This is a genomic window from Roseburia zhanii (assembly GCF_014287635.1).
Lineage (GTDB): Bacteria > Bacillota > Clostridia > Lachnospirales > Lachnospiraceae > Roseburia_B > Roseburia_B zhanii.
In genome coordinates this window covers 1-56764 of record NZ_JACOPH010000013.1, presented here as the reverse complement: position 1 = coordinate 56764, position 56764 = coordinate 1, and the positions used below count along the sequence as shown (strand labels likewise).

Annotated in this window: 63 protein-coding genes (1 of these 63 cut by a window edge); 8 read left to right on the top strand and 55 right to left on the bottom strand. The window is 44.1% G+C overall.

Annotation, left to right across the window (positions count from 1 at the left end; genetic code table 11):
* The 4 genes from H8S17_RS12715 to gap form a co-directional block, all read right to left on the bottom strand.
* Positions 1–1551: the beginning of a carboxypeptidase regulatory-like domain-containing protein gene (locus H8S17_RS12715; RefSeq protein WP_186867583.1), read on the bottom strand. The gene continues 3243 nt to the left of window position 1, outside the view; 1551 of the gene's 4794 nt are visible here — the first part of the coding sequence; the start codon lies at positions 1549–1551; its stop codon lies off the left edge, out of view.
* Between the two features lie 471 nt (positions 1552–2022).
* Positions 2023–2772 (bottom strand): triose-phosphate isomerase, encoded by a 750-nt coding sequence (gene tpiA / locus H8S17_RS12710; protein ID WP_178050581.1) that lies wholly within the window; start codon positions 2770–2772, stop codon positions 2023–2025.
* 82 nt (positions 2773–2854) lie between these two features.
* Positions 2855–4066: a phosphoglycerate kinase gene (locus H8S17_RS12705; protein ID WP_178050582.1), complete on the bottom strand. Its 1212-nt coding sequence runs from the start codon at positions 4064–4066 to the stop codon at positions 2855–2857.
* A gap of 162 nt (positions 4067–4228) precedes the next feature.
* Complete coding sequence (gap, locus tag H8S17_RS12700; protein WP_186867582.1) at positions 4229–5245, bottom strand: type I glyceraldehyde-3-phosphate dehydrogenase; 1017 nt, start codon at positions 5243–5245, stop codon at positions 4229–4231.
* A 322-nt stretch (positions 5246–5567) separates the two neighbouring features.
* On the opposite strand from gap, the gene H8S17_RS12695 reads away from it, so the two are divergent.
* Positions 5568–6365 (top strand): histidinol-phosphatase HisJ family protein, encoded by a 798-nt coding sequence (locus H8S17_RS12695; protein WP_186867581.1) that lies wholly within the window; start codon positions 5568–5570, stop codon positions 6363–6365.
* 37 nt (positions 6366–6402) lie between these two features.
* On the opposite strand, the gene H8S17_RS12690 is transcribed toward H8S17_RS12695, so the two are convergent.
* The 5 genes from H8S17_RS12690 to H8S17_RS12670 form a co-directional block, all read right to left on the bottom strand.
* Positions 6403–7218, bottom strand: a complete 816-nt coding sequence (locus tag H8S17_RS12690; protein WP_178051266.1) for a Cof-type HAD-IIB family hydrolase — start codon at positions 7216–7218, stop codon at positions 6403–6405.
* Between the two features lie 17 nt (positions 7219–7235).
* Positions 7236–8849, bottom strand: coding sequence for a phosphoenolpyruvate--protein phosphotransferase (ptsP, locus tag H8S17_RS12685; RefSeq protein WP_186867580.1), 1614 nt, complete (start codon positions 8847–8849; stop codon positions 7236–7238).
* 23 nt (positions 8850–8872) lie between these two features.
* Positions 8873–9130: an HPr family phosphocarrier protein gene (locus H8S17_RS12680; RefSeq protein ID WP_186867579.1), complete on the bottom strand. Its 258-nt coding sequence runs from the start codon at positions 9128–9130 to the stop codon at positions 8873–8875.
* A 121-nt stretch (positions 9131–9251) separates the two neighbouring features.
* Complete coding sequence (gene mnmA / locus H8S17_RS12675; protein WP_186867578.1) at positions 9252–10328, bottom strand: tRNA 2-thiouridine(34) synthase MnmA; 1077 nt, start codon at positions 10326–10328, stop codon at positions 9252–9254.
* 114 nt (positions 10329–10442) lie between these two features.
* Positions 10443–11594: a cysteine desulfurase family protein gene (locus tag H8S17_RS12670; RefSeq protein ID WP_186867577.1), complete on the bottom strand. Its 1152-nt coding sequence runs from the start codon at positions 11592–11594 to the stop codon at positions 10443–10445.
* A 54-nt stretch (positions 11595–11648) separates the two neighbouring features.
* Between H8S17_RS12670 and H8S17_RS12665 the strand changes: the two genes are divergently transcribed.
* On the top strand, positions 11649–12974 hold the full coding sequence (locus tag H8S17_RS12665; protein ID WP_186867576.1) for an oligosaccharide flippase family protein: 1326 nt from the start codon (positions 11649–11651) through the stop codon (positions 12972–12974).
* 350 nt (positions 12975–13324) lie between these two features.
* On the opposite strand, the gene efp is transcribed toward H8S17_RS12665, so the two are convergent.
* The 18 genes from efp to H8S17_RS12575 form a co-directional block, all read right to left on the bottom strand.
* Positions 13325–13882, bottom strand: a complete 558-nt coding sequence (gene efp / locus H8S17_RS12660) for an elongation factor P (protein WP_178051260.1) — start codon at positions 13880–13882, stop codon at positions 13325–13327.
* Between the two features lie 90 nt (positions 13883–13972).
* A complete protein-coding gene (gene rpiB / locus H8S17_RS12655) occupies positions 13973–14419 on the bottom strand; it encodes a ribose 5-phosphate isomerase B (protein WP_178051259.1) in 447 nt (148 codons plus the stop codon).
* Positions 14420–14587: 168 nt separating this feature from the next.
* Complete coding sequence (locus H8S17_RS12650; protein ID WP_178051258.1) at positions 14588–15091, bottom strand: YqeG family HAD IIIA-type phosphatase; 504 nt, start codon at positions 15089–15091, stop codon at positions 14588–14590.
* Between the two features lie 58 nt (positions 15092–15149).
* Positions 15150–15524 (bottom strand): hypothetical protein, encoded by a 375-nt coding sequence (locus tag H8S17_RS12645; protein WP_178051257.1) that lies wholly within the window; start codon positions 15522–15524, stop codon positions 15150–15152.
* 105 nt (positions 15525–15629) lie between these two features.
* Positions 15630–16082 (bottom strand): transcriptional regulator NrdR, encoded by a 453-nt coding sequence (gene nrdR, locus H8S17_RS12640; protein ID WP_178051256.1) that lies wholly within the window; start codon positions 16080–16082, stop codon positions 15630–15632.
* A gap of 10 nt (positions 16083–16092) precedes the next feature.
* Positions 16093–16347, bottom strand: a complete 255-nt coding sequence (locus tag H8S17_RS12635; RefSeq protein ID WP_178051269.1) for a YlmC/YmxH family sporulation protein — start codon at positions 16345–16347, stop codon at positions 16093–16095.
* A gap of 111 nt (positions 16348–16458) precedes the next feature.
* Positions 16459–17559 carry a redox-regulated ATPase YchF gene (gene ychF / locus H8S17_RS12630; protein WP_186867575.1) on the bottom strand — a complete coding sequence of 367 codons (1101 nt, stop codon included), beginning with the start codon at positions 17557–17559 and terminating at the stop codon, positions 16459–16461.
* Positions 17560–17612: 53 nt separating this feature from the next.
* A complete protein-coding gene (locus H8S17_RS12625) occupies positions 17613–18833 on the bottom strand; it encodes a tyrosine-type recombinase/integrase (protein ID WP_186867574.1) in 1221 nt (406 codons plus the stop codon).
* Between the two features lie 118 nt (positions 18834–18951).
* Entirely contained in the window at positions 18952–19245 is a 294-nt protein-coding gene (locus tag H8S17_RS12620; RefSeq protein ID WP_330595767.1) for an excisionase, read from the bottom strand.
* Between the two features lie 396 nt (positions 19246–19641).
* Positions 19642–19893 (bottom strand): helix-turn-helix domain-containing protein, encoded by a 252-nt coding sequence (locus H8S17_RS12615; RefSeq protein WP_118616155.1) that lies wholly within the window; start codon positions 19891–19893, stop codon positions 19642–19644.
* The gene (locus H8S17_RS12610) at positions 19880–20317 is read right to left on the bottom strand and encodes an RNA polymerase sigma factor (RefSeq protein WP_186867573.1); all 438 of its coding nucleotides are present in this window, start codon (positions 20315–20317) and stop codon (positions 19880–19882) included. The genes H8S17_RS12615 and H8S17_RS12610 overlap by 14 nt, the downstream gene beginning before the upstream one ends.
* 455 nt (positions 20318–20772) lie before the next feature.
* Entirely contained in the window at positions 20773–21234 is a 462-nt protein-coding gene (locus H8S17_RS12605) for a hypothetical protein (RefSeq protein ID WP_186867572.1), read from the bottom strand.
* An 8-nt stretch (positions 21235–21242) separates the two neighbouring features.
* A complete protein-coding gene (locus H8S17_RS12600) occupies positions 21243–22022 on the bottom strand; it encodes an ABC transporter permease (protein WP_186867571.1) in 780 nt (259 codons plus the stop codon).
* Positions 22023–22024: 2 nt separating this feature from the next.
* Positions 22025–22810 carry an ABC transporter permease gene (locus H8S17_RS12595; protein WP_186867570.1) on the bottom strand — a complete coding sequence of 262 codons (786 nt, stop codon included), beginning with the start codon at positions 22808–22810 and terminating at the stop codon, positions 22025–22027.
* The gene (locus tag H8S17_RS12590) at positions 22803–23729 is read right to left on the bottom strand and encodes an ABC transporter ATP-binding protein (RefSeq protein WP_186867569.1); all 927 of its coding nucleotides are present in this window, start codon (positions 23727–23729) and stop codon (positions 22803–22805) included. The genes H8S17_RS12595 and H8S17_RS12590 overlap by 8 nt, the downstream gene beginning before the upstream one ends.
* 151 nt (positions 23730–23880) lie before the next feature.
* A complete protein-coding gene (locus H8S17_RS12585) occupies positions 23881–24798 on the bottom strand; it encodes a sensor histidine kinase (RefSeq protein ID WP_186867568.1) in 918 nt (305 codons plus the stop codon).
* Between the two features lie 6 nt (positions 24799–24804).
* Positions 24805–25497: a response regulator transcription factor gene (locus H8S17_RS12580; protein ID WP_173791287.1), complete on the bottom strand. Its 693-nt coding sequence runs from the start codon at positions 25495–25497 to the stop codon at positions 24805–24807.
* Positions 25490–25681: a helix-turn-helix domain-containing protein gene (locus H8S17_RS12575; protein WP_186867567.1), complete on the bottom strand. Its 192-nt coding sequence runs from the start codon at positions 25679–25681 to the stop codon at positions 25490–25492. Before H8S17_RS12575 ends, H8S17_RS12580 begins: the two co-directional genes overlap by 8 nt.
* A gap of 158 nt (positions 25682–25839) precedes the next feature.
* Between H8S17_RS12575 and H8S17_RS12570 the strand changes: the two genes are divergently transcribed.
* From H8S17_RS12570 to H8S17_RS12555, 4 genes are all read left to right on the top strand, one after another.
* Positions 25840–26196 (top strand): helix-turn-helix transcriptional regulator, encoded by a 357-nt coding sequence (locus H8S17_RS12570; protein WP_173821081.1) that lies wholly within the window; start codon positions 25840–25842, stop codon positions 26194–26196.
* A 233-nt stretch (positions 26197–26429) separates the two neighbouring features.
* A complete protein-coding gene (locus H8S17_RS12565; protein ID WP_186867566.1) occupies positions 26430–26759 on the top strand; it encodes a plasmid mobilization protein in 330 nt (109 codons plus the stop codon).
* Positions 26720–28069 (top strand): relaxase/mobilization nuclease domain-containing protein, encoded by a 1350-nt coding sequence (locus tag H8S17_RS12560; protein ID WP_186867565.1) that lies wholly within the window; start codon positions 26720–26722, stop codon positions 28067–28069. Before H8S17_RS12565 ends, H8S17_RS12560 begins: the two co-directional genes overlap by 40 nt.
* 67 nt (positions 28070–28136) lie before the next feature.
* Positions 28137–28619, top strand: a complete 483-nt coding sequence (locus tag H8S17_RS12555) for a hypothetical protein (protein ID WP_186867564.1) — start codon at positions 28137–28139, stop codon at positions 28617–28619.
* Positions 28620–28794: 175 nt separating this feature from the next.
* Here H8S17_RS12555 and H8S17_RS12550 read toward each other — a convergent pair whose 3' ends face one another.
* From H8S17_RS12550 to H8S17_RS12530, 5 genes are all read right to left on the bottom strand, one after another.
* A complete protein-coding gene (locus tag H8S17_RS12550; RefSeq protein WP_186867563.1) occupies positions 28795–29160 on the bottom strand; it encodes a cysteine-rich VLP domain-containing protein in 366 nt (121 codons plus the stop codon).
* Complete coding sequence (locus tag H8S17_RS12545; RefSeq protein WP_456300145.1) at positions 29157–29369, bottom strand: transposon-transfer assisting family protein; 213 nt, start codon at positions 29367–29369, stop codon at positions 29157–29159. The genes H8S17_RS12550 and H8S17_RS12545 overlap by 4 nt, the downstream gene beginning before the upstream one ends.
* Complete coding sequence (locus tag H8S17_RS12540) at positions 29366–30316, bottom strand: hypothetical protein (protein WP_186867561.1); 951 nt, start codon at positions 30314–30316, stop codon at positions 29366–29368. Before H8S17_RS12540 ends, H8S17_RS12545 begins: the two co-directional genes overlap by 4 nt.
* 3 nt (positions 30317–30319) lie before the next feature.
* The gene (locus H8S17_RS12535; RefSeq protein ID WP_186867560.1) at positions 30320–33103 is read right to left on the bottom strand and encodes a YodL domain-containing protein; all 2784 of its coding nucleotides are present in this window, start codon (positions 33101–33103) and stop codon (positions 30320–30322) included.
* 136 nt (positions 33104–33239) lie between these two features.
* Positions 33240–35330 (bottom strand): DNA topoisomerase 3, encoded by a 2091-nt coding sequence (locus H8S17_RS12530; protein WP_186867559.1) that lies wholly within the window; start codon positions 35328–35330, stop codon positions 33240–33242.
* 71 nt (positions 35331–35401) lie between these two features.
* Here H8S17_RS12530 and H8S17_RS12525 point away from each other — a divergent pair, with 71 nt between their 5' ends.
* On the top strand, positions 35402–35854 hold the full coding sequence (locus H8S17_RS12525) for a DUF6650 family protein (RefSeq protein ID WP_186867558.1): 453 nt from the start codon (positions 35402–35404) through the stop codon (positions 35852–35854).
* A gap of 44 nt (positions 35855–35898) precedes the next feature.
* Here the strand turns inward: H8S17_RS12525 and H8S17_RS16560 are convergent, their stop codons facing one another.
* From H8S17_RS16560 to H8S17_RS12455, 15 genes are all read right to left on the bottom strand, one after another.
* Complete coding sequence (locus H8S17_RS16560; RefSeq protein WP_118616129.1) at positions 35899–36105, bottom strand: hypothetical protein; 207 nt, start codon at positions 36103–36105, stop codon at positions 35899–35901.
* Entirely contained in the window at positions 36102–36812 is a 711-nt protein-coding gene (locus H8S17_RS12520) for a DUF4366 domain-containing protein (RefSeq protein ID WP_186867557.1), read from the bottom strand. Before H8S17_RS12520 ends, H8S17_RS16560 begins: the two co-directional genes overlap by 4 nt.
* The gene (locus H8S17_RS12515) at positions 36802–37059 is read right to left on the bottom strand and encodes a DUF4315 family protein (protein ID WP_173821067.1); all 258 of its coding nucleotides are present in this window, start codon (positions 37057–37059) and stop codon (positions 36802–36804) included. The genes H8S17_RS12520 and H8S17_RS12515 overlap by 11 nt, the downstream gene beginning before the upstream one ends.
* A 23-nt stretch (positions 37060–37082) precedes the next feature.
* Positions 37083–39083: a C40 family peptidase gene (locus H8S17_RS12510; protein ID WP_186867597.1), complete on the bottom strand. Its 2001-nt coding sequence runs from the start codon at positions 39081–39083 to the stop codon at positions 37083–37085.
* A 76-nt stretch (positions 39084–39159) separates the two neighbouring features.
* Positions 39160–41598 carry a VirB4-like conjugal transfer ATPase, CD1110 family gene (locus H8S17_RS12505; protein WP_186867556.1) on the bottom strand — a complete coding sequence of 813 codons (2439 nt, stop codon included), beginning with the start codon at positions 41596–41598 and terminating at the stop codon, positions 39160–39162.
* Entirely contained in the window at positions 41543–41950 is a 408-nt protein-coding gene (locus H8S17_RS12500) for a PrgI family protein (RefSeq protein ID WP_186867555.1), read from the bottom strand. The genes H8S17_RS12505 and H8S17_RS12500 overlap by 56 nt, the downstream gene beginning before the upstream one ends.
* A 17-nt stretch (positions 41951–41967) precedes the next feature.
* Positions 41968–42837 carry a VirB6/TrbL-like conjugal transfer protein, CD1112 family gene (locus tag H8S17_RS12495; RefSeq protein WP_118523587.1) on the bottom strand — a complete coding sequence of 290 codons (870 nt, stop codon included), beginning with the start codon at positions 42835–42837 and terminating at the stop codon, positions 41968–41970.
* A 19-nt stretch (positions 42838–42856) separates the two neighbouring features.
* Positions 42857–43003 (bottom strand): Maff2 family mobile element protein, encoded by a 147-nt coding sequence (locus H8S17_RS17125; protein ID WP_177294030.1) that lies wholly within the window; start codon positions 43001–43003, stop codon positions 42857–42859.
* A 36-nt stretch (positions 43004–43039) separates the two neighbouring features.
* Positions 43040–44650 (bottom strand): recombinase family protein, encoded by a 1611-nt coding sequence (locus H8S17_RS12485; RefSeq protein ID WP_118469360.1) that lies wholly within the window; start codon positions 44648–44650, stop codon positions 43040–43042.
* Between the two features lie 111 nt (positions 44651–44761).
* Positions 44762–44950 (bottom strand): transposon-encoded TnpW family protein, encoded by a 189-nt coding sequence (locus H8S17_RS12480; RefSeq protein ID WP_002569233.1) that lies wholly within the window; start codon positions 44948–44950, stop codon positions 44762–44764.
* On the bottom strand, positions 44947–45801 hold the full coding sequence (locus tag H8S17_RS12475; RefSeq protein WP_009255551.1) for an ATP-binding protein: 855 nt from the start codon (positions 45799–45801) through the stop codon (positions 44947–44949). The genes H8S17_RS12480 and H8S17_RS12475 overlap by 4 nt, the downstream gene beginning before the upstream one ends.
* On the bottom strand, positions 45798–46547 hold the full coding sequence (locus tag H8S17_RS12470) for a phage replisome organizer N-terminal domain-containing protein (RefSeq protein ID WP_006555734.1): 750 nt from the start codon (positions 46545–46547) through the stop codon (positions 45798–45800). Before H8S17_RS12470 ends, H8S17_RS12475 begins: the two co-directional genes overlap by 4 nt.
* Positions 46537–46749: a hypothetical protein gene (locus H8S17_RS12465; protein ID WP_058966390.1), complete on the bottom strand. Its 213-nt coding sequence runs from the start codon at positions 46747–46749 to the stop codon at positions 46537–46539. The genes H8S17_RS12470 and H8S17_RS12465 overlap by 11 nt, the downstream gene beginning before the upstream one ends.
* 184 nt (positions 46750–46933) lie before the next feature.
* Positions 46934–48556, bottom strand: coding sequence for a relaxase/mobilization nuclease domain-containing protein (locus H8S17_RS12460; protein WP_118670446.1), 1623 nt, complete (start codon positions 48554–48556; stop codon positions 46934–46936).
* Positions 48528–48926: a plasmid mobilization protein gene (locus H8S17_RS12455; protein WP_025486349.1), complete on the bottom strand. Its 399-nt coding sequence runs from the start codon at positions 48924–48926 to the stop codon at positions 48528–48530. Before H8S17_RS12455 ends, H8S17_RS12460 begins: the two co-directional genes overlap by 29 nt.
* A gap of 73 nt (positions 48927–48999) precedes the next feature.
* On the opposite strand from H8S17_RS12455, the gene H8S17_RS12450 reads away from it, so the two are divergent.
* Positions 49000–49512, top strand: coding sequence for a hypothetical protein (locus H8S17_RS12450; protein WP_186867554.1), 513 nt, complete (start codon positions 49000–49002; stop codon positions 49510–49512).
* Here the strand turns inward: H8S17_RS12450 and H8S17_RS12445 are convergent.
* The 8 genes from H8S17_RS12445 to H8S17_RS12410 form a co-directional block, all read right to left on the bottom strand.
* On the bottom strand, positions 49457–49867 hold the full coding sequence (locus H8S17_RS12445; protein WP_287711283.1) for a hypothetical protein: 411 nt from the start codon (positions 49865–49867) through the stop codon (positions 49457–49459). The two genes, H8S17_RS12450 and H8S17_RS12445, sit on opposite strands and share 56 nt — an antisense overlap.
* Positions 49868–49924: 57 nt before the next feature.
* Positions 49925–50122: a helix-turn-helix domain-containing protein gene (locus H8S17_RS12440; protein WP_005921293.1), complete on the bottom strand. Its 198-nt coding sequence runs from the start codon at positions 50120–50122 to the stop codon at positions 49925–49927.
* Positions 50100–50558 (bottom strand): RNA polymerase sigma factor, encoded by a 459-nt coding sequence (locus tag H8S17_RS12435; protein WP_023921375.1) that lies wholly within the window; start codon positions 50556–50558, stop codon positions 50100–50102. Before H8S17_RS12435 ends, H8S17_RS12440 begins: the two co-directional genes overlap by 23 nt.
* A 543-nt stretch (positions 50559–51101) precedes the next feature.
* Positions 51102–52715: a recombinase family protein gene (locus H8S17_RS12430; RefSeq protein WP_186867553.1), complete on the bottom strand. Its 1614-nt coding sequence runs from the start codon at positions 52713–52715 to the stop codon at positions 51102–51104.
* A 111-nt stretch (positions 52716–52826) separates the two neighbouring features.
* Positions 52827–53054, bottom strand: coding sequence for a hypothetical protein (locus H8S17_RS12425; protein ID WP_042741427.1), 228 nt, complete (start codon positions 53052–53054; stop codon positions 52827–52829).
* Positions 53055–53707: 653 nt separating this feature from the next.
* Positions 53708–54874: an XRE family transcriptional regulator gene (locus tag H8S17_RS12420; RefSeq protein ID WP_004614023.1), complete on the bottom strand. Its 1167-nt coding sequence runs from the start codon at positions 54872–54874 to the stop codon at positions 53708–53710.
* A 363-nt stretch (positions 54875–55237) separates the two neighbouring features.
* Positions 55238–55768 (bottom strand): dihydrofolate reductase family protein, encoded by a 531-nt coding sequence (locus tag H8S17_RS12415; protein ID WP_002303421.1) that lies wholly within the window; start codon positions 55766–55768, stop codon positions 55238–55240.
* 181 nt (positions 55769–55949) lie between these two features.
* Positions 55950–56606 (bottom strand): hypothetical protein, encoded by a 657-nt coding sequence (locus tag H8S17_RS12410; protein WP_002303420.1) that lies wholly within the window; start codon positions 56604–56606, stop codon positions 55950–55952.
* Positions 56607–56764 lie beyond the last annotated feature (158 nt).

The following is a 56764-nucleotide window of genomic DNA, read 5'->3' as shown; positions in this document are numbered from 1 at the left end:
CATATATGGTGTACCAAGTACTACTTTTGAGTGATCTGCATTCCATTCGATCTTGGAAAGATACATTTTTCCACGCCCGGAACCATAGGAATATACCAGCCAGCCTGTACCATCATCATCTACAAATACAGTCTGATCTCCGGTATTACTTGTACCGATCGCACTTTTCATATTGATACGGTTATTCCATGTAAATTTACCATTTGGAGAATCCGATGTCATTACAAGCACCTGTTTACTCCACTGATCGGTATCACCATCAAGTGCATTGTCATAATCTGCACATTCATGCTGTACTAATAAAGCATAGGTTCCATCTGACAATTTGGTAACACCAAGTCTTCCAACCCATACTGCTGTATTCTTAACATTCTCACCATCTAACCATGTGGTTTTACCATTCTTAATGGAATAAGGTTTTGTAGTACCCATGATCTCTGCATTATATACATCATCCGGTTCTGCTACAAGTCCTTCATATTTCCAGTTTTTCAGATCGGTAGAAGAATAACAGGTAATTCCTTCAAATACATCAGAGCTTGTATAATATGTTCTTGGATCATTTGCATAATCTACAGCTTCTGTGTATTTAACACCGTACCAGTAATATTTACCGTCAAATTCAAAGATTCCACCACCTTGAGAATAAATGGTATTGCCCTCTGTATCTGTCCAGAAAGAATCATTGACATAATCCGCATCTACAGTTTCTTCCTGTTCATCTTCCTGCGGCTCTGCGAGAAGTCCGAGGTGGAAATCATCGATGTTTGCCCAACCGCCTGCTGCTGCATTTCCAGCGATACCGATTGTAATGGTTCCATCTTTTACCTCTGCTGTCAGTCCGATTTCCTGATAAACTTCATTTACATTAGAAGGAAGTTCTTCACTAGCGATAATATTTCCCTCAGAATCCTTTGCATACAAACTTACATTGGCATCATCACCCCAGCCGCATTTTGCATAACAGGATACCACGTATGTACCATTTGCAAGATTAGAAACGGTCTGATACATATCCATATCAAATGCTGTACCTGCCCATGGAGCATAAGCGACACTGCTAAGATCTTTTTTATACTCTGTTCTAAAACCAGCTCCTCCGGCACTCTGACCTAAAGAATTGCTCCAGCCTGTCAGATCATTCTTAGTTTCAGCAAATCCTGGATTAACCATCTGACCAGACAGATCCACCGGAAACTGTAATTTCACATCAGATACCCCTGCATCTGTGACCGTCACTGTCTGTACAACAGCACTGCTGTCATTCTTATTTGTTTGATAAGCTGTCGCCTGATAAGTCCCTTCCGGTACATCTGCGATCGTATAAGTACCATCATCCCCCGAAACAGCTGTATATTCTTTTGTACAGTCGCTCTTATCACGAAGTACTATGTTTGCACCACTGACAGCTGATCTTCCGTCGGTAGCTATAACTGTACCACTGACAGATACATCTGCCGCATATACCTGATCTGAAACAGCAACACTGCCAAACACTGCTCCAACAGTTAAAAACAATGTTAAAAATCCACTTAATACTCTTTTTTTCATGTCCTACTCCTTTCATGCTTTCCATTTTTATCAAACCCCCGATTTTCCTGCTTTCCTCCCTCCTTCTGCGCACTCATCGTCTGCATGGCCATATGTGATGCGCAACAGCTGCGCAACCGGTTGTCTTAATTATATTATACTTCTATACAGATATAGTAACAATTTACATTTTTTACAAAAAAATATATATTTTTTAGTTCATCTAAACAATAAAAATCCACTTTAGGCACATCCAATCCCCTTTCATCTGTATTTTTGCATTTTAACTGGACAACTTTGATCTAATAAGACTTTGATTCTTTGAAAAAATTAGAAAAAAATGAATTGTTTTAGATTGTTTATTTAGAATATCATAGCTAGCTAGCGAAAGCATATTTGCCTACTCACGAACAAAAAAACACCATTGAATACACTTGAAAACTAACTTTCTCCATGTATTCAATGGTGTTTTATTTTTTTCAATCAAAAGATTTATTTATAATTTACAATCTTTCCAAAATCAGCCTTTAAGGAAGCTCCACCTACTAAACCTCCGTCAATGTCAGGTTTTGCAAATAATTCTGCTGCATTACCTGCATTTACAGATCCGCCATACTGGATACGGATAGCTTCTGCGGTTGCTTCGTCATATACTTCTTTGATGCAGTTACGGATAGCTGCACAAACTTCTTCAGCCTGATCAGATGTTGCTGTTTCACCTGTTCCGATTGCCCAGATCGGCTCATAAGCGATCACTGCTGTCTTTGCCTGATCTGCTGTAACATTCTGGAATGCGATCTTAATCTGCATACGGATCCAGTCAATATAGATTCCCTGTTTTCTCTGTGTTAAAGTTTCACCACAGCAGATGATCGGTGTGATACCATGTTCAAATGCTTTTAATACTTTCTTATTTACGGTTTCATCTGTTTCTGCAAAATATTCTCTTCTCTCAGAATGTCCTAATACAACATATTTTACTCCGGCATCTGTAAGCATTGCAGGGGAAATCTCTCCTGTATATGCTCCGCTTTCCTCAAAATACATATTCTCAGCACCGATCTGGATATTTGTTCCTTTTGCAGCTTCCATTGCCGGAATGATATCAATGGCTGGTACACAGAATACAACATCAACATCATCATTTGCAACTAATGGAGTCAATTCTTTTACTAATGCTACTGCTTCGCTTGGAGTTTTATTCATTTTCCAGTTTCCGGCGATAATTTTCTTTCTTGCCATGTTCATTCTCCTTATCCATATCAGCAAGCCTTCCGCCGGATGATATTTTACATCTTAACGAAAGGCTTGTATATTTCGCATTTTATTTGTCGTTTGCTGCTGCTACACCCGGTAATTCTTTTCCTTCTAAGAATTCAAGAGAAGCTCCACCACCTGTAGAGATATGGCTCATCTTATCACCAAATCCTAACTGGTTGACTGCTGCTGCGGAATCTCCACCACCGATGATTGTTGTAGCATCTGTTTCTGCAAGTGCTTCTGCTACAGCGATCGTACCTTTTGCAAGGATCGGGTTCTCGAAGATACCCATTGGTCCGTTCCATACAACTGTCTTTGCTGTCTTTACTGCTTCTGCATATAAAGCTGCAGTCTTTGGTCCAATATCAAATCCAGCTTTGTCTGCCGGCATATTTGCTGCATCATAAACTTCAACATCGATCTTTGCATCGATTGGATCCGGGAATGCATCTGCTGTTACTGTATCTACCGGAAGCAATAATTTCTTTCCAAGTTTTTCAGCTTTTGCAAGCATTTCTTTACAGTAATCAAGTTTTGTATCATCTACTAAAGATTTACCGATTTCATATCCCTGTGCTTTTAAGAATGTAAATGCCATACCACCACCAATGATCAGAGTATCGCATTTCTCTAATAAATTAGAGATAACATTTAATTTATCAGCAACTTTTGCTCCACCTAAGATCGCAACAAAAGGTCTTACCGGATTTTCTACTGCATTTCCAAGGAAATCGATCTCTTTCTGCATTAAGTAACCAACAACTGCTGTATCTACTAACTTTGCAACACCTACGTTAGAGCAGTGTGCTCTGTGAGCTGTTCCGAATGCGTCATTTACGAATACATCACATAAAGAAGCTAAGTCTTTTGAGAAAGCTTCTCCGTTTTTCGTTTCTTCTGGTCTGAAACGTGTATTCTCAAGTAAGATAACGTCTCCGTCTTTCATTGCATCTACGGCTGCTCTTGCATTTGGTCCTACTACTTCCGGATCTGCTGCAAATTTTACTTCCTGACCTAATAACTCAGATAATCTCTTTGCTACTGGAGCAAGTGTCTTTGTCTGTTTGTCTTCTTCTGTTTTTACTTTTCCTAAATGAGAGCAAAGGATCACTCTGCCGCCGTCTGCGATCAATTTTTTGATTGTTGGCAGAGCTGCTACTAAACGGTTCTCATCTGTAATCTTTCCATCTTTTAAAGGTACGTTAAAATCGCATCTGCAGAGAACTTTTTTTCCTGCTACGTTGATATCATCTACTGATTTTTTATTTAATGACATAAATATGTCCTCCATTTCTTTTTTATAAAGTAGGATTTTACAAATTTCTTATTATATAAGAAAGGAGCCCGGTCCAAAAAAGACCGGACCCCTTTTGAGTCTAGTACACACTCTGACAGCCTGTTGCTTAAAAGCAGTCTATCGTGTGCCTGTTTCTTAATCTTAAGCTAACTCAGAGAAGTATTTGATTGTACGAACCATCTGAGATGTGTAGCTGTTCTCGTTGTCATACCATGAAACAACCTGAACTTCGTACTGATCATCAGATACCTGATTAACCATTGTCTGTGTAGCATCGAATAATGAACCATATCTCATTCCTACGATATCGGAAGATACGATTTCATCTTCGTTGTAACCGAAAGATTCGTTAGCTGCTGCTTTCATAGCTGCATTGATATCTTCTTTTGTTACGCCAGCTTTCTTAACAACTGCTGTTAAGATTGTTGTAGAACCTGTTGGAGTTGGAACACGCTGTGCAGATCCGATTAATTTTCCGTTTAATTCCGGAATAACTAATCCGATAGCTTTTGCAGCACCTGTGCTGTTAGGAACGATATTAACTGCTGCTGCACGGGATCTTCTTAAATCACCTTTTCTCTGTGGTCCGTCAAGAGTCATCTGATCTCCTGTGTAAGCATGGATTGTTACCATGATACCAGACTGGATTGGTGCATATTTGTTTAATGCATCAGCCATAGGTGCTAAACAGTTTGTTGTACAGGAAGCTGCTGAAATGATTGTATCAGAAGCTTTTAATGTTTCGTGGTTTGTGTTGTATACGATAGTAGGAAGGTCATTTCCTGCTGGAGCAGAAATAACAACTTTACGAGCTCCTGCATTGATATGAGCCTGTGCTTTTTCTTTGCTTGTGTAGAATCCGGAGCACTCTAATACAACGTCAACTTTTAATTCGCCCCAAGGACAGTTGTTTGCATCTGGGAATGCATAGATCTTGATTTCTTTTCCATCAACTGTGATAGAATCTTCTCCAGCAGATACCTTGTCTGCTAATTCATATTTACCCTGAGAAGAATCATATTTTAACAAGTGTGCTAACATTTTAGGGCTTGTTAAATCGTTGATTGCTACTACTTCATATCCTTCTGCACCGAACATCTGTCTGAATGCAAGACGACCGATACGGCCGAATCCATTGATTGCTACTCTTACTGCCATGTCTTAATTCCTCCTAGAAATTTTAAAAAATAAATTTTACTTGGGCTATGCACCCAACCTGTTTTTATTTTAACTAATTTCTTCTAAAAAAACAAGCCTTATCCTTTAGTTTGTTAAAATTTTCACCATTTTCATAATAGTAACAAAATATTTTGTCGATTTTTCATAAATACTGTGCAAACCATACTATTCATATGCAGATATCCGGTTACTGTTTACTGACATACCGTTCTCTCTTTCTTTCAGGGAAAAGATATGCTATACTCATGTCCGGATACTTAAGAATGGGATTTTACCATATACAGAAAGGAGGTCATGCGTTATGTACTGGGACACTCACATGCATTGTAATTTTTCCGGCGACAGCACAGCCCTGCCGGAAGATATGATTTCAGCTTCTATTGAGAAGCAGCTTGACGGGATCTGCTTTACCGACCATATCGACCACGACTATCCCGGCCCTACTCCGTTTCATTTTGATCCGGCAGAGTATTTTCAGGTTTTAAAACCACTACAGCAGAAATATAAAGACAAACTTGCCATAAATATTGGTGTGGAACTCGGTCTGCAGCCACATTTAAAAGCCTATTACAATGATTTTTTAACCAAAGGAGAGTTTGATTTTGTGATCGGTTCTTCCCATGTGGTACATGGTATCGATCCTTATTATGCTGAATTTTATGAAGGAAAAACGGAAGACGCGGCATATCTTGAATATTTTGAATCTATTTTGGAAAATCTCGCTGTCTTTGACAATTTTGATGTATACGGACACATTGACTACGTTGTACGCTATGGTCCGAATAAAAATGCGAATTATTCCTATGAAAAATATAAAGATGTGATCGATGAGATCCTTCGCACTCTGATCGCAAAGGGAAAAGGAATTGAACTGAACATGGCAGGTTTTAAATACGGGCTTTCACACCCGAATCCAACAGAGGATATCTTAAAACGCTACCATTCTCTTGGCGGAGAGATCTTAACGCTTGGTGCGGATGCCCATGCACCGGAGCATGTTGCCTATGACTATTACCGTATCCATGATATTTTAGATGATGCCGGTTTTGCATATTATACCGTATTTAAAAACCGGAAACCGGCATTTTATCCAATCTGATACAAAAAAGCTGCTTGACAGCAGATCGATCCCTGTATCAGATCAATCCTAATTTCAACATGGCATGTGCAACTCCCGCATATCCGATATCATCTGTTACCATGTAGGCATGTTGTTTTAATTCCAAAACAGCATTGCCCATGGCAACACCAATCTTTGCATACTGTAACATTTCCATATCATTAGGTCCGTCTCCAAAAGCCACCGTATCTTCTCTTGTCAGTCCAAAGTATTCCACAGCTTTCTGCATTCCTGTTGCTTTATTCACACCGGCAGTCGTGATCTCGCCACTACATTCGTCCGGTTCTTCAAAACTTGTCACCGTAACATCCATATCCGGTGCTAAAACCTTCTGCACTTCCGAAACGATTTTCGGACAGTGATAATACATCATTTTTTCCACCCTGTCATAAAAATCTTCTCCATTTTCCACCAACAGGCCTGAAAAAATCTGTTCAATCTTCTCTATATCAATGCCCATATCCATAAATACCCTCTGCATTGCATCTTTCTGGTCTGCATGTACGATTGTCCCCGTTGCAGACTGGAATCCATACGGTGCCTGCCATTTCCGTAAATATGAAACTGCTTTCTGTACGTCTTCTTTTTGCATCGTATGGTGATAGATTATTTTTCCATCACATTCCACATATGCTCCTGCTGCCGCAACAATGCCTTGGAATCCTTCTTCTAACAGCCATGGATAAATCTGATTCTTACTTCTGCCCGTACATAAAAGTATCTTATGTCCGTTCCGCTTTGCCGCCTGCAATGCTTCTCTCGTCGAGTCTAAGATATCTCCTTTAAAACCGACTAATGTACCATCTATATCAAAAAATATTATCTTTCCCATAAATTATTCCTGCTTTTCTATTTGGTTTCCCGTATGATCTTTCGTATCGGGAGAATACAGCCGGCTGCTACCGACAATTCGTCTACTCCCATCTGTAAAAACTGTTTCGTCAATGTCATATCTGCCCCAAGTTCCCCACAGATACCCACCCAGATACCTGCCTGATGTGCATTTTTGACGATCAGCTCGATCAGTCTTAAAACTGCGGGAGAATGTGGATCATAAAATTTGTCAAGATTCGTATTCTGACGGTCAATCGCTAATGTATACTGTGTCAGATCGTTCGTTCCGATACTGAAAAAATCCACTTCTTCTGCTAACAGGTCACTAAGCACCGCTGCTGCCGGTGTTTCGACCATAATGCCCTGTTCGATATTTTTATACGGAATATGGTCAGCATCTAACTCCGCTTTTACTTCTTCTGCCACTTCTTTGATTTCTTTTACTTCCTGTACAGAAGTGATCATCGGATACATGACGGCTATTGATCCATAACTGCTGGCACGATAGATCGCACGAAGCTGTGTTTTAAAAATGTCTTTTCTCGTCAGACATATCCTGATCGCACGATAGCCCATTGCCGGATTTTCTTCGGGTTCTAAATGAAAATAATCTGCCTGCTTATCGGCTCCGATATCTAATGTACGAATGATCACCGGCTTGCCTGCCATTGTTTCTGCTACCTGACGGTAAACTGAAAACTGTTCTTCTTCTGTCGGGAATGTATCTTTTTCTAAATACAAAAATTCACTTCTGAAAAGTCCGATTCCGCCTGCATCATTCTGCAAAACGGCTGCTAAATCTGCAATATTTCCGATATTTGCATACAGTTTTATCTTCTGACCGCTTAGCGTCACATTCTCTTTTCCTTTTAGGGTCTGTAACAGTTCTTTCTGTTCTTTGTCCTGCTTTTGCAGCTTTTGATATTCTTCTAAAACAGCCTTATCCGGCTCTACGATCAATTCGCCCTGATATCCGTCCACGATTGCCAGTTTTCCATTCCAGCTTTCTTTGATCTTAACACCGGTCACTGCCGGAATCCCCATGGTGCGGGCAAGAATTGCCGTATGCGAATTTGCTGAACCAAGTTCTGTTACAAATGCAAGCACTCTTGATTTATCCATCTGTACGGTTTCGCTGGGTGCTAAATCCTCTGCTGCTATGATCACCGGCTCATCTGGCAGTTCACTTTCCGCCTTTCTGCCACTTAACACAGCAATGACACGTTCTGAAATATCTTTCATATCTGCAGAACGTGCTTTAAAATATTCATCTTCCATATTTGCAAAAACAGAAGCGAAATTATCCCCTGTGGATGCAACCGCATACTCTGCATTCACCTTCTGGGAAGTAATATAGTTATGGACAGATTCATTGTAATCTCCGTCTTCTAACATCATCGCATGTACTTCAAAGATCTGCGCATTGACTTCACCGACTTCTTTTACCGCCATTTCCGCTAATTCTTCTAACTGCCGGATGGCTTCTTTTTTTGCCGCTTCATACCTTTTGATCTCTGCATCGGTATCTTCTATTTTTCTGCGCACAACCTGATTGGACTGCTTTGTATAAAAAAGTATATTGCCGATCGCAATTCCACCGAATATCTTTTTTCCGCTTTGTCTTTCCATGCTGCAATATCCCTTCTTTGTATCTATAAACTGTTTTGAAAAAATGCTTCTATTTTTTCTGCCGCCTGTTCTTCATCTGTACCGGAAATCTCAACTTTTACGGTATCTCCTTTTTTGACACCTAATGCCAAAAGTGCCATCAGTTTTTTCGCATCTGCACTTTTTCCATTGCTGGTCAATGTGACAGATGATGCAAGCTCCTTACATTCTTTTACGAGCAGACCTGCCGGTCTTGCATGGATTCCTACCTCATCTGTGATCGTATACTCAAATGTTTTCATAAGATGCCTCCTGTTTTTTATGTATTCTCGGAATCTTCTAAACGAAAAATTTCAAGAATATATTTAACAGTATTACCTGTATCTCAAATTTTAAACAAAAGGAATCCTCTTAGTTACAGCATCACAAAATAATACCTCCGCCTGCGATATATCCATCTTCATAAAAGCAGACTGCCTGTCCAGGTGTGATGGCACGCTGCGGTTCATCAAATACAAAACGCACTTTATCCGCATCTTCTCTGTAAAGTGTTGCCATTGCCCCTTTATGTGCATATCTTATTTTAGTCAGAAAACGCATACCATCTTTGATCTCCGGTACTCCCATATAATTCATATGGTCTGCAAAAAATTCCTTCCGGAAAACATCTTCTGCTTCTCCGATCACGACTTCATTCGTATCCGGACGTATTTCTGTTACAAAAACAGGTCTTCCCATTGCAAGATTTAACCCCTTCCGCTGCCCGATGGTATAATGTGTGATACCCTGATGTGTTCCTAAAACCTCGCCTTTAGCTGTCACGAAATTCCCACAGCCTTTGATTTTCCCCGGCTCCATACGGTCAATAAATCCGGCATAATCGTGATCCGGTATAAAACAGATCTCCTGACTGTCTGGTTTTTTTGCTACACGAAGTCCTATTTTTTCTGCAATGGCACGGATCTCATCTTTCGTATATTCACCAACCGGCATCAGTGTGCGTGATAACTGCTCCTGTGTCAGATTATATAATGCGTAGGTCTGGTCTTTCGCTGTGGTAACTGAATTTGCGATCGCATATCTTCCGTTTTCTAATTTCCGTATCCTTGCATAATGTCCGGTTGCAATATAATCTGCCCCGATCTCTAAGCTCCGGTTTAACAAAGCCTCCCATTTGACATATCGGTTGCAGGCAATACAAGGATTTGGCGTTCTTCCCTTTAAATACTCTGCCACAAAGTAATCAACGACATCTTTTTTAAAATCATCTGCAAAATTCATCACATAAAATGGGATTCCGATCTGATCTGCTACTCTCCTTGCATCTTCTGCCGCACTTAAGGAACAACATTCTTTTCCGGTTTCTTCTCTGTTTTCATCTTCCTGCCACAGACGCATATTTACGCCTACCACATCATATCCCTGTTCTTTTAAAAGATATGCCGCAACGGAAGAATCGACTCCGCCAGACATACCTACCACTACTTTCTTTTTATCCATTTTATTCTTATGCTCCATCTATACTATGTTAGCAGCTTTTTTCATTTGTCCTAAGCTGCCTTTATTCTTCTGATATTCTATTCTAGTGTAACGGCTCTTTTTTCATTCGTCAAGTCACCGCATATCAGAAATGACCATCTTTAACCGTTCGATCGTATATTCTATTTCTTCTTTCGTATTTTCTGCCCCAAGCGTAAAACGCAATGCTCCATCTGCCCAGTCCTCTTCAACTCCGATCGCTGTAAGCACATGTGAACTTTCTGCACTTCCTGTTGAACAGGCAGAACCGGACGATACGCAGATCCCTTGTGTGTCTAATAAAATTGCTGCGGCTTCTCCTGTAATTCCTTTAAAACAGAAACTCGCATTATTTGACAAGCGGAATTTCCGGTTTCCGGTTACGATCACATCCGGTATCTCATTTAAGATCCGGTGCATCAGATAGTCACGCAGATATTTGATCTTACGGTTTTCCATCTGCATTCTCATGTGTGCTAATTCTGCCGCTTTTCCCATTCCTACGATTCCTGGTACATTTTCTGTTCCTGCCCTGTGGTTGCTTTCCTGTGCTCCACCCTGAATGAAAGATGGCAGATCAATATCACTTCTGATATATAAAAAACCTACTCCTTTTGGTCCTCCGAATTTATGGGCACTTGCACTCAGCATATCTATGTGGTCATGCTGCACATGGATCGGTATATGTCCATATGCCTGCACTGCATCTGTATGAAAGAGCAGATGACGTTTTCCTGCAATATATCCTAATTCTTTTACCGGCTCGATCGTTCCAATTTCATTGTTCGCATACATCACAGATACTAAAGCTGTATGTTCCGACATATAAGTTTCTGCTTCTCCGACGATGACACGCCCGCTTTCATCTACCGGAAGATAAGAGATCTTACACCCCATTTCTTCTAATTCCCTACAGGTATGTAAAATAGCATGATGTTCTACCGGTGTGGTAAGGATATATCCCTTCTCCCCCTGATGTGTCCTTTCATAAAGATGTACCGCCTCTTTTAATGCCCAGTTATCCGATTCGCTTCCGCCTGATGTAAAAAATATTTCCTCCGGTTTTGCATGGATCGTCTTTGCGATCACACTTCTGGCATGTTCAATGGCGACTTTGCTTTTTTCTCCAAACTCATAGATCGTTGATGGATTTCCATAAAAAATATCCTGATAGGGTTCCATAGCCTCTGCGACTTCGGGCAGAGTCTTTGTCGTAGCTGCATGGTCTAAATAAATCATCTTACTCATTTTTCCACTCCATTTCTCATATAATACAAAAACCCCGATTTCGATGGTGACTTCGTGCAGATATATAATAAATTAAAAAATCCTGTTGTTTTTGGTACTTTGCTTCTTACCTCTGCTGGTATCCTTGGCAAAATCATAGGTTTCTTCTATAGAATATTCCTCTCGAGAGTAATCGGTGCAGAAGGACTAGGTATCTATCAGCTTATTTTTCCAATTTCTACGATCTGTTTTTCAATCACTGTTTCCGGTCTTAACACCGCCTTGTCCAAATATATTGCAGAATACCAGACAGACAATCCTTCTGCTCCTAAGCAGCTTTTACGTGCCTGCCTGATCATATCGTTATCCTTATCCGCAATTTTCATGGGTATTCTGACAAAATATGCCGATTTTATCGCAGAACATATCTTATTAGAACCACGATGTGCGTCACTTATTCCTATCCTTGCCCTCTCGATCCCGCTTGCTTCGCTCCATTCCTGTATTCATGGGTATTATTATGGCAAAAAAAAAGCAGGCGTTCCTGCTTTTTCCTCTTTTATCGAACAACTGATGCGGGTGGGATTTGTATTTTTGATCTATAAGATCCGTTGTGAAGCACATCAGACGATTGATGCTTCGATTGCTGTCTGGGGATTGGCTGCCGGAGAAGCTGCGGCTTCTTTGTTCTGTCTGACAGCTCTTTTACTGTCGAAAGATACATCTGCACCCAAAACAACGGCTTCCGTAAAAGCCCCGTTTGGAAAACTGATCACTTATTCCCTGCCGCTTAGTGCGAACCGGCTGGCTCTTACGTTATTTGCCAGTTTTGAATCCATACTGATTCCTTCCCGTCTGTGCCTTTATGGATATTCCCATACAGATGCTTTAAGTATTTACGGCATCCTGACCGGAATGGCACTTTCTATCATTTTCTTTCCTACGGTACTGACGAATTCAATCTCTGTCATGGTTTTGCCTGAAATTTCGGAAGCAGACAGCCGTAACGATACTGACCGCATCAAAAAAAGCATACGGCTTACAATTTTCGGCAGTCTGCTTTTAGGTTCTCTATGTACCTTTGGTTTTTTAATCTTTGGAAAATGGATTGGGGATGTTCTATTTGGCAACGCACTTGCCGGAAAATTTATCTGTATGTTAAGTTTTATCTGCCCGTTTCTGTTCCTATCGTCCATTCTTTCAAGTATCCTGCATGGACTCGGTATGCCGGTCTATCCGTTTTTATTAAATCTGCTCGGCAGTTTTATCAGGATCTGTTTTGTCTATGTCCTGATTCCAATTTACGGACTTGATGCGTATCTGATGGGAATGTTGGCAAGCCAGATCTTAACGGCAGGGCTTTCGGTTTTTATCTTGTGGAAACGAAGGCTGGTTTTATAGTGCAAAGGTGGCTTCAAGTATTTTGATTGGCAAATTGTACAAAGCCGAGTCTGTTTTTGTGACTTTGGAAGAAAATTAGCAAATCTTAGTCTGCCTGTTAATATATAGTGTTTTGCTGCCATGGACGGCAGCAAAAGTCTTAATGCCCCATGGACGGGGCGTTTAAGACGTACACGTCACTTTGTCGCAACCTAATTCAGGCAGACTTAGATTTTCTTATTTTCGTACAACGGAACAAAACAGACTCGGCTTTGTGCAATTGGCCAGTCACTAAGTCGTGAGCCACCTTTCGACACCCGAATCCTATGATATAAAAACAGACTTCACAATTCTGTGAAGTCTGCTATATTTTATACTCTGGATAAATACTCACCTGTTCTGGTATCGATCTTGATCACATCGTCCTGCTCAACGAATAATGGAACATATACGGTAGCACCTGTTTCTACAACTGCAGGTTTTGTTGCACCTGTTGCTGTATCGCCTTTGAATCCCGGCTCTGTATCTGTGATCTGTAATTCTACAAATAAAGGTGGTTCTACTGCAAATACATTTCCGTTATGAGAACATACTTTAACCATTTCGTTTTCTTTTACGAATTTTAACGCATCACCGATATCTTCTTTGCTTAATGCGATCTGATCGTATGTTTCAACGTCCATGAAGTAATATAAATCTCCATCTGCATATAAATACTGGTAGTCTTTTCTATCGATACGTGCCTGTGGGCATTTCTCGGTAGGACGGAAAGTCTTTTCTACGACACCACCACTTTTAATGTTCTTTAACTTTGTTCTAACAAACGCTGCACCTTTTCCCGGTTTAACGTGCTGAAATTCGATGATCTGGTAGATATTACCTTCTAATTCAATGGTAATACCATTTCTAAAATCTCCTGCTGAAATCATAAATTTTCCTCCTTAATACGTTTAGGACTGTGCCCACTTGTACAATTTTATAATAAAAGTACTGATATTTCAACCTTTTTTTATCTAATGTTAAAAATTTCGCTCCTCAATGTCAGAAATCATGGCTATCCGCTCTGCATGTCTGCCACCAAGAAATTCTGCATCTAAGTATGCTTTTACAATGTCTTTTGCCAATTCCACACCCACAATACGTTCTCCAAATGCAAGGATATTCGCATTATTGTGCTGTTTTACCAGTCTTGCTGTCGCCGTATCGGAACAAACGGCTGCCCGGATTCCTTTAACTTTATTCGCTGCGATCGAGATTCCAACACCGGTTCCACAGATCAGTATGCCGCAGTCTGCTTCTCCTTTTGCAACTGCTCTTGCTACTTTTTCTCCGTATTCCGGATAATTGCATCTTTCTTTGGTATCTGTTCCAAAATTGATGACTTCATGTCCTAGTTCTTTCACGTACTCCATAATCTGCATTTTTAAGTCTACTGCAGCATGGTCATTGCCCATTGCGATCTTCATAAAAACCTCCGTTTTCATTTTGTTTTTGTAATTATAAAGTACCATATAATTACATTTTTTCTATGTTTTATTGTACATAGACTGGAACTATTTGTCAATTTTGCTGTGACAATTCAAGCATAAACATATGTGAAAGCCATGTGTTTTACAAATGCTATGAACAAACTGTTACGATTTACCATGCTTCCTCAAATAGAAAAACAGCACGATCTTCTCAAGATACCTCTTTAACACAATCTGAATCTCCTCTTTTGGATCGATCGGCTGTACTAAGATCGTGCGGATGCCTGCTAAATTAGCTCCACAGACATCTGTAAATATCTGATCACCAACAAATAATGTATTCTTACAGTCAGTATGCATACGTTCCATTGCAAGCCGGTAATTTGCCGGTTTCGGCTTTTTCGCTTTATAGATATAATCCACACCGATCTTCTCATTAAACATTTTCACACGTATCTCTTTGTTGTTTGACAACAGTACGCATTGAAATCCCAGTTCTTTTAAATGTGCGAACAACCGGATCGCCCGATCATCTGCCGGTGCTCCATGGGGCACTAATGTATTATCGATATCAAAGATCAATCCGCGGTAACCCTGTTCATATAATTTATCAAAATCGATCTGGTATGTGGATGGCATATATTCATCTGGATATAAAAAATGTCCCATACAAACTCCTCTCAAAAAAACTGCCGCTTTTCTGCGACAGTTTTGTTAATTATGTAAATTAAATCGAAAAATTCTCTACTTCTCGTGCAGACAAATTACTGCTTTCTAATTTCTTCTGTGCTGCTCCCTCACCTACAAAAAACTGATACTGCTGGATCACCTGATCTTTTTTCATCAGGCTGATCGCCTGTTCTACATCAAGACTTGCAAGTTCACTGTCCGCACCTTTCATATCATAAGTAATTCCCGGTTCAAACTTCTGTGCATAATCATATGATGTATAATTCTGTTCTACAGATGGCTGATCTTTCGTATTCTGCTGTTGTACTGATGATCCGGTAAGAAGTTCCGATGACTGTTCTTTGACTTTATCATCATTTACCGGACTATATTCATAAAATCCCTCATATGGTCGAATACCCGAAATATTCATATGCGTTTCCTGCCTTCATCCCATTGTTTTACACGATCTACTAAATTTTTTTATAAATTCTGTTATAAATATCGGTTTTGTATCAAAAAACTTTAGTAATTCTTCCTATTTATCTAAAATTTTTTTCAATTCATCCATAAATGTATTGATGTCTTTAAATTCCCGATATACCGATGCAAAACGTACATAAGCAACTGCTTCTAAATCCTTCAGCTTGTCCATGACGATCTCTCCGATCTCAGAACTTGCAATCTCTTTTTCTTCACGATTGAATATCTCTGTTTCAATCTCATCAACTAATGCATCGATCTGATTTGCAGAAACCGGACGTTTATGGCAGGCACGCAGAATACCTGCTTCAATTTTAGAACGGTCATACTGTTCTCTGTTATTATCTTTTTTAATAACGATCAGTGGAATCGTTTCTACTTTTTCATAGGTCGTAAAACGTTTTCCACAAACATCACACAAACGTCTGCGGCGGATAGAATTATTATCATCTGCCGGTCTTGAATCAATGACTCTTGTGTTATCACTGCTGCAATATGGACACTTCATAAAAACCCTCCTATAGTTTTTTCCTTACATCTTCTTCCTTTATTTCCACAAGTATAATATCAGAGCCTATGCGGACGATACATTTCCATGGTATACATAATTCAAACTCATGTCCGAATAAACCAAAGACTTTACAAGGTCCGGGCACGATGATTGCCCGTATACAGCCCGACTGCTCATCAAATTCTAAATCTATGACATTTCCAAGACATTTACAGTCACATACATTGATAACTTCCTTCTCCTGAAGTTCACATAATCGCATTGGCAGCCCTTTTTTCTGTCTTTTTTTCATTCTATTCAGACTGCCGTCTTACTATTCATGCAACTGCTTTTTTACAATAAAACATTTTCTTCGTTACGATACTTCTTACGATTAAACATTAAAGCGGAACAAAATTACATCTCCATCTTTCACAACATAATCTTTTCCCTCAAGCCCTACAATTCCTTTTTCTTTTGCTGCTGAAAGACTTCCACAGTCTAAAAGATCCTGATAATTGACAACTTCTGCACGAATGAATCCTCTTTCAAAATCGGTATGTATCTTTCCTGCCGCCTGTGGAGCCTTTGTTCCTTTTTTGATCGTCCATGCACGACACTCATCTTCTCCTGCTGTAAGGAAAGAGATCAGTCCTAAAAGATCGTAGCTGGCAGCTACTAATTTATCAAGACCTGATGATTCTACTCCAAGATCACTTAAGAACATAGCTTTTTCTTCATCATCTAATTCGGAAAGTTCTTCCTCTAATTTTGCAGAAACAACAAATACCATAGAGCCTTCTTCTGCTGCTAATTTTCTCACCTGCGCAACATATTCATTCGATGCTCCATCGTCTGCTAAATCGTCTTCTGCAACATTAGCTGCATAAATCGTTTTCTTTGCTGTCAGCAGGTTATAGCTTTCAAACCATGCCTGTAGATCTTCATCATCCGGCACTTCAAAGGTACGTGCCATTTTTCCTTCTTCTAGATGTGCTTTGATCGCCTCTAACTGTTCTAACTCTTTTGCAAGTGTCTTATCCATTCTTGCCTGTTTTGCTACTTTTGCGATTCTTCGGTCTAAGATCTCGATATCTGAAAAGATCAGTTCTAAGTTGATCGTTTCAATATCTCTTGCCGGTCCGATATTTCCATCCACATGAATTACATTTGTATCTTCAAAACAACGTACCACATGAACGATCGCATCTACTTCCCTGATATTTGAAAGGAACTGGTTTCCAAGTCCCTCTCCTTTACTTGCTCCTTTTACAAGTCCTGCAATATCCACAAATTCAATGACTGCATGTGTCACTTTTTTCGTGTTGTACATTTCACCGAGTTTTTCAATTCTATCATCCGGCACCGGTACAACTCCTACGTTTGGATCGATCGTAGCAAATGGATAATTTGCTGCAAGTGCTCCGGCTTTTGTCAGTGAATTAAATAATGTGCTTTTTCCTACATTGGGAAGTCCGACGATTCCTAATTTCATCTTTATCTTTACCTGTCCGAAAACCCTTGATTTATCGGGGTTTTCGCCTTTCTTTAGATTTCTTGTACGCCCTTTTTACGCCCTTTTTTTGTAACTGGCGGCGTAGCCTGTTGAAATTGGCGTATTGCATTTACCAGTGACTCGTCCGTAACATGGACATATCTGTCCATAGTTGTTTTAATGCTTGCGTGTCCTAATAGCTGTTGCAGCACTTTAGGCTGTACGCCGCGCTCAATCGCGCGTGTAGCATAAGTATGTCGTAAGGCGTGCATACAAAAGCGTTTGATACCCGCTTCATCACACAATTTATATAAGTGTGTGTCATAAGAACTGTTTTTTGCAGGTTCACCAGTACGCCAGTTGACAAACACTAAATCGTGCATAATAAGACATTTCTTTTCGCCTGTCCTGCTGTCGATATACTCTAAAATCTGCGATAGCGTTTCAGACTTTTTCCGGCTGTCCTTTTCATCATAACAGCTTTTAAGAATAGAATATGCTTTGTCAGTAAGCGGAATGGTGCGATAACTTTTCTGTGTCTTAGGTGGTCCTGCTCGCCAATACCCTTGACTGTGCCGATACTCTAAACTCTTGCTGACAGTCAACGTGCGCTTTTTCCAATCAATAGAGTCCCATGTTAAACCAATCAATTCTGCCGTTCTCAATCCTGTTTCCAAGAGCAACGCATATTGTCGGTAATTATGTGACCGCGCCGCTGCTTCAAGAAATTTCTCTTGTTCATCAACAGTCAAGTATTTTATATCGTCTACCGCCCGAACAGGTTTCGTATAGCGTACACCGTTCATAGGGTGTTTGGCGATAATGTCATTCATAACTGCTGATTTTAACATGGTTCCCATTGTGATATAAGCCTGCCGAATGGTTGAGCCTGCATAGGTGGTTTCCATTCGGTTAAGAACAGCTTTACAGTGCATAGGCTTTACATCAGCTATACACATAGCCCCGATTACTGGCTGAATATTCCATTTGTAGCGTTCTTGATAATTCCGTTTTGTGTTCGGTGCAAGGTCGCAAACAATATTTTCAATCCAGTACTCAAACCACTTATCTACTGTCATATCGGGAGAAGTGACAATAAGATTATGCCGTTCTTCATATCTGGCGTCAGCAAGCCAGTTTTTCGCTTCCGGCAATGTTTCAAAGTATTTCTCTTTACGTTTGCCGTTTTTTGCGTAGTATCTTGCGGAGTATAAACCGTCCTTTCTTTGGTAAATGCCTTTGCCGCACTCTTTACCTTTTAGATTTTTGCCCATTTATCGGACTCCTTTCTTATCTCAAAAAAAGAGTCCAACGCAACTATATATTATAGCATAAGGACTCTGCTTTTTCAATCTCAACAGGAATTTTTTGTAGCGGTTGTTGGTAGAAGTTCTATATAATTAACTCTCGTCGGATATATTCTTCAAATTCACGTCGCTTTACTAACTTCCGTGTTCCTACAAAAAGTACAAACGGGCAATTAGGTTGCTTTAACAGAGCGTCTATTTTATTTATACCGATATTGCTGTACTCCGCAGCTTCTTTTATTGTTAATGTCAGTTTAAGGTGGATAGGTACACGCACCTTGTTTTCCATACATAACGGCAACTCATTTTCTTCGCTGCCATTGATTGACACTCCTTTATATTGCAAATTGCAAGGGGTGTTTCGTTCTTTATCATTCATAGGATTTTTCCCCTTTCAAATTTTTATAAAAAAGAGCTTTAATCAGACGATTGTTAGCTGCAATCTCACGGGAGTTTCACCCCTGCGCGGTTCTCGCGCAGCCCTATCCATTGCCTGCGACGCTTTGAACGCTCGGACTATGGCTATAAGGGAGTATCATTATGTATCTTGCGTGTCGTCGCCCATAAGCTGCTACACTTATTTCACGGTGCGGTGTTGGTCGCTCATTCCCTGTGGGGAAGTCATGGCGCACCCGCCGTATGGCTCGGCGTAAGAGGAACGTATCTGATTTGCCCTATGCTGCGTCGCCGTTATCTTGCGTCGCTTTCTTTGTCAAGGAACAAAAAGGCAGGATAGAGATAGGCAGCGGAAAGGGGGAACGCTGCCGGGTCTACCTTATACCTTGAATGAAAGGACAGCCCGCATGAGCTTTGACCGTAAACGGTCGCGTATGTCCTCGTCTATGCCGTAGTAGGTATTACCGCGCTCGTCAATGAGCTTCCGCATAGACAGGGACGCTATGTAGCTTTCGTAATGCTGTACGACAATCTTCATAGCTTCCGGGTCGCCCTTTGTTGCGGCTATGATTACCGGGTACGGTAACAAGCCGCGTTCGTCCTGTTCGGTGTTACCATTATGTGCAGTCATAGGCGCGTTCCTCCAAATAGCGTTTTAACAGTTCAAAAGAGCTTGTACGCCGATACTGTATTGTGCTTCTCGGAACATCACGGAGCTTTGCAATTTCCGCGTCGTTCATTTCAAAAAAGTAGTACAGCAATACGGCTTCTCGTTTGTCGTCCGGCAAGCTGTGCAGGGCTTCGGCAAGCAGCTTCGCAGTTATTTCCTTGCCTGCCACACAAAAGGATTTTTCAGCTTCATCATGTTCAAAGTAAGTGTCGTAGGTGTAAAGCTGATTTTCCTCTTGCGGAGTTAGGTCAGAAAACGAAACTTCTTGTATCTGCCGCCTTTTGATTTCCCCGTGGGCGTTGATAGCTTCATTTTTCAACGTCCGCTTGCAAAACCCGTTAAAAGCACATCGGATTTGCCACTGGGTACGATTAGGTTCATTCATGGTATCACCTCCTTTCGCAACCGCGAAAGCGGGTGATGATTTCCCCTTTCGTAACCCCTCAACAAATGGCGCGGGGAATGTGCCAAACATTCAGAGAAAAAATTTGAAAATTTTTCTCCAAAACGACAAAATGCGCCTGCCCGCAGAACGCGGACAAACGCATAGGAAATAGCAAAGCTAATATATTGAATTGTCAGTTCATATTCATAGCCGGAATTACCCGGAGGGGGAGCTACGCTTTTTTTAATTGATGTAACTCATGGGTACTATGAATAACCAAAATGGACACGGTAAATTAACCTCCAATCGGCTACCGTGTCCCTGCAAGTCGTCATAGGTTTGTGCAAGCGCAAAGAAACGGCGGCTCTGAAAATCAAAGCCGCCGCTTCATAAGCGCGTGAAAATATGTCTGCTCTACGACGGCTTTTTTTCTTTTGCCGTCGTCCGGCAGAATGTTATTCGATGTTCATTTCTATATTTCCGGTAAAATCTTCACATTCAATCCCTATATAATTTCCACCGTCAGGAAGCGTAATAGTATCGTTATATGTTCCTGTTGTTTCAAGTAAAGTTACAGCTTCATCAGCTCCCGAAATCCAAAATACTTTTGCAGTACCACTTGTCGCTTCCAATGTGCAAGTTACAGCTATGTTTTTTCCGGCTTCCCTTTTTATTGAGGTTCCTCCAAACAAATACTCTGTTCCTGTATAGGCTTTATAGTCAGCTTGATAGGTTCCTGTATAATCGTCAATTCCATTATCTTTCTTACCCTGTAAAGACGAATTTCCTGTTAGTTCTATGGAACCCGCAGACTGAACAACATTATTGTAATGATTGAGAATTTCATCTTTGGTACAGCCGGAAAGTATAGTTGTTCCGAAAAGAATTAGTATCAACGGTAAAACGATTTTCTTCATAAAAATTTTTACCACCCTTTCTTTGCTATTACTTTTTTTGCTTTTTTCTTTGCCTTTTGGGGTTCAGTTTCTTTCGTGCAAAGAATGAATACGGCAGAAATGATAACAACAAAGGCAAGGCTACACATACAAGCAATGATATTCCAGTGAACTGCGGTATCGTAATTGCGATACCCTACCATTCCAAGACTTGCCGTAATCGGATAGATATTTGCTAAAGTCATATTTCCTGCGGCAAACATACCGCCATATCCATAAACAAAGGCAATAATAACACCCACTAAAAAGCTGCCCGCTTTGCGACAGGTAATTACAATAATCGGAAGAACCGCCAGATATAAAAAGAAATTAACAGCGGTTATTTGCAATATTGATTTTAGGGCTAAGGTTACTTGAAAGCCCGGAAATCCTACGAGTAATTCCGCTATAATGGTAAACAGGCTGCATATCAGACCAAAGATAATGGACAATACGCCACATACAATCAATTTACCAGTCAACAATCGCTTAAAAGAAATCGGTACTGTTAAAATATTTTTCAATGTATCATCTGTTTGCTCACGGGAAATCATATATCCGGCAATCAAGCTAATGCACATAGGGAAAATCATGGACATATTATTTTTGATAACCTGTTCTATAAGATAGGAAAAGTCCCATACAGAACCGTCATTTGCCATAGATGTAAACAATGTCAGCAAAACAGAGAGAAGCATAAGCGCAACTCCAGCCCAAAGAATATGATACCTTTTTAGTTTGTAAAATTCTGTTTTTACGATACGAACCATATTTATTCCCCCCTTTGTTTGTATAATCTGTCAATCAAGGAAAATGAAACAATCGCCATAATTCCAAGTATCAATATAACTTGAAATGTTGAGGGAATAAGTCCGTTCATTTGTTCCAAGTCCATTTGTATTCCGTGTGCTGCCATATCCCCGGCACTCCAAAATGTAGTCAATGGCGTAGGTAAGAGCCATAATATAGTCCGAGGAAGTGCGTCAAACAATGCTGTTGCACTCATATTCAATACGCTATAAAAAACGCATAACAGAATTGAAAATACATAGGTCTTGCTGAAAAAAACAACAAGAACAATAAGGGGGAGTGTTCCCGCCGTAATATAAATTCCTGTTTCAACCGCTAAAAATAATTTATATCCAATTCCGTAAACCTCTAAGGTTCCAAAACCGCAAAGAATTGTTGCAATCGTAGACGCTACACAAAAGATAACTCCAAATAAGAACAGTACAAGCACTTTAGCAAGCACCATTTGTGTACTGGTTACAGGAATAGTCCGCAAATTTTTGAATGTATCATTGTCACGTTCCATAAAAAATAGCATAGCTGCAATGATACCAATGATACAGGGAAGCAGAAATTGTATGCCATACCCAAGTACCATATTAAAAAGTCCGTCAAATGCGTCTGCCTTATCTGTATATCGTTCCATCATAGACGGAGTTGTCATTAGGTAAGTCAGAGGAACAGGAAACAAAAAGGCTGATAGGATAACCAAGGGAATAAACTTTTTCCGTTTTAACTTCCAAAATTCACATTTTACCAGTTTAAGCAATTCCCTCACCCCCTGTTACCCGCTTGAAGTAATCTTCAAGGCTTTCTTCACATGTATGGGCTTCTGATACCTCCAATCCGTTTTCTACAAAAGTGGTTACAATTTTCCCAACAGGTAAATCAAGATTATGTAAGCGTAAATTATGGTCGTCCTGTATAGAGAAATTGTTTTCACGGAAAGTACGTTCCAAAAGTCTTGCCGCCTGTGCGGTATCGGAAACAGTAAAGCGGATATGCTTGCTGCTTTTTGCTTCCAGTTCCGCAAGGCTTTCTTCTTCCAGTAATGCTCCGTGGTCGATAATTCCAATATCATCAGCCAATAGAGAAATTTCTGAAAGGATATGACTGGAAATTAAAATTGTTTTCCCTCTTGCGTCACAAAGCTCACGAATAAAGGAACGCACTTCTGCGATACCGATAGGGTCAAGCCCGTTGATAGGCTCGTCTAAAATTAAAAGTTCCGGGTCGTGCATGACTGCAAGGGCAATCGCCAACCGCTGCTTCATGCCAAGAGAGTATTGCGAAAACAACTTTTTATCCTTGTAAGGAAGTCCGACTAAATCCAGAGCGTCCTTGATTGCATGGCTATTCGGTACTCCCCGCAGAGTAGCAAAAATACGCAGATTTTCCGTTGCGGTCAAATTCGGGTAAAAGCCGGGGGACTCAATCAAACTGCCGATACGCGGAAGCAGCTTTTTTTCATTTCCCTGCAATGACTTTCCCCATATTTTGACTTCACCAGAGGTCGGCTTTGTCAATCCAAGCAGCATTTTCATAGTAGTTGTCTTTCCGGCTCCGTTTCTTCCAAGCAGCCCGTAAATTCTTCCTCGTTTTACATGGATATTTAAGTCAGCCACGCTTTTTTGCGAGCCGTACTGCTTTGTCAGATTTTTTGTTTCAATGATATAATTTGTGTCCATATTCAAACCTCCTGTTCTGTAAGGTATTTTATCACGCCAATCTTGCATTAACCTTGCCGGAACCTTGCATTAACCTTGCATTTATGAACCGCCATTTTCATAAAAAACTTCTAAAAATAAGTAAGGCTCCCGCCATAAAGACGGGAGAACCTTAACCAACCAAAGGAAAAAGCAGAATGAATGTTGTTCCGCTTCCTTGCGTACTTTCTGCTGTTATTGTGCCGTTCATCTTTTCCACAAGCTGATGAACGATAGACAAACCAAGACCGCTACCTTTTTCAGACCGTCCCTTGTCACATTTATAGAGCCTTTCAAAGATATGTTTCAAATCCTCTTTTTCAATCCCAATGCCATTGTCTGTTACCGTAATTTCCATGTTGTGGTTTTTCTTTGTCAGAGCAATTTCTATTTTGTCAGCGCGGCTGTGAGAAATCACATTTTGAATGAGATTGTTCAATATCCGCATATACTCGTCCGTATCAAGACGTACCCGAAAGGGCTTTTCGGGAATATCAATATTGTACGCTATCTGTTTATCTTCAAATATCGGTATCCAATCAATCAGTATATCCCGTGTCAGTTCAGCAGCTTCTACGGTCTGTAATTCTATTGCAAATTCATTAGAGTTTAGCTTGAACCAATCAAAAAGCACATCTATGTATTCTTTTAGGTCATGCGCTTTCCGGCGGGCAGTTTCTATATAATCATCACGGTCTTTCCCGCTAACAATTCCTTTATGTGCAGCGTCCAGATACCCTATCAAAGTAGTAAGTGGTGTTCTCACATCATGTGAAAGACTTGTCATAAGCTGTCGGTTTGTTTCCTCTGTCTGGTGGAACGTAGAAAGCCTACTTTCATAAGACACAACAATCTCATTGATTTCATACGCAATCGGCGCGACAAGCTCATTAGCTGCGGATAAAATACGACGGTTTCCGTTTCCATTTTTTATATCGGCAAGCGCGTCCGTCATTTCAGAAATTTGCCTTTTCACTCGTCTAATCGTAAGACAGGAAACAAAGACAGAAATAACAGCAATCAGTATGGATATAACAATGACTAATTCCATATTCGGTCATACCTCCTTATTGAAGCGGTAGCCAATGCCTTTTATTGTCTGAATATATTTCGGACTACCGGGATTTGCTTCTATCTTTTTTCGCAACCGACTGATAATCGCCATAATGTTGCTATCATCATAAAAATATTCTTCGCCCCAGACTTCCTCATAAATCCGTTGCTTTGTCAGAATTTTCCCTTGATTTTTCGCACAGAATAAGAGCAAGTCAAACTCCTTTGGAGGTAATTCAAATGTTCCATTGACTGTTGTAATGGAACGGTTTTCAAGGTCTATTTTCAAACCGTCAAAATCAAGCTGCTGTGGTGTACCGTCCTGCCCGTTAAATCTGGTGTAGCGACGTATGAGAGAAACTATGCGGGCTATCAATTCGTCCATATCAAATGGTTTTGTCAAATAATCATCGGCTCCCGCGCGTAAGCCGCGCACTTTGGAAGCACTGTCATTTTTAGAGGTAAACATTAAAATTGGTAAACTGTTTCCTTTTCTGATTTCTTCCAGTGTTTCAAACCCGTCCATACCGGGCATCATAACGTCCAATATTACAAGCTGATACTCTTTTTCTTTTAATTTTTTCAAACCCTCTTTTCCTGTATTGCAAATATCAGCCTCTATATTTTCTGATAGCACGCTCCGTTTAATTAGCGTACAAAGTTCCTTATCATCATCTATAATTAAGACCTTATTCATGGTGTAGCTCCTTTCCGTGTTTTGTTCTTCCGTCAATCGGCTTTTCTGCGTCCTTTGGTATCAACCACATACGACTGAATTTTGCAACACCCGGTATTCGATTTTCTTCGCACAGCTTTTGTACGCGCCGTTCAGAAATTCCCCACTTTTTCGCTGCTTCTGGGGCAGAGATATATTCAAGCATTTTGCTATCCTCCCGTAAAAATTCCTTTGCCATTATTATATACGGTCAGCCGAACAGAAGCAATAAAATAAATATGAATTATTTAAGCCAGCAGTGGGAATTGTATAGACGTATCTTGAAAAAGTTAGGAACTATACAATATAGCAGGGTGAATAATTATGGCTAAAAGACCTGTACCACTTTATGACTTCGCAGCTTTCGGACAAGCGATAAAAGCGGCGCGGACAGCGAGAAAGGAAAGTCGCAAAGATGTAAGCGACGCAATGAATATTTCTCCGCGTTACCTTACCAATATTGAAAATAAGGGACAACAACCAAGTCTGCAAATCTTTTATGAGCTTGTGACACGCTATAACATATCGGTAGACCAATTCTTTTTCCCGAATAGGGACGCTGAAAAATCCACGCAGCGGCGGCAGCTTGATACTCTGCTTGACAGTATCAGCGATAAGGGATTAAGGATTGTGACTGCTACGGCGAAAGAGGTTGCGGAAATCGAAAACTCGGACAAATAAGCTGTCCGTACACAACTGAATATGACTGAAAGAAGCGTTGCAGTCTTTACGGGATTGCAGCGTTTTTTCTTTGCTCTCTTTGGCAAAATAGAGCGTTCCTTTGTAGTAGGTATCAGAGGATAAAACTTTCATAGCAAGCATAGGAAGTGAGTACCCACTTCCGTATTTTGCCCTGCAAAATTGCTTGTTGGGAAGTGTCCCAAACCCTCGGAACGGAAAGGAGCGATAGGCGCATGAGTGGCAGAAAACGAACCGTACAAATCAAATTCTATGTGACAGAGGAAGAACGGGATTTGATTACAGAAAAAATGAAACTAATACCTACCCGGAACATGGCGGCGTATCTTCGGAAAATTGCCATTGACGGTTACATCATACAGGTAGACCATGCCGATATAAAAGCCATGACCGCAGAGATACAGAAAATCGGTGTCAACATCAATCAGATTGCAAAGCGTGTCAATGCGACGGGCAGCGTCTACCAAGAAGATATGGAAGAAATAAAGGGGGTGCTTGCGGAGATATGGCGGTTACAAAGATTAAGCCTATTAAAAGCACGTTGAGCAAAGCCCTTGACTATATCCAGAACCCGGATAAAACCGACGAAAAAATACTGGTGTCCTCTTTTGGGTGTAGCTATGAAACGGCAGATATTGAGTTTGAATTTACCATAGCGCAGGCGTTGGATAAGGGGAACAATTTAGCCCACCATTTGATACAGTCCTTTGCGCCGGGAGAAGTCGATTATGAAAAGGCACATGAAATCGGGCGGCAGCTTGCTGACGCTGTTACAAAGGGACAGCATGAGTATGTCTTAACAACGCATATTGACAAGGGGCATATCCATAACCACATCATTTTTTGCGCGGTAAATTTTGTAGATTACCACAAGTACAATTCCAACAAACGCAGCTATTATGGCATACGCAATATAAGTGACAGACTATGCCGGGAAAATGGGCTGTCTGTGGTCGTTCCGGGGAAAGGCAGCAAAGGAAAAAGCTATGCGGAATATCAAGCTGACAAGACAGGGACAAGTTGGAAAGGCAAACTTAAAATTGCGGTGGACGCACTTATTCCACAAGTATCAAATTTTGAAGAATTACTATCCCAGTTACAGGCGGCAGGCTATGAGATAAAACCGGGAAAATATATTTCCTGCCGCGCTCCGGGGCAGGAACGGTTTACCCGTCTGAAAACCCTCGGCGCAGATTACACAGAGGAAGCGTTACGGGAACGTATCAGCGGAACGCGCACGCGCACCGTCAAAACTCCAAAGTCACAGCGCAGCGGTATCAATCTGTTGATTGATATTCAAAATTGTATCAAGGCACAGGAAAGCAAAGGCTATGAGCAATGGGCGAAAATTCATAATCTGAAACAGGCGGCAAAAACACTGAATTTCCTCACCGAACACAAGATTGAACAGTATGCCGATTTGACCGCCAAAATCTCGGAAATCGCGGCTGCAAGCGAACAGGCAGCGGACAGCTTAAAGGCAGCCGAAAAACGGCTTGCTGATATGGCGGTGCTGATTAAGAATGTTACCACCTACCAGAAAACAAAGCCTGCCTATGGCGCATACCGCAAAGCCAATAATAAGGGCAGATACCGGGCAGACCATGAACGGGCAATAATCCTCCATGAAGCGGCAGCAAAGGCACTACAAACGGCAGGCATAAAAAAGCTCCCGAACATTACTGCGCTGCAAGCAGAATATGAACAGCTCCAAGCACAGAAAGAAACTCTGTATGCGGACTATGGAAAGTTGAAAAAACAGGTCAAGGAATATGATGTTATCAAGCGCAACATTGACAGCATTTTGCGGCAGGATAAAGAACCAGAACAGGAAAAGGAAACAGAACGCGGATAGCAAGTAGATAGTTCTGATTTCGTGTGATAAAATAATATATATCGTAGGAGAAAGTGAGGAAATAAAAATGATTTATGATGAATTAGCAATGAATAATGGTGTTATTTTTCAGCACACCTATGACATATTAAGTAAAAAAATGCGTCAAGGCATGATGAATTTGAAAAATGGAAGCACGGGCGCAGACGGAATGGCAACTTTAGATGCCGCTTTGTTTGTATCAGTGGTCGTTAATTGCTCTTTTGCTTGCGAACTTTTTTTGAAAGCTATGTTACCTCAAAATACAAGAGGTCATAAACTTGATGAATTGTTTTCAGCGTTAGATAATACTATTCAAGAGAATATCAAAATGCGTACTATTGATGAAATGAAAAAAACAACTTCTGGATATTGTGATACAGATTTTCAGAATGACTTAACACAGAACAGCAACAAATTTGCTGAATGGCGTTACTTCCATGAGGGGAATACACAAACTGCAAATCTGGAATTTATCTCCCGATTTATGAAATCTATTTTTTCGGCTGTTAATGAGGAACGGAAGAGATAAGAAAAAAGACGGGACGCGGCAGCTAATGAATAGCCACCGCGCCCCGTCTTTTCGTAGGTGCAGTTTTGATTGTATGTTACGCAGTAGAACCCCATTTTTACAGGGTTAGGTATCAATCCCTTACCCATGCAGGAAACGCGCCCGGAACGCCCTGTAAAGCAGGCTGTTTTTTCCTCTATTGCGTAATAAGGGCACGTCTTTTCCGCATACGCTCGGCAGTCTGTTTCCGGGTAATACGCTTCCTGCAATCCGGGCAGTATTTCGCATGGTTGGAGCTTGACGCAAAGGCAGCACCGCATACAGTACAACGTCGCATATCTTCGGCTTTCAACAGTTCCGCATACAATTCCTTATCCAGAGGAAGCACCGCTGTCCGAAACCATTTGCAGAGCAGCGAATAAGAAATAAGCTGCGGGCATACACATTCTTCGCCATCGTCAAGCAACAAACATTTTCCTTTGTCGCAGTTGCAGCATGATTTTTTTGCAAGGGAATTTACCCTGCGGCTTTGCGGCGGTGTCAGCCGCCTATTCCCGGTCATACTTCATCAGCGGCATAAACGGCAAGCTCGGCATATTCCGCTTCGGTCAGTGCGCCTACTTTCTGCATGGTTCTTTCTGCAAGTTCCCGCAAATCAGCGTCCATGTATGGTAGCGCGGCGCGGATATTTTTAAGCAATGCCGGTTTGCTGCTGTCCGCGTAAATACTCAAAAGGTTTGTTTCTTCCACGGTAAAATGCTTCATAGTCATACCTCCAAATCGTGTTTTTTTACTTTGGCTGTTCTTTTCGGGACAGCTTTTTCCTTTTCGGATTGAAGCTGCGCCCGGATAGAGGGACGGGGCTTTCGTATATCCTTATTTCTGTTTTCGTTTTTATCAATCAGTGCATACGTCCCGTGTCTGCCCTCGATTTTGGAAAAGGAAAGTGTCTGATATGGCAGCATAGAAAAAAGGCGGTCTAAATCTTTGCTGTTCGCAAGCTGCATAAATGCGTTGGAAAGCTCCACCATGAAATGTGTCCTGTTGGGACTGTTCGGCGTATCGCGCCGCTTCATTTCTGCCACAATGCGCCGCGCTTCCGTTTCAATCAACCCGTCATGCAAAACGGCGATATGTGCTTTGAAGTCCCCCGGCGCAAGCTGCTCCCGGCTGTGCTTTTCCTCCTGCAAGAGAAATCGCAGCGCGTCCGGGTCGTTGGGGATAGCTTCAAAGCGTTCAAATTTTCCGTAAAGCGTATCGGGATTGCCTGCAAAATACTGTCCGGCGGGTATATCCCGTGTACCGTGTTCATAAATCAGACGCACCGTATCGGCGGCAAGCTCCTTGTCTTTGACGCGCTCATAATGCCTTGCATAGTCAAGCTCATAGAGATTACCTTTGACTTTCCCATGTTCTGTACCTGTCAGCTCGATTGCGTAAGCAAGAATACGGTCGCTTGTCTGTTCCCTATAAAACCGCCAAGTATTGTGAGGTGCTGTGTCCTTTAGAAACACGTCGCGTTCTCGAAAGCAATGTGTTCCCATAGGGCGGCAGAGCCACAAGAGGGTTTTATCCTCTTTTTGTGGGCTTGCCGCCGCCTGCGTGATTATGCTTTTATCAATGTCAAAATCGCTTTGATAAAAGCCTGTGTTCTGCTTCAAGATTGCACTAAGGGAAGCAAACACGTCCACATCATCAAATTTGCTCAATTTTCCCATGCGTCAGCTCCTTTCCAAGTTCTGTGGTTTCTGTCTTGCGGTTTTCTTCTGCACCTTTTTCTTATCCGCTTTAAGCTGCGCCCGAATAGAGGGCTTTTCTTCTTTACCCTTGCTGCGTGTTTTCTCTGCTTTGATTGCGTCTGCAAGGTCGGTCAAAGAAATCTGTTCCCCGGATTTTGCTTTTTTCTCCAATTCGTCCACGGACGGGGTGTTGTTGATAATCCCGTCAAAATTGTTGTCGTTCTGCTCGATAGTGTCCTCGACGTGCTTTAAGGGATTTTCCTTTTCCGGCGGCTGTAAAAATTCCGGCACTTGCCTGTAACCGCTGCTGTCAACATAGTGTGCCGTGTCCTGCCCGTTCTGATGAAGCACCACAACGTCAGAAACGGAAAGGCTGTGTCCCTTAAAATCTTTCGGGTGGTCGATATTGAACCGGGTATAAATATCTTCAAGGGAAGTCCCCGGCGTAAGCTCGGCGGTATAGATAAGGTCATAATTTGCCCGGTCTGCGGTACGTCCAGTTGCTGCCAGACGGTCATACGGTTCAAAGCGGAAATCCCGCGTTTCATCACCACGCTTTAACTGGTAAATGGAAAAGGTGTCTTTGTCCGGCTCGGCTACTTCTTTCTGTACCTGTTCCCTGTCGTGTTCCTTTTGAATTTCCTGCAAATGCTCGTCAATGCTGTTGATGATTTCCGCTGCGGTACTGCGGATTGTTTCAAGGGAGCTTTTCAGTTCGTCAAGTTCCCGTCCGCTGCTCCACCCGGCGACATATCCAAAGGAATAGTCCGACGTATCAAGCCCGTAATGTTGGCAGACCGCATAAGCGACGCTTTCTGCCTGTACCTCACGGGTACGGCGGTCGGGTCTGTCTGCCTGTTCCTCTTTCGGGGCGTTGGGGTCAATGTCATGCAGCTTCGCATGGGCGATTTCATGGATAGCGGTTTTTATGGTCTGAAGCTCGCTCATTCCCTCGTCAATGGCAATGCGCTTTTCCTCCAAGTGGTAATACCCGTGTGAATTGCCCTCGATTTTTTCAAAGCCGATAGGGACAGGGGAAGTCTTTTCAAGGGCTGCGAAAACGTCCTTGAAGTGTTCCACATCCCCGGTCAGCATATCCACAGTAATGTCCGGCAGCTCCTTTCCCTCGGTCTGGGAAACATCAAAGACCGATACCACCTTAAAAGCAGGGATAGTGATTTCTTTTTCTTCCTTGACGGGTTTCCCGTCTGCGCCGATTACGGGCTTTTGCGTTTCCGGGTCGATTTTCTCCATTTCCTGCCTAATTTTGAACGGGGACGGGACAAGGATTTTGATACCTTTTTCCCCCTTTACCACATTGCGCTTGAAGTTATTTTTCCAAGACTGGAAGCCTGCCACAAGGGAAGCGTCTGGCTTCTGCATGGCGATAAGCAGCGTATTGTTGAAGCTGTAATTATGGAATTTTGACATGACGCGCAGATATTCCTTGTAGCGGTCACTGTCGAACAGTTCCTTGATACCCTGTTCCAAGCGGTCTGTGATTTCTTTGAGCTTATCCGCGGGTTTCTCGGAAGTCAGCACAATCGGGATAACCGGGCGCGACTCTTGCGCTACGGCAGGCGGTACGGATTGCTGCGGTGGTGCGGCAGCGTCCATTTCCACCTTTGCCGGGTCTGGGCGTTCCGGCTGCGGGAAGCTCATAACCCTGTATTCTTTCGGTATGTCATTCTCATGCCCGCTGTACCATTCCGAAAAGGTATTTTTGTTGTTGTAGATATAGCCCTGCGCGGTAAAAATCCCCCTGTCATTCTTTACCGCGTCCCGTCCGTATTCCTCATACATGAAATAGTTTTTTGCGGCTTCGGGCAGCTCCAATTCGTCCAGTTCGTCGATAAGGTAATGCCCGTAAGCTTCTTCGTCCTGTATGGTGGGATAAATCCAGTAGCAATCAAGGTTCTGTGCAAGGTTGATAAGGTCTTTCACGCTTCCGGCATATTCGCCCAGTGTTACCGCTGCCGCAAATTTGTCCCTGTCCTCGTCACGCTGCATTTCTAAGAGCTTCCCGAAATAGTTCAGCTCGTCAATTCCTGCACTCTGGATAACAGAAAGTGGTACATCAAAGGGCTGCTGTTCGGTATTTGCAAATCCATTGATAAAAAAATCCTGTGAATTTTCTGCGGTAATGCCGATACGGTTCATCGCTTTGTGAAGCTGCTCCGCAGTTGTCGGCATAGGAAGCCATACGCCGCCCGGTTGCCCGGTTTCAAAATGGCTGCGGCTGTCAATCAAAATTGAAAATTGTTCTGCCAAATGTTCGCTCCTTTCCTGTGCAATCTTTTGGTGCATGAGTTCGTAGTCCTCAATGCTCATATATCCGTCATAAATATACGGGTCGATTTCTTCCCCGTTATAAGGTCTTTCATAAAAGGGAAGCCCTGCGGCATGGGCTAATGCCCGCGCTTTTTCCAAGACTTCCGGGGATAAGGTATCATCATGTGCAGCGATAAAATCCGCTACGTCGTTATAGCCGTTTTCATAATGCCGACGCACTCCGGCGGTCAGCTCGTCAACGGTCATATCCCCGGCTAAATAGCCGCAGTAATAGCTGTTCAGAATAACGGCTGCGGGGTCTTTCTGCCGGATTTCTTCAAGGCGGCTTTTCTGTTCGGCGGTAAGGCTGTCGCCTGTGTCCAGATAGAAGTCCTCACCGTTCCATGAACGCCCCTCACGCCAAAAGGCAATCCAAGCGATACCGTCCCGTAATTCCTCTTGATACTGTTTCACAGTGTCCCGTAAACTTGCCATGTGCAGTCCTCCTTTCGCGGCAGTTTCCATAAGGGTTTGGGATTATCCCAACAAGCAAAATTCCCCGCAGTCCTCGGTGAGAGGAAAGGGGGAATTTACGGAAGTGGGTACACACTTCCTATGCTTGCTATTCAAGTCATTTCTTCTTTGGCAGTTCCACACGGTAGTTGACGTATTTCCCGCCTGTATCGGCTAAAACCACGTTTCCGTCATAGGTTTTTCCCGTTTTTGGGGAATAAAGCCCCTTGACACTTGCTTTGCCGGATTTTAAGAGTGCAGCGGCGATTTTCGGGGTAAAGACAGTTTTACGCTCCTCAAAAAAACGGTCATTCTTCCACATGGTAAAGGTGCAGTCCCGGTCAGAGCAATAATAGTTTTTCTTGCTCTCATGGACGGGAGAACCGCAGCGCGGGCATTTTCCAATGACGGGCTTTTCTTCCTTGAAAAGTTCCTTGTCTTTCTCGGAAAGGAATGGATAGGCTTTCACAAGCTCCTGTGCCATTGCTTCAATGCCCTGCATGAAGTCCTCCGGGTTGGCGTTTCCCTTTGCAATCAGCGTCAGCGTATTTTCCCATTCCGCAGTCAGCTTTGGGGAAGTCAGACTGTCCGGCAGGACGCAGACAAGGTTGATACCGTTTTTTGTAGGGAAAAGCTGTTTGCCTTTGCGCTCCACAAAGCCGGAGTTCACCAGTTTTTCAATGACAGCGGCGCGGGTGGCAGGCGTGCCTAATCCTTTGCGTTCTGCGTCGGCGTTTGTGTCCTCGCTTCCGGCGTGTTCCATAACAGACAAAAGGCTTGCTTCCGTGTGGGGCTTCGGCGGTTGCGTGTCGTGAACTGTTACCTTTGTGGAGAAGCTGGAAAACGTCTGTCCCTCGGTAAAGTCCGGCACATCAGATACAAAATCGCTGTCCCCGTCGTCCGTGTCCGGCTTTCCTTTCAGTGTCAGACGGTAGCGGCGTTCAAGGTCTTTCCACCCGGCATAGAGTACCGATTTTCCTTTTGCCGTAAAAGAATTATCCGCGCAGGAAAATATCGCCGTGACTGCTTCATAACTGTGCGGCTCGGCGGCAGCAAACAGCAGGCGTGCTCCGGCAAGGGTTAAGATATTCCGTTCACTTTCGGGCAATGCTGCAAGGTCGGTTTTCGCAAGCTCCAGAGTAGGAATGATTGCGTGGTGGTCGGACACCTTTTTACTGTCAAGGGTGCGGGACACGTCCGGGGTAAAAGATACGTCCTGCATAAACGGCAGCTTTCCGCAGAGCAGCGCGGCAATATTCGTCGCTGTACCGCCCATGTCGTCGGTCAAAAATGCGCTGTCGGTTCGCGGATAGGTCAGCAGTCGCTTTTCATAAAGGGCTTGCGCCAAATCAAGGGTCTGTTTCGCGGTATAGCCGTAAATACGGTTTGCTTCGCGCTGCAAACTGGTGAGGTCAAAGAGCTTCGGCGGCGATACCGTCTTTTTCTCACGGGTCACAGAAATACACTCTGCCTGTGCGGTTTCACAGGCTGCTTTCAGTTCGTCCGCTGCGGCAGCGTCGGAGAGCTTTTCGCTTACCGCTTCTGTGCCGGATAAGGTAAGCCGCACATGGTAGTATTTTTCTTTCTTGAATGTAGAGATAGCCGCGTCCCGGTCGGCAAGCATTTTCAAGGTTGGGGTCTGGACACGCCCCACGTTCAAGGTGCGGTTATACAGGCAGGAAAACAGGCGTGTTGCATTGATACCGATAATCCAGTCTGCCTTTGCGCGGCAGAGCGCAGACGCAAAGAGCGCGTCATAATCCCGCCCGTCTTTGAGGTTATCAAAACCGCTGCGGATAGCTGCGTCCTCCATTGAGGAAATCCACAGACGGCGCATGGGCTTTTTGCACCCGGCAACTTCATAGACGAAACGGAAAATCAATTCTCCCTCGCGTCCCGCGTCGCAGGCGTTCACGACTTCCGAAACGTCGGCGCGGTGCATAAGCTCTTTTAGGATTTTGAATTGTTTTCCTTTGTCTGCGGCTACGGTGTACTGCCAGTTTTGGGGCAGAATAGGTAAGCTGTCATAGCTCCATTTTCGGTACTGTTCCCCATAGGCGGCAGCTTCCGCAAGCTGTACCAAATGTCCGACACACCATGAAATGAGGTAGCCGCCGCCCTCGATATATCCGTCTTTTTTCTCTTTTACGCCAAGTGCGGCGGCGATACTCTGTGCCACACTCGGCTTTTCTGCAATGACTAACTGCATATAAAATCTCCTTTCGTAATTGTCTAAGAATTAAATTTGCGATAAAATATGTTTGAACAGGGGGTGAAAATATGGGAATCCGAATAACAGGTATTGATGTTCCATTTGGGGGCATTTCATGGGAATATACGGAAACAGAGAAACAGGCAATTCAAAAGTTATTCTTTTTTCTTGAATCAAAAAGGCTTTTAACAAACCCGATTGAAATGGAAATTAAGCAATGGTGCATTGAATCTGCTCTTGAAATCAAGCGTAGGTTGGTAGACACACTCTCTGAATGTGATTTTTCTAAAGATACAATCGGTTGTATTCGCTCAATGATTGGTGCTTGCAATGACTTTTTAGATAGATTAGACACTGTAAAAGAAACAGGAATAATCTTTAAAAATGAAAAGGGCGACTGGGCGAATAGTGCATTTTCTTCTGCTATGAAGCAATTTAGAAATGTATTCAGAGAAAACATAAACCTTTTGTCGAGTGTTTATGGAATAATTTTTACCAAAACCATTCCCACAGAATATTGAAATGAAATCCGCTATCAAAGCAAAATTGGTAGCGGATTTTTTATTTAGGTGGTGTCATTTCCCGATTGTTCAACTTCCGCAAATTTTTTCTCCCGTAGCTGTTTCAAACAGTAGCCCACACAAGGGGCTTGCCCCCGATAGGGACAGGACGCACAAGCCGGAGAAACAGGAACGGGCGGCGTAGGTTCACGCCGCCCGGTAGGTCTTTGTATCATCATTTTTTCAAAAGGACTGTCAGTAAAAAAGGTCATACTTCCTCGCCCTCCGTTTCCCCGCCGCCTGTGTCGTCGGTTTCTTCCAGCTCGTCCTCGTCGTAATCTTCAAAATCGAACTCGTCAAGGTCTGTGCTGCCTTTCACATTCTGTTTCGGTTTCCAAATCTTAAAGTAGTAGAACGCACCGCCACCGCCAAGAGCTGCCACCACAAGGAAGATAACCAAACCGCCTATATTTTTGTTTGGCTTTTCCTGCGGTTCTTCGGGCTGTTCCGGCTCGGTCTGTTTTCCTACGCCCGTACACGCGCTCATCGTCACAGAGCATACCGGGCAAGTGGTATTGATTGCGCCTGCCACGCATTTATCCGTACAGGTGCAGACTGCCGGGGCGGTAGTTTCTTCCGCCCCGATAATCGCCATGAGGTCGGCTTCGTCCACTTGATTTAAGAAATGGACAGTATTTTCGCCCTCGGCTGCATGGTCAATGACAATATAGAAATAGTTGCCGCCTTTGCTTTTCACGACAATAAACTGTTTATCCCCGGACGCTTCGCCGGAAATATCATCAACAAGGCTCATATTGCCCTCCGGGGTAAGGGGCTGCGGCTCGGTTTCCACGATAACGCCGCTGTCGTCGGTGGGAATATCATTGCCCTGTGCATACGCGGTCACGGAAACGCCGCCCATACAGATAAGGGCAAAAAGTAACGTAAGAAAGCTGCGGAAAAATGGTTTATTCTTCATGGTCGGTGTCCTCCTCTCTGGTGAGTGCTTCGGGTACAGTTTTCATGCCGGGAATACCGCCGCCGGAAAGCAGGTCGGTAAGGGCGGCAGGGGTAAGGCGCATGGAGCGCACAAGCTGTACGATTTGCAGGTTTTCAAGTTCCGTTTTCTGTGCAAGCAGCTCTTTCAAGTGTGCCTGCTGTTCGGAAATTTTCTCGCGGGTCTTTTCGATTTCCGCATTGATACGGTCAATTTTATTTGTTGCCATACGGTCAATACTCCTTTCAAATGTTAGTTCCAGTTCATCAGTCCGTAGCCTTTGATACAGGCATAATCAAGGGGATAGCTCTTTATCTTGCAAGCGTCGCCGGAATTGCCCTCTACGGTGTAGACGCGGTTTCCGTCTGTGCCAATGACAAGCCCTACATGGTCTGCACTTCCGTCTAAGTCCCAGTCAAAAAAGATAGCGTCGCCGGGAGCGATATTTTCATAGCCCCGCGCACCCCATTGTCCGTGAGAGGTAAACCACGGAACGCCCTGCGACTGGCAGGCGGCAAAGTGCGGTTCGGATAACCCCGCCTGTCCATAGCACCAGGAAACAAAGCAGGCGCACCATGCAACACGGCTGTCAAATCCGTACCAGCTCCAATACGGCGCACCGCCCACATTTCCGACTTGCCCCTTTGCAAGCTCCACAAGCTGCGGATTGCCGGGGCGCGTCCCGTTTACAAACTGAACGCCGCTTAAATCCTCGGACGCGGACGTATCCGCAGAACCGCCTCCAAACAGCAGGGGCTTATTGCCGCTTGTTTCCAAGTACACCCGGAACATTTGAAGCTGCTCGGCAGTTAAAACTTCCGGGGCAATCGTGGTAATATCCCGGTTGGTAAGGGACACATGGAGAATGTAATACTCATAAGGGACTTGTTCGGTGGTTGTTTCCCCGGTTTCCGGGTCGGTGCTTGTTTCGGTGCGATAGCGTATCTCCACTTCCTCGGTCAGCGTCAAGGTGTATTGCATATCAAAGATACGTTCTAATTCAGCCTGTGCGCTCTGCGGGGTATAACTCTGCAAAAGTGCGGTCAGATAAGAAGCTAAAGCGTGGGGATTATGCCCGATATTATCAAGGTCATAGCGGTATTCATCATAACCGGGATAATCACGCTCGATATTGTCAATCCGCTGTTGCAGCTCATTTTCCATAGCGGCATAGTTATTTTCAACTGCCACAAGGTCGCTGTCCTCGGACGTGTAGGACGTTCCAAGTACGCCGTTCATTAGCCCGGAAAACAGAGAGGAACAGGACGATACCCCGGCTGCTGTCATAATGAACAGAAGCAGCGCAGCTATAAGCAGCACAACACCTTTCCAGTGCCTTGTCACAAATTCAGCGGTTTTCCTCGTTGCCTTTTGGGTATGGTCGGCTGCGGTCTTTGCCGATTTCACGCCGCCAGTCCGTACCGCCTTTGCGTACTGCTTTTTGATTTGCTGTTTCTGCCAGTACCGGGAAAGTGGGTTTGACGCGGCAAGCTGCGGGTTCTTCTGCAAGAGCTTTTGATACTGAAATTCCACGTTTGCCTTGAACGCGGCTTTTTCTGCCTTTGCCGCTGCCCGGTAGGGTTTCAGTTTATGCCTGTGGTAGCCCTCCCGGATTTTCCTTGCCCCATACTTTGCGCCGCGCTCGGTGACTTCTTCGGTCTTATATGCGCCCTCCACGCCGGAATTGTCTTTCTCCACTTCATGTATTTTGTTATGGACGAATATCCCCGCTTCCTGCGCCGGACGGGACAACGGTTTTTTATGGTGCTTGCCGTTTGGCATGGGCTTTTCCCGTTCTTCAAAGTGCAGGCGGGTCTTGCCTTTGCCTTTGGCTTCGTCAAAGACACGCTCTTTGACAAGCACTTTTTCCTTTGGGAGAGCTGCCCGCGCTGCGTCCAAGTTGTCCGCCGCTTTCTGGGATTTTCGGATATATGCTTCAAGCTCCGGGTTGGATAATTCTTCGGCGGTAAATTGCAGCCGGGACGTTTTTACATTGGCTGCGGCTTCCTCCTGCGCCCGTCGTACTGCGTTTTTGGACGCTTGCCGGGTCTGCACTGCGCCGATATGCTCCATGACGCGCTCTGTTTTCCCGGTATCGTTTTTTGGAAAAGTACCGGGAGAGGTAAGCTGTGCCGCCGTGTCCTGCGCTGCCTGCTCCGGCTGTTTGGAGAAATCCGCTTCCTGTTCCCGGCGGCTGATACGCTCGGCGGTTTCTTTGGTTTCGTTCACCTCGATAAGTCCGTCGCGACTCATTTTCTGTGTGATTTTATCACGGGGCTTCAATGGGTCTTTCATGCGGTATCACCTCCATTCCTTTCCAGAGGACGCATTATGCGCCCTCGACTTCCTCCGGCTTTGTTGTCATTACACGGTAAAGCTCTGTATCTTTCGGGAAGCGGTCAACAAACGGCAGCACCACATTCCCATAGAAAATCAGTCCCTCGCCTGCTTCGGAGTGGGTAACATACTTCATCTGCTGCGGGGAAATATTGAGCTGCTTTGCAAGGATAGCCCGGTCGCCCGCCGCTTGATTGAGCATGAGGACAAAATCAGAGTTTTCAAAAATGTTCTCCACCTCGCGGGACGCAAGCAAATCCTTGACATTCTGTGTGATTGCTGTCGGTATGCCGCCCCATTTACGAAATCGCTTCCAAATCTCCACGGAATAGGCTGCGGTCTGTTCTTCTTTTAGGAGCAAATGAAATTCGTCCATGTAATAGCGGGTGGATTTCTTTTCTGCCCGGTTGACGGTCACTCGGTTCCATACCTGGTCTTGCACAATCAGCATACCTAACTTTTTGAGCTGCTTCCCAAGCTGTTTAATATCAAAGCAGACAAGGCGATTTTCAAGCTCCACGTTGGTACGGTGGTTAAAGACATTCAAAGAGCCGGAAACATAAAGCTCCAATGCTGCCGCGATACGGGCGGCTTCGGGTTCTGGCTGCTTCAAAAGCTCGTCGTACAAATCGCCCAAGACAGGCATTTTCTCCGGGTCTGGGTCGGCAAGGAACGGTCGGTACACATTCCTTACGGCGCGGTCAATGACGGTCTTTTCCACGGGCTGCAAGCCCTCCTTGCCGCCGATAACAAGCTCACACAGGGAGAGGATAAAGTCGGACTTCAAGGCAAGCGGGCTGTCGTCCTCGGAGTAGTTGAGGTTTATGTCCATAGGGTTCACATACTGGGGCTTTCCGTCAATGCCCCTGCCAGTCGGAGACAGCCGGATAACTTGACCGTTCAAACGCTGCACAAGGGAAAAATACTCGGCTTCCGGGTCGCAGATAATAATATCGTCGTCGGTAATGAGAAAGGCATTTGCCATTTCCCGTTTTGCCGCAAAGGATTTACCGCTGCCCGGTGTTCCCAAGATAAGCCCGTTTGGATTTTTAAGCTGCTTTCGGTCGCAGAGTATCATGTTGTTAGAAAGTGCGTTCAGTCCGTAGTACAGGGCTGCGCCTGTTTGAAAAAGCTCCTGCGTGATGAACGGAATAAAAATAGCGGTGCTTGATGTGGTAAGTCCCCGCTGAATGGGGATAAGATTTTCCCCAAGCGGAACGCTCGCCATAAAGCCCGCTTCCTGCATATAGTCCAGACGGGTAAGGGCGCAGTTGTTTTTCTGTGCAATGCCCGCCGTGGCGAAAATATCATTGTCAAGTTTACGCTTCGTGTCTGCCATGTTCACCACAAGGAACGTCAGCAGGAACATTCGTTCATTGCGGCTCTGTAAATCCTGCAAAAGATTTTTTGCTTCGTTGCCGAATGTGGCAAGGTCAGACGGGATAATATCCATGTCATAGCCGCTGCGTACCGCTTTCTTTTGTTCCTCGATTTTCATTTTGTCAAGGTCGGTGATTTTGCGCTTAATGGTCTTGATAGCTTCGCTCTGGTCGATACTGCGGATATGCAGATTGACGATAACGCCGTTTTCCAAGTCCAAAATCTCCGATAAGATACGGTCGTTGAGTTCCGGCGCAAGGATTTCAAGGAATGATACCGCACCGATTTTCTTTCCCATGCGGAATGTGCGCCCCTCACCGAAACGGAAAGAGGACGGGGCGATAAAATCCTTTGTAGTAAGCCCGGACGGGATAAGCCAGTCCCAAGAGAAACGGAACGGTTCACCCTCCGGGTGGAAAATCCCATGCAGCATTTCCAAGCGGTCATAGCCTGTCATGGGGTGTGCCGATACGCCCAAGACCTTAAAATTGTTGAGTATATCGGTTTCGATACGGGCAAGACGGGATTTCGCCGCGTTCATGCTGTCCGCTTCAATGGAAAAGGTGATGTATTTATGCTTCACCAGTCCGTTGTTGCCCTTTGCAAGCTGATTTTTCAGCATATCCGCATATTCGTTGCGGATAGAATTAAAAGCGTCGTCCTGCGTCGGGATATGGATAGCACTTTCGGCTTCGCTGCCGCGCCCGCCTTGATTGATGAACGAAAGCTGCACCTGTACGCTTGCGTCAAAGTAGTTGAGGAAATCGCACCAGTTTTCAAAAATGGCGGTCTTATCGTCTGCCTGTGCAAGCTGATAGTTAATATCTTCAAAGGCTACGGTCTTGCTGTACCGCTTCCCGGAAACATGGCAGATACCGTCCGGGAACATCTGCATATAGGGAATGGTCTGCTGTGCGGTGTGGGGCTTCCCGTCGCCCTTTGCGGTCTGTATGACTTCCGCAATCTGTTTCTTTTCGGCGCGGGTTAGCTTCCGTTTAGCCCCGGCTGCGGGGCTTTTTGGCTGCGCCTTTTTTGAAGTTGCCTTTTGCAATCGCTGATACCTCCTTTTCCAGTTTTGCCTGCCGTTCCAGAACGGCGTAGAAATTCTGTGTCTGATAAGGGCGTTCCTTTGGTCGGGTGAATTTTGTATTGATGATGTTTCTAATTACCACTTCAAGAGGCTGTCCGTGTTTTTCATACATGGCAAAGAGGAAACACGGGAGCATAACCACAATCATTACCATAGCAGCAAGGCTTGTCCCTGCACTGTTTTTGAGCAGGAAGAACAGCAGCAAGCCAAGAGCCAACGCCGCCGCAAAGAAAATAAGCTGCCGTTTGGTAAGGTTGAACGCAACCTTTGTTTTTACTTTTGTTAAGTCTTTGGGTACGGGTACATACGCCAAGAAAAAACCTCCTTTCATCAGTGGGCGTGAAAGATTGACTTTGCAAGTGCGCCGGTCTTAAATAGGGAAAAGCACAGGATAACGGTGTAGGCGGCGATTGAAAAAATCGCGCTATGCAGGTTATCCGCAACGGTCAGCGTGTTCACAAGAACCGCATAAATGCCAACGCAAATCATAATGAGAAAGCCTTGAAAGCCAAGTGCGAACAGGGATTTTAGGTAGTTGCTGCCTATTTGTCCCCATTCCCGGTTTGTCATAGTTGCAAATGGGATAGGCGACACCGAACAGTAAAGGTAAATTTCAATCATTCTGCCGTAGAGGATAACGGTTATCAGAACGGACATGATTTTCATGCACAAGCTCACAAGGCTTGTTTCCATGACAAGCAACAGAAGTTCGGGGATTTCCATATCGTTTAGCCCGTCCTGCATGGACGACAGGGCGGCGGTCACATCAATATTGGTGTTGCCGCCGATTACCCCTGCCGCACCGGAAACGACACGCTGCGCCACGTCGAATACTGCCATAGTAATGTCAAAGGTGTGGGTAACAAGATAGACTGCTACCCACGCTTTGAAAAACCACTTGAAGAACATGAATGTATCAACGTCGTGCATATTGTTCTTTTCCGTTACCATACTGATTAGCTCCACGCACAGGACATAGGTAATGACAAGCCCCGCAAGGGGGATAATCACATTTTCCGATAGCGTCTGTATCATGGAAAATATGCTCGCGTTCCAACCTTGCGGGGTCTGTCCCACTTCTGCGGCGATAGTGCCGACTTTCTCGTTTACGTCCCCGAACATAGTTGACAGATTACCGTTGATAGTTCCGATAAGGATTTCCTTTATCCATTCGTTAATCGCGTCAAGTATGCTCTGCATAAGCCTTTACCCGCGCTTCTTAACCGAACAAGCCGGAAAGCAGTGGTACAAGGGTCATACCGATAAGGGCAACGCCGCCGCCTGCCATGAGCTGCTTCATGCCCTGTGATTTTACTGATGTGCGATAAAGAAGTAATAGAAGTGTAAAAAATTTTGCCGTTCCTATCCGGCACTTAGCTCTTGTGTCGGATAGGTCGGGCGGTTATTCGGGCAAGTCCACCTTGCCAACAAAAGAATAATAAATCTCAATGTCCTGTCTGCGGGTCTTGTTCTCGTCATAGCTGCACTCATGCACAACGATTTTCTCTACAAACTCCCGCAGCAGAGTAGGGGTAAGTTCTTCAAAGCTGGTATGCCGCCGGACAACATTCATAAACTTTTCTGCGTTCACGGTGGCTTCCTGTGCTTTGGAAAGCTCCGCTTGAATAGCAGCGGCTCTTTCTTTCAGCTCCCGTTGCTCTGCTTCATAGTCTGCCGACAGCTCTGTGAAACGCTCGTCTGATATGCGCCCGGTCACGCTGTCCTCATACAGCCGCTTGAAGATAGCGGATAACTCGGCTATGCGTTTCTCGGAGGCTTCCAGTTCCTTTTTCTTGGCGGCGTTCCTGCGTTTGCCCCCGTCCTCGTTCTGCTCAATCAAGAGTTTCATAAACCGGGCTTCATGCTTTGCCGCATAGCTGGTCACTTTCCGCAGATTGGAGAGTACACCAGCGGTCAAGAGGTCGGTGCGGATAAAGTGCGCCGTACAGTCATGGGTGCGTTTCTTGTAGTTGCCGCAGATATAACAGTCCTGCTTGCGCTTGTCCGTCTGGTATCGCTGCTGATACATCACGCTGCCGCAGTCCGCACAGAACAGTATGCCGGAGAACAAACCCACTTCATCATAGCGGTTTGGGCGTTTGCGCTGTTTGCGAAGCTCCTGCACCCGTTCCCATGTTTGGGTGTCTATGATAGGCTCGTGGTGGTTCTCGAAAATCACTTGCTTTTCCTCCGGGTTTTCTACGCTGTGCTTGACTTTATAAGAGAGTTTTTCCGTCTTGAAGTTTACCAGGCAGCCCGTGTATTCCCGGTTTTCAAGGATATGCACAACGGTATTGGTTGCCCACTTGCACTCATAGCCGGGGTGGTAGCGGCGTGTGCTGCCCGTCCTGCGGTATTCCAGCGTCCCCGGCGTGGGGATTTGCTGCTCTGTGAGCATACGGGCTATCTTGGTCGGACCGTTCCCGGCAAGGCAGAAGTTGTATATCTGCTTGACTACGGGTGCAGCTTCCTCGTCAATAATGAAATTTTCGTCCTCGTCCATGAGGTAGCCATACACAGGCTTGCTTGTGATGGGCTTGCCACTCATACCTTTTGAGCGTTTCACTGCTTTGATTTTCTTGCTCGTATCTCTCACCAGCCATTCGTTAAAGATATTCCGCAGCGGGGCAAAGTCATTGTCGCCCTGTGCGCTGTCCACTCCGTCATTGATAGCGATGAAGCGGACACCTTTCTGTGGGAAAATCATTTCTGTGTACATTCCCACTTGCAGGTAGTTTCGCCCTAATCTCGACATATCCTTTACGATAACTGTCCCGACTTTTCCGGCTTCAATGTCCGCAAGCATGGCTTGAAAACCGGGTCTTTGAAAGTTCGCACCAGAATAACCGTCGTCCGTGTACCAGCGCAGATTGGAAAAGCCGTTCTGCTTTGCATAGGTTTCAAGGATACGCTTCTGATTGGAAATGGAATTGCTCTCGCCTTGCAGCTCGTCCTCATGGGAAAGTCTTGGGTAAAGGGCGGTAATTGGTTGTTGGTTGGTCTGTCTTAACATAAAATCCTCCGTTTCCGACAGCCAGCCCCACTATTCCGTACCTTGATTGTACCACATGGGGCGGCTGTCTGTATAGCGGCAAAAGCGTCAAATCTGCTTCTTTATGGTCGGTCAAATCGCCGTTTTTTGTGTAGCAGCTTCCGCTTCCAGCACTTTCATCATCTTGTCGGCTGCGGTGTCGGTTGCGCCCTGCTTGAAGAAGCCGGAAACGGTAAGGACGGAGTTGCCCATGCGGATTTCCGTCACACAGTCCGGGCGGCGGTCTGTTTTGGTGGTGCTTGTCTGTTTCGTTTCTGTCATAGGCTCTCCTTTCGCTGCTTCATCAGTTGCTTTAAGCGTTCCAGCTTTTCCTGTGCGGTTTCCTTTCGGAAGTTGCTGCCCGTGAAGCGGACGGGGGCGCACATGGAAGTCAGCCTGTCATAGATACGGGCGTGGGGCGTGTCCTGCGGGTGCTGCAATTCCTCCAGCGTGAGGTTGGTCGTGGCGATCAGCGGCTTGCCGCTTCGGTAACGGCTGTCAATCACGCTGTAAACCTGTTCCAGCCCGTATTCTGTCCCTCGCTCCATACCAAAATCATCAAGTATCAGCAGGGGGTAGCTGCAAAGGCGGGAAATATATTCGTTCCTGCCCTCAAAGCTGGCGGCAAGGTCACCCAGTATCGTTGCAAAGTTTGTCATGCACACCGGGACTTCCTGCTCCATAAGGGCGTTGGCGATACAGGCGGCAAGGTAGCTTTTTCCCGTCCCCACGCCTCCCCAAAACAGGTAGCCGATATTTTCAGCCTGCATGGTTTCCCAGCTCTCCACATAAAAGCGGGCGGTTTCGGTCTGTGGGTTTCTGCCGTTGTCATGCTCAAATGTCCAGTTCCGCATAGCAGGGTCAGTAAAGCCCCGGCGTTTCAAGTCCTCCACTTTTTCAAGGTGCTTCTGTCGGCTTTCGGCGGCTTGCTGCTTTTCACGGGCTGCCCGCTGGCAGTCGCAGTCTGTTGGGTGGCGGTCACGCCCGAAACAAGTCTTTCCCTCTGCAAAATAGGCTTCTTTGGGCGTATGGCACTTACCGCAGTATAAAAGCCCGTCCTCGCCTGTGTAATCCTCCGCTTCGGTGGTAGTGGTTGTAATGTCCGTAATCATAGCTTCAATCTCGTTTTTCATAAGCTCTCGCCCTCCTTGCATGAATAATCGGGTATGCCCTGTTTCGGGGCAGCCTTGCCTTTGGCAGCGTCCTCCTGCGCCCACTTGTAAATGGTGGCTGCATGGCTGTGGTACTGCTTCCCGGTGGAAGCGATATGGCAGGAAAGCCGGTCAAGGTAATACTCCCACTTGTCGGGCAGCTCTGTTTTCAGCCCGGAAAGCTCTGTATCGGTCAGTATCACATTGTTGTATCTGCCATAAGCAGCGGGGGCGGGGTGTCCCGTTTCTCCCTCTCTCTCTTTTTCTATCTCTATCTCTTTCTCTAACTCTATCTCTATCTCTGGTGGACGAATGTCGGACAAATGTCCGCCTTTTGTCCGGGGCGGTAAAAGTGCCTTGTTTTCCAGCCTTGCAGCCCGTTTCCTCTCGGCTTCGGTAGAGGACTGTCCTATCATCAGCTCAATATCGGTCATATAAAAAGCCCCGCTGTCAAGCTGCTCCACAAGCCCCAACTGCCGGAAAATCTCTAAAGCCCTCTCAACCGTCCCTATCTGGTGGCGGGTCAGTGTCGCTATCATCTGCGCTGTGTAGGGGATATGCTCGTCAAGCTGCAATTTCCCGCCGTTTTTCAGCGATTTTAAGTACAGCTTCAAGAGGATATTGGAGTATAAAATCCCGTCTTTCATATCTTCCAGCAGCACAATGGAGTCGCTGTCAAAAAAGTTCTCTTTCAGCTTGAGGTAGTAATACTTGCGGTTATCTGCCATTGTCCCTGTCCTCCTTTTTCCGGCGTTTGGAGTAGTAGTGGGGGCAGAGTATGATAACCGCCCGGAAGCTCTGCTTGCAGCTATGGGTACAGCCCCGGCAGAGGTCGTTGTATGTGATACGGTCGCAGGTGGTATTCCCGACTTTTACTTGCCGCAGGAAAAAAGACCATTCCAGCCGCCGTTTCTTGCTCATTCTTGGCATGGGTGCGCTCCTTTCTGCCGTTTCCGCTGGTGTGGCGGTATCGGCGGTAATTCTGTATCATCTCGGTATCATTTTCGGGGTTTTTCTGCCCTGTAAGCCCGTTAAAAAATCCTTTGGTATTGCGGATAGGGTGCGGGGCAGCCCCCTTGTTCTGTATGGGTTCGGGTACATTTTGGGGCGGTTTTTATCGCTCCTGTTCCTGCCTTTTCACAGGCTTGCGTTCCCGGCGTAAAATCTGGTCGATATTGCCCTTGACAGTCTGTAAGCGGCGGTATTCCTCCCGTTTTGCCCGGTAATCGTTGTAGCCGCTGTTTTTCTCTTTGATAAGGCTTTCAATCTCTGCTTGCAGGGCTTTATAGCTCGGCAGCTTGGAAATGCCGTTCTCCCTGAAATAGCGGGCGGCTGCGTCTGCTATGATAAAGTCGCTTTCATGCTTCTGTCGGTAGGCTGCTTTTGCCTTGGCGTTTTTCTGCTGTTTCAGCCCGTCCCGGACAGGGCGGGTCTTGGAATAGGCAAGCACCTGCCGTTGCAGCTCCTTTTTCCCGTTCAGTGTCTTTTCCACCTGCTTCAGCTCTGTAAGGCTTTCCTGCATGGCGGCATAGGCGGCAGAACAGGCTTCGTCCAGTTCCTCCGGGGAAGAAAAGCCGTACTGCTGGTAGGCGGTAACGGTAGCTGCCATTTGCTTTAGATTGTGCTTTGACGCCCAGCGGTCATAGCCCACGCCCTTGCCCTCGGCTCGCTTGGCTTCCCGGTCAACCATGCGCTGCAAGGTGTTGTCTGCCGGGGTGGTTTTTGTGGTTTTTTCCCCTTGTAACGGCTTTTTAACTGCGGCAGGATATTCGGGTATGGCTTTGGTCTGTTCGGCGGCTCTGTGGGCGTTCTGCGTGAGCAGGGCAAGGACAGCAGCCTTGTCAAAATCGTCCCCCAGCTTCCGGGCTGTGATAGGCTTTGTCCTGTCCGGTGTGAGGTAGGAAAGCCGCCCCCGGCTCTCCTTGACGGTCACACCCTCCCGCAGCAAAAGGGAAGAAAACTCGTCAAAGCTGGTAGCTTGGGAAAGTGCCTGCCGTATCGTCCGGCGCAGCTTCGCCTTGTCCGTTTCAAACTTGGTGGGCTTGGTCGGCTGTCCTGCGGCTTCTCTGGCGGCGTTCTCTTTATCAAGGGCAAGCTGCCCTTTCTTTGCCGCCCAGTATTCCCGTTCGGTTATCCGTTCCTTGCTGCCGTTCAAGAGGTCGATTTGGTAAAGTCCCTCCCGGTGGCACATCTCCATGACTTCACTCTTGAAATATTCCATAGCGGCGTTGGTGCAGCGGTGCTTGCAGCCCTCCCGTGTGTCGGCTGGTCTGTCCATGTAGGGCAGAAGCGGGACTTCATAAATCCGCAGGGAGTTGATGACGATATGCACATGGATATTGCCGCTGTGGTTATGCCCGTCCGGGTGGGTGCAGACTAAGGCTTGGTGTCCGGGGAAATGCTCTTTACAGAACTGCTCGCCCAGCTCCTGCGCCCGGTCTACGGTCAAGCCGTTGTCTGTCCCGTCCCGTGGGTCAAAGCTGATGATATAGTGGTGGCTTTTCACATCTTCCCGTTTTTGGTTTTTCTCATAGCGGAGATTAGCCCGCATACAGGCAACAGCGAAATCCTCGCCCCCACAGTTGAGGGAAGAAATGCGGTAATCCTCCCTCGGTATCAGCCGCCCGTTTTCATCAAGGGTGGGCTTCATGGTAAACTCGTCATGCTCAAATGTGAGATAGGCTTCCGCTGCGCCATAGTCGGCATTTTTAGAGCTGATATGTTTGAATGTTGCCAACAGCGTCACCCACTTTCTGCAAGACTTCAAACTTTAGGGCAGCAAGGTCGGAAACTGCCGCCCGTACCTCCCCGGCAAGTTGCGGGTAGGGGCTGTGCCACTCGTTCAGTGTCCGGGCTATCTGGTTTAAGTTGCCGCCGATCCTGCCGTATTCGGCGGTCAGCTTCCCAACAGCGGCAAGCAGCTCGTCGTTGACGGGGGAAACGGTTATGATGGGGCGTATGGCTGCCCCGGTTATGGCTTGCCGGATAAACTCGGCTTGGCTCATGTTGTAGGCAGAAAGCCGCTGGGCAAACTCGGCGTATTCTTCCTCGGTCATGCGTGTCTTGACTACCCGGCTGCGGTGCGGCGTGTTGTATCGTTTTCGCATGGTAAAACCTCCTTTCTGTGCGTGGTGTCCTCTCACTAATAGGAGAAAAACGGGGTGTGAAGCGGAACTGTTTTTGAAAAATCCGAAAAAATATTTTGAGGGATTTTTAAGCGGCGCAAGCCGCATAAGCAGGGTTTGGGGAAGGCACTCCCCAACAAGATTCCCGCAGGGGCAAAATGAGCGAAAAGCGAATTTTGGTACTGCGGTAGAATCTTGCTCTAAAAAACTACCGCTTTCCTCGGCGGCTCTGGTTTGCGGATATACTGGCTTGCTCCACCAATATAGCGATTGCGGCGGCGTGTTCTGCCCGCTGTTCACCACTACAACGGTGAAAAGGGGTCGTTTTGGCAAACGCAGCGGAATTTTTTTTGTTTTCCCTGTCTGCTCCCTACAACAATCCGGCGGTGTGGTTTGCCAAAGATTTTTGAAAATGGGCGCAAAAAAAGCAGTAAACCTTTTCAAGATTTACTGCTTATCTGCCGCTGTGATGGGCGGCGGTATTAAATTGTCAGCCGTTTTTCAAATGGAATTTATCTGCAATCGCTTTCTTTCTGCTTTCCAATTCCTTTTCTGTAATCTTCCATAATCCTAACGCAATGATCTGCTATCTTTTGCATTCCGAGTTCTTCAAAAAAGGCAATTTGTATTTTCATCAGTTCTTCACAAACAGTCAACTTCTGCTCATCCATATTGCTAATAGCAAGCCATGGGAACGCTTTATATTTCTTAGTGTCCCCAATGAGAAAATTGTACCCTATCAACTCATTTTCACGGAAAACGAAATAGAATTGTGGGCCTGAACCTGGAACTGACTTTTCCATAATTTGCTGCATTGTTCTCACGCCGCCGTATGCCGGAAAAAAACCTATTCGCTCAAGAGCATTTAATATGTCAATCCTTTTATCTGTGGGTATGTCTCTATAATTGATAATCTGTTCCATTTGCTCTACCCTCATTGAAGTTTAATTTGTCAGGCTCTAATTATACAACTTTTCTGTTTAGCGGTCAAAGCGGAACTTCAACAGGCTTTCTATCAGTTGCCTGACGATATGCTCCTGCATATCCGTGTTAATCTGTCCGTCCATTTTCGCACAAGAGCGGACATATCCCGCATAATGGGATAAGACGGCGGCAACAGCTTCCGGGTCGCCCTCGCTTGCCTTAACGATTGTCTCATAGGGAAGTAGCTGGCTCATAGGACAAACCCTCCAACTCTGCCCGTAGCCGCCGTAAAATCATCTGAATACGCCGCCCGGTTGTGTTGCCAGCCCGTCCATATCTCCGTCCAATCTCCCTATGCGTCAATCGTTGGAAGTAGTACAAGAAAATGATTTCCTGTTCCATCTGTGATAGTGCGGACAGGGCTGCGGCAAGCTCTGGACTTTCCAAAAGCACCATCTGACCACAGACGAAAAGCGGATAGCTGGTCATGCCGGATTGCTCCGCAAAGTATTTATCTGTGGTACTGAATGGATAGTGTTTTTCTTCTATCAGATATTCAAGTGAGATTTCCCGCTTGCGGCGGCTCCGTATGCTCCGGGCTGCGTCTATGGCAGCGTGGCGAATAACAGTCTTGCAAAAGGCATCGTGTGTATGCCGGATATGTTCTTGATACTTTTCGTGTTCGGTCATGGAAAATCCCCCTTTCTGAATAATGGCAGAGGGCGGCAGCATCTTGTGCTGTCGCCCTCTTGATTACCGAACAGCAAAGACGGGCGGGGCTGTCAACGGCGGCGCTTTTGCGCCGTTCATCTTGACCGTTGACAGGCTCGGCTGGGTTTGCTACAAATTCTATCTCTTTATGATTTGTCGGAAAAACTCCTTACCCAAACAAAAACTACAATCGCAGTTGCAATGAGTAATTCCGCAAGAATTACAGAAGCATTCCATATTTCAAAATAGAAATGCCCAATGAAATAGACCGCAAAAAAAATCAAATAAATTCCAATCGAATACATAATATTTTTGGAAATTTGAGTGCGTTTCTGTTCCCTAACTAACATCTGTTTCTGTTGTTGTTCCAGAATTTCTGTTTTAACCGATAATTCATCTATCTCTGATGGTTTTAACAGATAATCCACGGTAACATCGAATACTTTGCTTAGTTCAACAATCTTTTCTACTTCGGGTATGACCTGCCCAGTTTCCCTTAGTTAAAGATATGAACCCTCTTTATCAGTCTACTTTTCCAATAAATCGGTAATATATCTCTATTTCCTGTATTCTTTCGTTCTCCTCATTCGTTGTTGCTTCGTGAATAAGGATTTTTTCTATCATTGCATTTAATAACGGTGCTGTCAGTTCCTTTGGTACGGAATACTCCTTGATTAACTCAATCCACCTTTCAGCACCTATCATATCCTGTTCCATTTTACTTAATTCTTCTCTTAGGTTGGTTATCTGCTGTTCCAGTTCTATCTGTTCTTTCTGATATTTCCCCGACAGCATGATGAAGTTTCGTTCCGTTATCTTCTCACAGGCTCTATCTTCGTACATTTTCGCAAACAAGCGGTCAATCTCATTTTGTCGGTTCTCGGCTTTCTTCAAGGCACTTGCCTTTTTCTTCTTTTCCCGTATTCGCTCTGCATTGCCAGCCTTTTGTATCTTATTCAACACCTTTTCTTCGTCCTGCTGTACTGCCTTAGCCCAATACTGCAATCGTTCCAATACGGCTTGATACAACACATCATAACGGATATAGTGCATAGAACAAGTACCTTTGCCAAACTGCCCGTAGTAACTGCAAGCATAATAACTGTATGGCGTTTTATTTGCCTTATTTGTCGCAAACCGCATAGACCAGCCACAATCCGCACACTTGACAAGCCCTGCAAATATCGGCGTTGCTTTTTCCTTTGTCTGTCTACGCCTTGATTTTATCTGTTCCTGCACACGATAGAATACTTCTTTGTCAATAATCGGCTCATGCGTGTTTTCTACTCGAAACCATTCACTTTCGGGTTTTCGTACTTTCTTCTTGCTTTTGAAAGAAATAGTTGACTGTCGATTATGAACGCTGTTGCCGATATAGACTTCACTTTTTAAAATTGCCTTAACATGAGCAATCGTCCATTCATAACGCTTGCTGTCGGGCTTTCCCTCAAAGATATGTGCAAAAGTACCATACCTTGTAAAATTCAGCCAAGACGCTGTCGGAACTTTTTCTTCTCGCAGTACCTTTGTGATTTTGGCACTACCGTAACCTTGATAGGCTAGGGAGAAGATTTTTTCAACAATCCATTTTGTTTCCTCATCAACCAGCAGTTTTCCTTTGATGTCGGGGTGTTTCTTATATCCTAACGGAGCATAAGCCCCATAATACGCACCCTCTGCAAATTTTGTCTTAAATGCAGATTTCACTTTACGGCTTGTATCTCTTGCCACCCATTCATTGATGATATTCTTAAATGGTGCAATCTCACTTTCGCCTTTTTCGCTGTCTACACCGTCGTCAATCGCTATGTAACGGACATTATGGCTGGGAAAATACAATTCTGTATATTGTCCTGTCATAATATAATTTCTGCCAAGTCGGGAAAGGTCTTTCGTTACAACACAGTTGATTTTTCCTGCCTCTATATCTTCAATCATTCTCTGGAAACTCGGTCTTTCAAAATTTGTTCCCGACCAGCCGTCATCAATATACTCATCAATCACATTCAAATGATGTTCTTTTGCATATAGACGCAACATACTTCTTTGTGTGGTAATGCTGGAACTTTCGCCCTGTAATTCATCATCTCGGCTTAACCTAAGATAAAGTGCAGTATTGTAAATCTGTTGTTTCATTGTCAGTTATCCTCCTTTATAACTAACCCGTGTTTACAATACCTGCTTGCAAGTAAAGTATAACACGGGTACTTTTTGTCATTCAATCTATTTCTTACAACTGCACCGATTTTATGCGATTGTCTGCTTTGCTTTTTCCAGCATAACATCCGTCAGAAGTTCTTCCATTGTCTTTCCCTTTTCGGAAAAATGCTCTTTTACAACAATCTTTGTTTTTCCTCTGTTGCCAATGCCACGCTTATTATCTGTCTTTTCCTGCCTTGTTTTTACAATATCAGCAATAACACATACCCCCTTTCTGTAAAAATCTTTTCTAAGCAATTCAACGGCTTTTGTCATAGCCCACAGGAGTTCTACCTCTGCATAGTTCTTATGTAGCCGTACCCATTGCGTGCGACGCTCTGAACGCTCAAGCTGTGGCTGTACGGGAGTATCATTATCAGACAGGACAGGTCATGGCGGTAGGAAAGGACAAGTTTCTTACAGGAACACAGATAAGGCTCGCTCACTTTAGCAGGGAAAAGGTCATGGCGTATCTGTTTCAACGGCTCGCTGTCTGTCAAACGTATTAAATTGCTTTATTCAGTTGTCAAAGAACATGAAAGAAGAAAATCGTCTTTCCTAATATACCGCGTTGGAAAAGAGCAGAAGCGTAACCAATCTTCAAAACTTTTCTCTTTTCCTGCACCATATAGGGAAAGAAAGTGTCATTCTGCTAAGTTGGTGATGAAAAAATCTGATTTTCTTTTCACACCCTAACTACCCATGCAACACTATTACTACCAACTATGGAATGAAAGATTTTCTTTGCTCCATATAGGGAACGGAAACTACGGATTGTTAAGTTGAAATTGAAAATCGTTTCTTCTTTCACATCATATAGGGACAGCAACCACCGATTTAATGACCTGTTTTCAAAAAAAGTCAGATTTCCTTTCCTTGCACCATATCTGTACGCAAGTAACCGTTTTGTTGCAGATTTTTTGAAGAAATTAAAAAATACCGTCATTCCCTTGTGGAACAGCGGTATCTTTCTCAATCATATCTGCTATGTCTGTTGTCATTTGTTTGATTTTTAATTCCTGCTTTTCTGTTAGTCTTGTATGTCTGTCGATTTCTTCCAGATAATTTGCCCCTGTTTTCTTTTCAATCTCTTTTATCATCAATAAAGAGGGCATTACCTGTCTTTCTAACCAGCGTTTTGTTTTATCCATATTGACTGCGACAGGTGTCATAACAAATGGAAGTGAAGTCATTACATTATCTAAAAATATATCCCATAAAATATAATCGGGAAAATCTATCTGTGTGAGAATAAGGTTCGCTATGGTCTGTTCGGGATTTCTTGAAAAAACAAATTGTTCTATCGTTTGTCCTGCTTTTTCATTTTTCAAACGAATTTCAAAGCGGTTCTTAATGTCTGTTTTTATGCCTTTGCTTTTTTGTTCCTTTTCTTTTTCATATAGGCAAAAGTAGATAGAACTATTCTTTGAACCGATATAAAAAGTTTTTGCAGTATCTCCATTTGTACCCGATAATTTTCCGCTGTCTACTGCTTCATGGGTTCTTGAACGTTTCCATACCTTGTTGGCATAATAGCGTTCTCTTAGAATTTCTATATCCAGCAATCCACCCATATCATTGACTGCCAAATCTATGCGTTTAAAAACACCTTGATAATCTATACAACAGCTTAAAAAGCAATACCAGTCTATCCCTCTTGCCTGTAAAACATATTCCAAGTTCCGACACCCCATACCTCTTAATTCCAATAAAACACCCATAGAACTATCTTTAGAAGCATTTACACTAATATCCCCATAGACATACTGTTCTTCATAACCATACATTCCATAATCTTCATGGATAAAATATTCGCTCTTCATTGCCAGTATATTTTTTATAATTTCCAATGCGTCTGTGGTAGGAAAACGAACACGCAGATAGTCAATCGTTAAAGTGAAAGGCTGAGTACAATTACAATAATCAAGATAATGCAAAAGTATATGTTTCATTTCTTTACTGGCTTTTGTTTTTCCGTTTTCAATTTCATTTAAGTTCTGCCTGCTGATTTGTAGTTCCTGTGCCAGTCGTGATTGCGAGTAATCACAGGCATTTCTCTTTTGCTTTAATGTTTCAATAAATTTTATATCATTCATGCTTTATTCCTCCAATCAAAAAAAGGCATATACTCATAGGAGCATACACCTTGTATCTTATATTTATTTTCTATTGATATGCTGTTTTAGACCTGTCGGGTAGAAAAAATAGGGTGTGAAGTGAAATAAGTTCTTATAACCTTATAAATCGTTGCATATCAGCAGTTTTGTATTTGTTTTTGCTCTTGTCTTTTGTAATAGTACCCCCCTGTTAGATAACGGGGGCTTTGAACGGCTCGCAAGCTCGCCGAACCGCCGAAGCGAACCGCCCCCTTGCAAGCATGGCGGAAAAATCTTAAGGATTTTCCCGCCAACGTGGTCGGATCGCTCCGTCGGTTTAACAGCTTTTCTGTTTCTCTCTAGTTATCTACGCATATAAATCAAATCGGTTATTCCGTTATAAGTCTGTGTTTTACAAAGCCTTAACTTTATTTCCCTGTCTATGTTGCCCAAAAGACGAACCCCATTTCCTAACAGAGTAGGAATAACAGAAATGTAATATTTATCAATCATATTTTTGCTTACCAACTGCTGAACAAGATTTGCTCCGCCACAAATCCAAATATCCTTTCCTGCTTCTTGTTTTAGCCGTTCCAATAATAAAACAGGATTTTCACTTGTAAAATGAATTTGTTGGGAAGAATTGCACTCTTTATGTGTTAATACATAAGTTGTAAATTTATTATATACCCATTCTTGCGGAGAAAGTTCAGTAACAACCTGATGAGAAGTATTCCACCCCATTAAGACAGTATCTATATCTTTGGTAAATTCTGTATAAGTGTCGATGTTTTCATTGTCATTTCCATGACCATTTAGCCAAGCTACTCCACCATTACCGTCCGCAATATATCCGTCAAGGCTCATGGCAATAAATAAAACTACTTTTCTCATTTTTTCTCTTTTATAAATACAAACAGGAATTTATTTCTCTTTTTTACTCATAAGGGAACAACTGATTGCTACAAATAAACCCATTAAAATCCATGGAAATGCTGCTCTTATAAAATCACTAACCATACTTTATTCCTCCTTAAATTCCAATTTCCTTAGTTCTACAAACTGAAATTTTTGCCTATGAATGTATCTTGTTCTTTATACGCAAACAGGCTTCTGTGTGCATAATCCAATGTCTTGAAAACGGCATTTGAATTAGTCCACAAATATCTTTATTACACCAATAATCAATCAGCCAAATTGCTTTTTCATTGTCGTTTACTACATTCAACGATTCTAAGTATCCTTTTCTTTCTTTCGGTATTTTTCTTTTCAATTCATCATAAGATAACCGTTCAAGCATTTTCTCAGTGCTTTCCCATACTTCGAAAATATATAAATATAATTCTTCCAGATTAAGCTGTTTTGAAAAGTCTGCAATCTGCTGTTTCATGAGTTCATTTCCTGTTGTAATGATAGGTGAATTGATACGCTCTTGATAATTGCCTGCAAAAAATACTTGTTCATCTTCATTTATCACTGTATGCACAACTATATCTTCAATGCGGAAAATATGCCAAATAGAATAAGCAATCGTCTTACTATGATAACCATCAGCGTTTATGAAGGGGATTGAGTTAAAATCTTCTCTGCATAATTCTTCTTTGAAAGATACTAAGGTTTGTATTAACTGACTTCGTAAAGTAAGTAAAGTATCAATACCCCTCTTATAAGTATCTTTCTTTTTTATTTGTGCCTGCATTGTTTTATTAAGTTCAGACCATTCCTTATTCATATTCAATCCTCTCTCAAATTCTGATTTTATCGCCCCATACAGTCGAGTAGACTAAAGCCTTGCAACTTTAGCCCCTCACAGATCCGTACGTGCGGCTTTCCCGCATACGGCTCCTCATAATAACATTCACTTTAATATAAGCAATAGTACGTCTTTGG

Coding starts and splice junctions, on each gene's coding strand:
- tpiA (WP_178050581.1), bottom strand. CDS start 2,772: ATGGCAAGAAAGAAAATTATCGCCGGAAACTGGAAAATGAATAAAACT.
- H8S17_RS12705 (WP_178050582.1), bottom strand. CDS start 4,066: ATGTCATTAAATAAAAAATCAGTAGATGATATCAACGTAGCAGGAAAA.
- gap (WP_186867582.1), bottom strand. CDS start 5,245: ATGGCAGTAAGAGTAGCAATCAATGGATTCGGCCGTATCGGTCGTCTT.
- H8S17_RS12695 (WP_186867581.1), top strand. CDS start 5,568: ATGTACTGGGACACTCACATGCATTGTAATTTTTCCGGCGACAGCACA.
- H8S17_RS12690 (WP_178051266.1), bottom strand. CDS start 7,218: ATGGGAAAGATAATATTTTTTGATATAGATGGTACATTAGTCGGTTTT.
- ptsP (WP_186867580.1), bottom strand. CDS start 8,849: ATGGAAAGACAAAGCGGAAAAAAGATATTCGGTGGAATTGCGATCGGC.
- H8S17_RS12680 (WP_186867579.1), bottom strand. CDS start 9,130: ATGAAAACATTTGAGTATACGATCACAGATGAGGTAGGAATCCATGCA.
- mnmA (WP_186867578.1), bottom strand. CDS start 10,328: ATGGATAAAAAGAAAGTAGTGGTAGGTATGTCTGGCGGAGTCGATTCT.
- H8S17_RS12670 (WP_186867577.1), bottom strand. CDS start 11,594: ATGAGTAAGATGATTTATTTAGACCATGCAGCTACGACAAAGACTCTG.
- efp (WP_178051260.1), bottom strand. CDS start 13,882: ATGATTTCAGCAGGAGATTTTAGAAATGGTATTACCATTGAATTAGAA.
- rpiB (WP_178051259.1), bottom strand. CDS start 14,419: ATGAAGATCGCAATGGGCAATGACCATGCTGCAGTAGACTTAAAAATG.
- H8S17_RS12650 (WP_178051258.1), bottom strand. CDS start 15,091: ATGGGACATTTTTTATATCCAGATGAATATATGCCATCCACATACCAG.
- H8S17_RS12645 (WP_178051257.1), bottom strand. CDS start 15,524: ATGAATATTTCGGGTATTCGACCATATGAGGGATTTTATGAATATAGT.
- nrdR (WP_178051256.1), bottom strand. CDS start 16,082: ATGAAGTGTCCATATTGCAGCAGTGATAACACAAGAGTCATTGATTCA.
- H8S17_RS12635 (WP_178051269.1), bottom strand. CDS start 16,347: ATGCGATTATGTGAACTTCAGGAGAAGGAAGTTATCAATGTATGTGAC.
- ychF (WP_186867575.1), bottom strand. CDS start 17,559: ATGAAATTAGGAATCGTCGGACTTCCCAATGTAGGAAAAAGCACATTA.
- H8S17_RS12625 (WP_186867574.1), bottom strand. CDS start 18,833: ATGGGCAAAAATCTAAAAGGTAAAGAGTGCGGCAAAGGCATTTACCAA.
- H8S17_RS12620 (WP_330595767.1), bottom strand. CDS start 19,245: ATGAATGATAAAGAACGAAACACCCCTTGCAATTTGCAATATAAAGGA.
- H8S17_RS12615 (WP_118616155.1), bottom strand. CDS start 19,893: ATGACTGCACATAATGGTAACACCGAACAGGACGAACGCGGCTTGTTA.
- H8S17_RS12610 (WP_186867573.1), bottom strand. CDS start 20,317: ATGAATGAACCTAATCGTACCCAGTGGCAAATCCGATGTGCTTTTAAC.
- H8S17_RS12605 (WP_186867572.1), bottom strand. CDS start 21,234: ATGAAGAAAATCGTTTTACCGTTGATACTAATTCTTTTCGGAACAACT.
- H8S17_RS12600 (WP_186867571.1), bottom strand. CDS start 22,022: ATGGTTCGTATCGTAAAAACAGAATTTTACAAACTAAAAAGGTATCAT.
- H8S17_RS12590 (WP_186867569.1), bottom strand. CDS start 23,729: ATGGACACAAATTATATCATTGAAACAAAAAATCTGACAAAGCAGTAC.
- H8S17_RS12585 (WP_186867568.1), bottom strand. CDS start 24,798: ATGGAATTAGTCATTGTTATATCCATACTGATTGCTGTTATTTCTGTC.
- H8S17_RS12580 (WP_173791287.1), bottom strand. CDS start 25,497: ATGAATAAGGTCTTAATTATAGATGATGATAAGGAACTTTGTACGCTA.
- H8S17_RS12575 (WP_186867567.1), bottom strand. CDS start 25,681: ATGCTTGAATATATCTCTGCCCCAGAAGCAGCGAAAAAGTGGGGAATT.
- H8S17_RS12570 (WP_173821081.1), top strand. CDS start 25,840: ATGGCTAAAAGACCTGTACCACTTTATGACTTCGCAGCTTTCGGACAA.
- H8S17_RS12565 (WP_186867566.1), top strand. CDS start 26,430: ATGAGTGGCAGAAAACGAACCGTACAAATCAAATTCTATGTGACAGAG.
- H8S17_RS12560 (WP_186867565.1), top strand. CDS start 26,720: ATGGCGGTTACAAAGATTAAGCCTATTAAAAGCACGTTGAGCAAAGCC.
- H8S17_RS12555 (WP_186867564.1), top strand. CDS start 28,137: ATGATTTATGATGAATTAGCAATGAATAATGGTGTTATTTTTCAGCAC.
- H8S17_RS12550 (WP_186867563.1), bottom strand. CDS start 29,160: ATGACCGGGAATAGGCGGCTGACACCGCCGCAAAGCCGCAGGGTAAAT.
- H8S17_RS12545 (WP_456300145.1), bottom strand. CDS start 29,369: ATGACTATGAAGCATTTTACCGTGGAAGAAACAAACCTTTTGAGTATT.
- H8S17_RS12540 (WP_186867561.1), bottom strand. CDS start 30,316: ATGGGAAAATTGAGCAAATTTGATGATGTGGACGTGTTTGCTTCCCTT.
- H8S17_RS12535 (WP_186867560.1), bottom strand. CDS start 33,103: ATGGCAAGTTTACGGGACACTGTGAAACAGTATCAAGAGGAATTACGG.
- H8S17_RS12530 (WP_186867559.1), bottom strand. CDS start 35,330: ATGCAGTTAGTCATTGCAGAAAAGCCGAGTGTGGCACAGAGTATCGCC.
- H8S17_RS12525 (WP_186867558.1), top strand. CDS start 35,402: ATGGGAATCCGAATAACAGGTATTGATGTTCCATTTGGGGGCATTTCA.
- H8S17_RS16560 (WP_118616129.1), bottom strand. CDS start 36,105: ATGACCTTTTTTACTGACAGTCCTTTTGAAAAAATGATGATACAAAGA.
- H8S17_RS12520 (WP_186867557.1), bottom strand. CDS start 36,812: ATGAAGAATAAACCATTTTTCCGCAGCTTTCTTACGTTACTTTTTGCC.
- H8S17_RS12515 (WP_173821067.1), bottom strand. CDS start 37,059: ATGGCAACAAATAAAATTGACCGTATCAATGCGGAAATCGAAAAGACC.
- H8S17_RS12510 (WP_186867597.1), bottom strand. CDS start 39,083: ATGAGTCGCGACGGACTTATCGAGGTGAACGAAACCAAAGAAACCGCC.
- H8S17_RS12495 (WP_118523587.1), bottom strand. CDS start 42,837: ATGCAGAGCATACTTGACGCGATTAACGAATGGATAAAGGAAATCCTT.
- H8S17_RS12485 (WP_118469360.1), bottom strand. CDS start 44,650: ATGTTAAGACAGACCAACCAACAACCAATTACCGCCCTTTACCCAAGA.
- H8S17_RS12480 (WP_002569233.1), bottom strand. CDS start 44,950: ATGACAGAAACGAAACAGACAAGCACCACCAAAACAGACCGCCGCCCG.
- H8S17_RS12475 (WP_009255551.1), bottom strand. CDS start 45,801: ATGAAAAACGAGATTGAAGCTATGATTACGGACATTACAACCACTACC.
- H8S17_RS12470 (WP_006555734.1), bottom strand. CDS start 46,547: ATGGCAGATAACCGCAAGTATTACTACCTCAAGCTGAAAGAGAACTTT.
- H8S17_RS12465 (WP_058966390.1), bottom strand. CDS start 46,749: ATGCCAAGAATGAGCAAGAAACGGCGGCTGGAATGGTCTTTTTTCCTG.
- H8S17_RS12455 (WP_025486349.1), bottom strand. CDS start 48,926: ATGCGAAAACGATACAACACGCCGCACCGCAGCCGGGTAGTCAAGACA.
- H8S17_RS12445 (WP_287711283.1), bottom strand. CDS start 49,867: ATGGAACAGATTATCAATTATAGAGACATACCCACAGATAAAAGGATT.
- H8S17_RS12440 (WP_005921293.1), bottom strand. CDS start 50,122: ATGAGCCAGCTACTTCCCTATGAGACAATCGTTAAGGCAAGCGAGGGC.
- H8S17_RS12435 (WP_023921375.1), bottom strand. CDS start 50,558: ATGACCGAACACGAAAAGTATCAAGAACATATCCGGCATACACACGAT.
- H8S17_RS12430 (WP_186867553.1), bottom strand. CDS start 52,715: ATGAAACAACAGATTTACAATACTGCACTTTATCTTAGGTTAAGCCGA.
- H8S17_RS12425 (WP_042741427.1), bottom strand. CDS start 53,054: ATGACAAAAGCCGTTGAATTGCTTAGAAAAGATTTTTACAGAAAGGGG.
- H8S17_RS12420 (WP_004614023.1), bottom strand. CDS start 54,874: ATGAATGATATAAAATTTATTGAAACATTAAAGCAAAAGAGAAATGCC.
- H8S17_RS12415 (WP_002303421.1), bottom strand. CDS start 55,768: ATGAGAAAAGTAGTTTTATTTATTGCCATGAGCCTTGACGGATATATT.
- H8S17_RS12410 (WP_002303420.1), bottom strand. CDS start 56,606: ATGAATAAGGAATGGTCTGAACTTAATAAAACAATGCAGGCACAAATA.